This is a genomic window from Acidovorax sp. Root275 (genome assembly GCF_001428965.1).
GTDB classification, from domain to species: domain Bacteria; phylum Pseudomonadota; class Gammaproteobacteria; order Burkholderiales; family Burkholderiaceae_C; genus Acidovorax; species Acidovorax radicis.
Map to the genome: position 1 here is coordinate 494518 of NZ_LMJH01000009.1, position 54797 is coordinate 549314.

Consider the following 54797-nt stretch of genomic DNA (forward strand, 5'->3'; position numbering starts at 1 on the left):
GCCCAGCACGCTGTCGAGCCCGCCCACGATGACCACCACCAGCACCGACAGACCGAACACGCCCATGCTGGACGAGATGCCGCCAATCGAGCCAACGATGATCCCGGAGACCGCCGCGATCATGGCCGACACCACCCAGGCCAGCGAGAACACACGCGGCACGTTGATGCCTACCGAATACGCGGCCGCTTGGTCGCTGGCCGTGGCGCGCAGGGCCACGCCACCGCGCCAGAAGCGGAACACCACCAGCACCGCCGCGATGAACACGATGGCAATCACCGCACCCCAAAACACCTTGGGCGCGAGGAACGCGTCGCCCACCATGATGGGCTGGCTGGGCATGAAGTCGGGCAGGCGGCGCTGGTCGGCGGTCCAGATCATCTCGACCAGGCCCACGAGCACCGAGGCCAGGCCCACTGTGACCATGAAAACGGAGATGGGTGGCTCGCCCAGCAGCGGGCGGATCATGGTGCGCTCGATCACGGCACCCAGCAGGCCTGTGCCCAGCACGGCCGCCGGAATGGCCAGCCACAGCGGCAGCGCAAACGTGGCGGCAAAGGTGAAGAACAGATAGGCACCGACCATGAGCAGCTCGCCAATGGCGATGTTCACGACGCGCGTGGCCTTGTAAACCATCACGAAGGCCAGCGCAGCGAGGGCGTACAGCCCGCCGCCCGCGACGCCGGTGAGGCTGATTTCAAACAGGTAGGCCCAGTCCATCATGCGGCTCCCTGCGGGGTGGTGGATTGGCTGCTGGCCCGCAGCTTGGCGCGCAGGTCGCCCACATCACCGGCACCCAGGTAAGCGCGGACGACTTCGGGATCAGCCTGCACGGCAGCGGGGGCGCCCTGGGCGATGACCTGGCCGAAGTTGAGCACCACCACGTGGTCCGACAGGTCCATCACCATGCCCATGTCGTGCTCCACCATGAGCACCGTCACGCCCCACTCTTCGCGCACGTCGAGAATGAAGCGTGCCATGTCTTCGGTCTCTTCGCGGTTCATACCGGCCACGGGCTCGTCCAGCATCAGGATCTGTGGCTGCATCGCCAGCGCACGGGCCATCTCCACGCGTTTTTGCAAGCCGTAGGGCAGGGCCGACACGGGCGCATGGCGGATGTGGTCGATTTCGAGGAAGTCGATGATGCGCTCCTCGATGTCGCGGCGCAGCTCGGCCTCTTCGCGGCGCGCGCGGCCCAGGTAGAACAGCGCTTGGAGCACGTTGGTTTTGAGGTGCGCGTGGCGGCCCAGCTTGATGTTGTCGAGCACGGTCATGCCACGGAACAGCGCAATGTTCTGAAAGCTGCGGCCCAGGCCCAGCTTGGCGCGCTGCGGCGCCGGGATGCGCGTGATGTCCTGCCCCTGAAACCGGATGGAGCCCTGGCTGGGCCGGTAAAAGCCCGAGATGGTGTTGAACAGCGAGGTCTTGCCCGCGCCGTTGGGGCCGATGACGGCGGTGATGGAGCCAGGCATCACATCAAACCCCACACCGGTCAGCGCCTTCACGCCGCCAAACGCCAGGGTCACGCCCTGCACCTGGAGCAGGGGCGTGGCAGCAAAGGGGCCGGAAGGGGTTGTCTCCATTGGCTTTCTAATACGGGTTGTTCGCAGCTTCTGACAGAAATTTCTCTGGAACTCTGCAGAAATTTCCTACTTGTGCGTAAACTATTTACTCGTGAGTAGATTTTGGAAGCCGCCACCCCATTCAGCATCCGTACTTTCCCGAGGAATCGCCCCCCATGCCCCAGGCCAAAGCGGCATCGACCCGACGCAGCAGCAAAAGCAGCACGAGCGGCAGCAGCACCCAGCGCGCGGCCCCCAAGCCCTCATCCTCAGCCCCGTTGCCCCCGGCCCAGGCTGCTGCACCCGACGAAGCGTCGCCCGCCGCAGCTTCGCCCTGGGCTCCGGTATCGCACCGCGAGCGACAGCGTGAGGCCAAGCGCAACGCCGTGCTGCAGGCGGCGGCGCAGCTGTTCAACGAGCGCGGCTTTCACGCCACTTCGCTCGACGACATTGCCGCGCGCCTGAACGTGACCAAGCCCACGCTGTACTACTACGTGAAGAACAAGGACGAGATCCTGTTGCAGTGCGTGAGCAAGGGGCTCACGATGATGCTCGAAGGCATCGACGCCTCGCGCGCGGCCGGCGGCAAGGCCATCGACCAGCTCATGACCTGCATGCAGGTGTATGCGCGCATCGTCACGCAGGACTTCGGCATGTGCCTGATCCGCGTGGGCGACGAGCAGCTGCCGCCCGAGAGCCGCAAGGAGCTGCGCCGCCTCAAGTCCGCCATCGACCAGGAGTTCCGCCGCCTGGTGGCCGAGGGTGTGGCAGAAGGCTCGCTGCAGCCGTGCGACCCGAAGATGACGGCGTTTGTGATTGCGGGGGCGTTGAGCTGGATCGGCCGCTGGTACCAGCCGGGTGGCGAATACACGCCCGAGCAGGTAGCGCAGCAGTGCATTGCGACGCTGTGTGACGGGGTGCTGCGGCGGTCAGAAAAGATCGCGGCATCGGACGCTGCTTCGGCTCCAGCCACCCAACGCAGGGTGGCAGGCGGCAAAGCCAAGGCCCCAGCGCGGTCCGGCGGGGCCTGACAGGCCTTGCTAAACCAGGATTTGAGAAAAATTGGCCTCTGGCGCTTGATAGATAAGCGCTGATAGCTATTGTTTTAATAGCGTTTTGTGGGGTGCCCTTGCGCCGCTGTGTTCCACCTGCCCCGCCGCCAGGTCATCCAATATCGGGCAGTCCGGCCGGTCGTTGCCCTTGCAGCAGGACACCAGCGTTTGCAGGCTGCGCTGCATGGCCTGCATCGAAGCAATGCGTTCGCTCAGGTCTTCGATGTGGGCCTGGGCGATGCGCTTGACCTGGCTGCTGGCGCGGCCGCGGTCGTGCCACAGGCCCAGCAGTTCGGCGATTTCTTCCATCGAGAAACCCAGGTCGCGGCTGCGGCGGATGAAGTGCAGGGCGTGCACGTCGGCCTCGGTGTACTGGCGGTAGCCGCTGTCGGTGCGTGCCACGCCTTTGACAAGGCCCAGCGATTCGTAGTGACGCACCATGCGTGCCGAGATGCCCGCGCGCTGGGCAGCGACGCCGATGGGCACGGGCCAGGAGGTGGCGCGGGGCTTCGTAGCGGCCTTGGTGTCGGTGATGCCAGTGCTGCCTTTACTGCCGTTACTTCCGTTGGCGGCTTGGCCCGCCGTGGTCCGCGTGGAGTGGGGCGTGGTCATGGTGTGGCCCTCGCTGGGTGCATGGTGGCGTGGCACTCAGGCCGCGACGGTGTAGCCTTCTTCGGCAATGGCGGCAGCCAGGGCCTCACGGGGTGCCGTGCTGTCCACGTCCACCTTGCCGCTGGCGCGGTCGATGCGCACCTGGGCGTTGGGGTCTACCTGCTGCACGGCCTGGGTGACGGCGCGTTCGCAGTGGCCGCAGGTCATGCCTTGAACTTGGAAAGTAGTGGTGGTTGTCATGGGGTGTCCTCGGGTTGGTTTTCAAGAGGGCCGTTGAAGCGACCGAAGCGAATGTTGAAGCTTGACATCGTGGCAGAGTCAAACACCGCTCAAGACACTCATGATGTGAGGGTTGATCAATATCAATGCTTGACCTTGCCATCACGTCAAGGATCACCATCCTCGCCATGAACACTCCAACTCTCGATTCCTCTGAGGCCGTCCATTCGCTGGACCTCGGCATCTCCGGCATGACCTGCGCAAGCTGTGTGGGCCGCGTGGAGCGTGCGCTGCGCAAGGTGCCGGGCGTGCAGGAGGCTTCGGTCAACCTGGCCACCGAGTCCGCGCGGATTGCCTTCGCCACCAGCGTGGGTGCCGATGCCGCTGCGGTGGAGGCGCTGCTGCGCCGCGCGGTGCGCAACGCGGGCTACGAGCCGCGTGCCGCAGGGCAAGACGATGTGCCCGAAGACCTGTCGCCCTGGGCCGGCTTCATGCCCGTGGGCATCGGCCTGCTGCTATCGGCGCCGCTGGTGCTGCCGATGGTCGGTGACCTGTTCGGCCAGCACTGGATGCTGCCCGCCTGGGTGCAGTTCATGCTGGCCACGCCGGTGCAGTTCATCCTGGGTGCGCGCTTCTACAAGGCGGGCTGGCATGCGGCCAAGGCGCTGTCGGGCAACATGGATTTGCTGGTGGCGCTGGGCACGAGTGCGGGCTGGGGCCTGTCGATGTGGCTGTGGCTCACGGCCCATGAAGGACATGCACCGCATTTGTACTTTGAAGCGTCGGCCGTGGTCGTCACGCTGGTGCTGCTGGGCAAGTGGCTGGAGGCGCGCGCCAAGCGCCAGACCACGGCGGCCATCCGTGCGCTGCACGCGCTGCGGCCGGATGTGGTGCATTTGCTGTCCAAGCAGGGCGAGGTGGATGTGCCGGTGGCCGAGGTGCTGGTGGGCGACCGGCTGGTGGTGCGGCCGGGTGAACGCATCCCGGTGGATGGCACGGTGCATGAGGGCCACACGCAGGTGGACGAGTCCATGCTCACGGGCGAGCCCTTGCCGGTGGCCCGCGATGTGGGTGCAGCGCTCACGGGCGGTTCGATCAACGGCGACGGGCGCATCGTGATGGCCGTGACGGCCGTGGGGGCCGAGACGGTGCTGGCCCAGATCATCCGGCTGGTGGAAGACGCGCAGGCGGCCAAGGCGCCCATCCAGCGGCTGGTGGACCAGGTGTCTGCCGTGTTTGTGCCCGTGGTGCTGGTGGTGGCCTTGGCCACGCTGCTGGGGTGGCTGTGGATGGGTGTGGGCATGGAGGCCGCGTTGATCCACGCCGTGGCGGTGATGGTGATTGCCTGCCCGTGTGCGCTGGGCCTGGCCACGCCAGCGGCCATCATGGCGGGCACGGGGGTGGCGGCCAAGAACGGCATTTTGATCAAGGACGCGCAGGCGCTGGAGCTGGCGCACAAGGTGGATGTGGTGGCCTTTGACAAGACGGGCACGCTGACCGTGGGCCAGCCCCGGCTGACGGCGTTTGAGGTGGTGCCCGGCCTGGACGAGGCTGCCGTGATGGCGGCGGTGGCGGCCGTGCAAAGCGGCAGCGAACACCCGCTGGCGCGTGCCGTGGTGGCGGCTTCGGGCGAGCGGCAGATCAGCGTGGCGACAGCACAGGATGTGCGCGCCGTGCCTGGGCGCGGCACTGAGGGTGAGGTGGACGGCCAGAGCTATTTGGTGGGCAGCTTGCGCTGGATGCACGAGCTGGGTGTGGACATGGGGCCATTGGCTGCCAGGGCCGAGACGCTGCAACAGGAAGGCGCCACCGTGTCGGCCGTGGCGCAACGTGTCACGGAAGGGTTGAGCGGCGCCCGGCCGCCCGAAGCCGCGAACGCCCCCTTGGGGGGCAGCGAGGACACGAGAGCGCCGAGCTTGGGGGTGCACTATGTCTTGCGCGCCCTGATGGCCTTTGGCGACGAGCCCAAGCCCGGCGCGCGCGAGGCGCTGGCGGCGCTGAAGGTGCGTGGCATCCGCACCGTGATGATCTCGGGCGACAACCGGGGCGCGGCCGAGGCCATGGCCCGGCGCCTGGGGTTGGACCCCGGCGCGGGCGAGGTGATGGCCGAGGTCTTGCCGGGGGACAAGGCGGCCAAGGTGGCGGCGCTGCAACAGGGCAGCGACGGCAAGCACCATCATGTCGCGATGGTGGGCGACGGCGTTAACGATGCCCCTGCGCTGGCCGCAGCGGATGTGGGCATGGCGATGGGTAACGGGACGGATGTGGCCATGCATGCGGCGGGCATCACGCTGATGCGCGGCGACCCGATGCTGGTGGGAGCCGCGCTGGACATCTCGCACCGTACGGTGATGAAAATCCGCCAGAACCTGTTCTGGGCGTTTGCGTACAACGTGGCCGGCATCCCGCTGGCGGCGCTGGGCTACCTGAGCCCGGTGGTGGCGGGGGCGGCCATGGCGCTGAGTTCGGTCAGCGTGATGGCGAATGCCCTCTTACTCAAGCGGTGGCGCATGTGATAAATAGGTACGGCGCGGTCATCGATGTCTGGCAAACTGCAACGATTTGTTGCGAATCTGTGGCCCCGGGGGATGGGCGGCGGACGCATTGGCATACCCATATCAAGGACGACAGATCATGAATCTCTTCTCGCTCATGCGGCAGTTCACCATACGTTTGCGCATGCTGGGGGCCATTGGCGTGGTGCTGGGCCTGCTGGGATTGCTGGGGGGTGCGGGCATGCTGGGCATGTTCCGCATCCACGCGATGAGCGAGGACTTCACCAACAACTCCTTCGCCAAGGTGGGCTACATGGCGGAGTTGCGCGGCGAGATGGGGGCCATCCGCCAGTTCGAGAAGGACATGATCATCGGCTACGAAAAGCCGGAGGCCGTAAAGGCCTCGCACGCCAAATGGCTGGAAAGCCAGGACAAGGCCAAGAAGATTGCGGCCAAGTTTCTGGAGGGCGATGAGGATGCCGACAACGTCGTGGTGCGCAACATTGTGAAGCGCCTGGACAGCTACCGCGAACTGTTCGCCCATGTGGCCCGCCAGCTGGAGGCCAGTGGCTACGACACGGCCACCATCGCCAACCGCATGAGCGGCAAGGCTGTGGCCGAGTTCGACCAGGCCGACAAGCTGGTGGGAGAACTCGATGCCGTGCTGCGCGCCGATGTCGCCAAGGCCGTGGAGCAGCAGGGCCAGGTGTCCAACGAGACGAAATGGCTGTTTGTGCTGGCCGTGCTGATCACCGTGCTGGTGGTGGTGCCCACCACGCTGATGAACATGAACTCGATCTGCCGCCCCCTGGAAGACGCACGCAAGATGGCGCAGGCCATTGCGGGGGGTGACCTCTCGCAGCACATTGCTGCCGAGGGCAAGGACGAAGTGGCCGACCTGCAGCGTGCGCTGCGCGACATGCAGCAGGGCCTGGGAGCATTGGTGGCGCAAGTGCGCGATGCCAGCGGCAATATCGCCACGGCCAGCCAGGAAATCGCCACCGGCAACCAGGACCTGTCGCAGCGCACCGAGCAGACGGCCAGCAATGCCCAGGAGGCCGTGTCTTCGCTGTCGCAGCTCACCGCCACGGTGCAGCAGACGGCGTCGTCGTCGCAGATGGCCAACCAGCTGGCGGCGTCGGCCTCCAGCACCGCCACGCGCGGTGGTTCGGTGGTGGAGCAGGCCGTGGCCAGCATGCACGAGATCTCTGCGTCGAGCCGCAAGATCGGCGACATCATCGGCCTGATCGACTCCATCGCCTTCCAGACCAACATCCTGGCGCTGAACGCTGCCGTGGAAGCCGCGCGGGCAGGTGAGCAGGGCCGGGGCTTTGCCGTGGTGGCCAGCGAAGTGCGCAGCCTGGCCCAGCGATCGGCGGCTGCGGCCAGTGACATCAAGGGCCTGATCCAGAGCAGCGTGACGGCGGTGGACGGCGGTGTGCGCCATGTGGAAGACGCGGGCACGGCGATGAAGGACATCGTGAGCAGCGTGCAGCGCGTGGGCGACATCATTGGCGAGATCACGGCGGCTGCGTCCGAGCAGTCGGCCGGCATTGGCCAGGTGAACCAGTCGGTGGGCGAAATCGACCGCATGACCCAGCAGAATGCGGCGCTGGTGGAAGAGTCCGCCGCCGCTGCCGAGTCGCTGCGGGAACAGGCGGCGCGGCTGTCGCAGGTGGTGCAGCAGTTCCGCCTGGCGGAGGCCATGGGGCATGGCCACCCTGCCCACCGCAGCAGCAGCGTGGCGGCGCCTTATGCAGAGTCCCAGGCGCTGGCTTCCCCCGCGCAGGCGCGGCTGGCGCGCTGATCTGGCAACGTTGAGCGCCCCTTTGCTCGCCTTTGCGCGGGCCGGCATCGAAGGCCCTGCAGTGTTGGCTTGCAGGGCCTTTTGCGTTCAGAACGCAGACCAGCTCTTCGCATGCGGGTGTGCTCGCAGGGCCCTGGGCACTGCAGGGCGCTGCGTGCAGGTCGCTGTCCATTTATTGACCTGCGTCATGGGCGTGCATGGCGCCGCGTGGCACCCTCGGGCTGTGTCTAACCTGGGGAGTGCGCCATGCCGTCGATCAGCCTGCGGACCATTCGCGAAGAGCATGCATCGCTTGCGGCCGTGCTTCATTCCTTGCGCCTGATGCTCGACCAGGGCCCGGGCGATGAGCCTGCCGCGTTCTTTGACGTGATGCGGGCCATGCTGTTCTATATCGACGAGTTTCCCGAGCGGCAGCACCACCCCAAGGAATCGCAATGGCTGTTCCCCAGGGTGGCCGAGCGTGCACCCCAGGCCGCCGAGGCCATTGCGCAGCTGGAGCGTGACCACGAAGGCGGCGAGGCGGCAGTGCGCGAGCTGCAGCACCTTTTGCTGGGCTGGGAGCTGATGGGCGATGCACGCCGCGAGGTTTTTGCCGAGGCGCTGCAGCGCTATGTGCGCTTTTACCTGGACCATATGCGCGTGGAAGAAACCGTGGTGCTGCCTGCGGCACAGGAGTGCCTGCAGCCCGGCGACTGGGCGGCCATCGATGCGGCCTTTGCCAGCAACACCAACCCCCTGGCGCCCGGCAAGCCACGTGATGCGGCGTATGACCGCCTGTTCACCCGGATCGTGATGCGGGCGCCCAGCCCTATTGGACTTGGAAGCCCCTCCTGAGTCGTCTGAGGCGCCCTCCCTCTCAAGGGGGACTCCGCCAGCGCACGCCAGCGAAGCGCCGCCCGTGCGGCTCGGCGGCCCCTTGCGCGGCGGCCGCTGGCAGAGCGCTGCACCAGTTGCCGGGGGCGGGGATGAGCGCGTCGCAATGCGCGAATCATTTCATGCAGTCAGCGCGGGATAGTCCGTATACCCCTCGGCACCACCACCGTAGAGCGTGGCGCGGTTCACTTCGTTGAGCGGTGCGTTGGCTTGCAGGCGCGTCACCAGGTCGGGGTTGGCGATGAAGGGGCGGCCAAAGGCTACGATGTCGGCGCCGTGGGCCAGGGCTGTGTCAGCCAGCTCGCGGGTGTAGGCGTTGTTGACCATCCATGCACCCTGGCCACCGGCTGCACGGTATGCCGTTTTGAGTGCGACGTAGTCAAATGGACGGCCTTCCACCTCGCGCGGGCCGCCGGTGGCGCCTTCGATGATGTGCACATAAGCCAGGCCCAACGGACCCAGCTGGCGCACCACGTAGTCAAACAGCGGCTGGGGGTCCGCGTCCACGATGTCGTTGGCGGGCGTGACGGGGGACAGGCGGATGCCCGTGCGGCCACCGCCGATTTCCTCGACGATGGCGCGGGTCACTTCGAGCAGCAGGCGGGCGCGGTTTTCGATGCTGCCGCCGTAGTCGTCGGTGCGCTGGTTGGCACCGGTCTTGAGGAACTGGTCGATCAGGTAGCCGTTGGCCGCATGGATCTCGACGCCATCAAAGCCTGATGCAATCGCATTGCGGGCGGCATGGCGGTAGTCCTGCACGATGCCGGGGATTTCCTCGGCCTTGAGCGCGCGGGGCTCGGAGGTTTCTGTGAAGGTGGGCACGCCTTCTTTGATCAGCACCGTCTTGGTGTGCGCGCGGATGGCCGAAGGTGCCACCGGGTGGGCATTGCCCGGCTGCAGGTCGGTGTGCGACACACGGCCCACATGCCATAGCTGCACCACGATCTTGCCGCCCGCCGCATGCACGGCGTGGGTCACTTTTTTCCAGCCGTCGAGCTGCTCGGTGCCGTACAGGCCGGGCACGTCGGCATAGCCTTGGGCCTGGGGGCTGATGGCCGTGGCCTCGGAGATGATCAGCCCGGCGCTGGCGCGCTGCGCATAGTAGGTGGCGACCAGGTCGGTGGGGATCGCCTCGGGCGAGCGGTTGCGCGTCAGCGGCGCCATGGCAACGCGGTTGGCCAGCTGAAGGTCGCCCGCGCGGATGGGGTCAAACAAAGAGGTCATGGGGCAGGTCCTGAAAAGGTTCGTGCGGAAAAGCAGCCTTGCAGCTTAATGCTGCAGCGCAAAACGTGCAGCGCACTGGCGTCGACAAGGGTTCCGGTTTTGTGTTAGCCCATGGCCTAGTGTGGTGTTGAGCCCCTTGCGTGAAAATGGGCCGCTATGTCTGCGCCACTGCCTTTGGCCTTCTCCTTTGCATCTCCGTGGCGCAGCCTGTGGCTGGCGGTGGCTTTGTCGATGGGTGCCGCCCTGTCGCTGGGCATCACGCGGTTTGCCTATGCCTTGCTGCTGCCGCCCATGCGCGAAGACCTAGGCTGGTCCTACACGCTGGCGGGGGCCATGAACACGGTGAATGCCCTGGGCTATCTGCTGGGCGCGTTGGCCACTCCCTGGCTCTTGCGGCGCCTGGCCCCGGGCGCCGTGCTGATGGTGGGTGCGGTGATGGCCACGGTGTTCATGGGCTTGAGCGGATTCTTCACGCAGGCGGCGCCGCTGCTGGTGCAACGCTTGCTGGCGGGTGGGGCCAGTGCCCTCGTGTTCATTGCGGGGGGCCTGCTGGCGGCGCGGCTGGGGGCCCAGGTGCCGGGACGCAGCGGCTTGTTGCTGGGCCTGTACTACGGCGGCACGGGTTGGGGCATCAGCCTGTCGGCCCTGCTGGTGCCTGCGGTGTTGGCAGTGGCCCCCGCGCCGCACAGTTGGACCTGGGCGTGGTGGGCGTTGGCGCTGGCCTGCGTGGGGGCCACGGCGGCATTGCTGTGGCCCGCGCGGGTGTTGAGCGGTTTGGCAGCGTCCGTGGCCGCCGGAGGCGGGGCAACATCAGCAGCCACAGTGCCCGAGCGGGTGCGCTGGCGGGCACTGGCCCCCGCGTTGCTGGGCTATGGCCTGTTTGGCGTGGGCTACATCGGCTACATGACCTTTGTGGTGGCCCTGTTGCGTGATCAGGGCCGGGGTGCGGGCGAGGTGACACTGTTTTATGCCTTGCTCGGGCTGGCCGTGGTGGTGTCGTCGCGCGTCTGGGCCGGGCTGCTGGACCGCAGCCATGGTGGCGAGGCGCTGGCGCGGCTGAATGCGCTGCTGGGTGTGGCCACCATCCTGCCTGCACTGACGGGGGCCTGGCCGGTGGTGCTGGCCTCGGGCCTGTTGTTTGGTGGGGTGTTTTTGTCGGTGGTGGCGTCTACCACGGCCCTGGTGCGGCACAACCTGCCGCAGGCGCTGTGGGCCAGCGGTATCAGCGCCTTCACCATCGTCTTCGCGGCCGGCCAGATCGTCGGGCCCACGGTGGTCGGCTGGATCGCCGACGGCCCCGGCGGCCTGGCGCGCGGGCTGGTGTTCTCGGCCTGCGCGCTGTGGGTGGGGGCGCTGGTGGCTTCGCGCCAGCGCCCGCTCTAGCGTTACTTCAGCAAACCTTCGGCTTTCATCGCCGCTTGCACGGCAGGACGCGCGCCCACGCGATCACGGTAAGCCGCCAGATTTGCCAGGCCGGAGATGTCCAGGTGGGTCGGTTTCGTCCAGCTGGTCACGGTGAACAAATAGCCATCGGCCACGGTGAATTGATCACCCATCAGGTACTGCTTGCCCGCCAGCTGGCTATCCACCCACTGCAGCCGATCCAGCAGCTTTTCGCGGGCCATGGTTTTGTACTCCTCGGGTGTGGCCGGGTTGAACAGCGGGCTGAAGCCGCGGTGCAGCTCCATGCCGGTGAAGGTCAGCCACTCTTGCAGGCGGTAGCGCTGCAGCGTGCCGTTTTGCGGCGCGAGCATTTTCTGAGGCACCTGGTCGGCGATGTACTGCACGATGGCCGGGCCTTCGCGCAGGCGGGTGCCGTCGTCCAGTTCCAGCATGGGCACGTAGCCCAGTGGGTTGATGCCGTAGTAGTCGGTGCCGTCTTGCAGCTTGTGGCTCTTGGTGCTGGCCAGCACCGGCGTGAAGGCGAGGCCTGCTTCGTGCAGGGCGATGTGCGGGGACAGAGAACAGGCGCCGGGCGAGTAGTACAGCTTCATGGAGGATCCTTCGGGAGTAGTCAGGAGGCACCGATCCTATGCCTTGGGCGCATTCGCTGCTGGCAGATTCTTTTTTCCCCGTGGGAGGGCCTTAGCTGTCGTACCCCGGCGCCTCGCGCTGCACCTTGCGCAGCAGCGCTGGCCAGGCGAACGCGCCGCCCAGGCCCCCGGTTTGCACGCGCATGGCCTGGGCCACGCCGCTCACGATCTGCGGGTTCACGGCCGTGAGCTCGCCGCCTGCCTGGGCATCGATCTGGATGCGGCAGGTGTTCTCGAAGGTGTACATCGACAGGAACGCGTCGGCAATGGTCTTGCCCACGGTGAGCAGGCCGTGGTTGCGCAGCATGAGGAAGTTGGCCTCGCCCAGGTCGGCCTGCAGGCGCGGCTTTTCCTCGTCGCGAAAGGCTACGCCCTCGTATTCGTGGTACGCCAGCGAGCCCAGCACGAAGGTGCTCTGCTGGCTGATGGGCAGTACGCCGCCCTTCTGCGCGCTGACGGCCACACCGGCGCGGGTGTGGGTGTGCAACACGCAGCCCGCATCGGGCCGCGCCTCGTGCACGGCGCTGTGGATGACGAAGCCCGCCGGGTTCACGGGAAAGGGCGATTCGTGCAGCTTGTTGCACAACATGTCCACCTTGATCAGGCTCGACGCCGTGATCTCTTCGAACATCAGGCCGTAGGGGTTGATGAGGAACTGGTGCTCCGGGCCCGAAACTGACTCGGGCAGCTTGGCGCTGATGTGGGTGAAGACCAGGTCGCTCCAGCCATAGAGCGCAACGAGCCGGTAGCAGGCGGCCAGGTCGCAGCGCAGCTGCCATTCTTCGGGGCTGACGCTTTCTTGCAGGGAAGGAATGTTGAGCATGGTGGTGTCTCCGGTTTTTGTAGGGGTGGGAGACGCCACTGTAGGGCGGTGTTGCGCCAGGGTCTGTCAGGCAGGCTACACCTGAGGCACTTCGGGGCCGCTTGGCGGCCCTGTGGCCCAGGAGCAGCCAAGCACGGGTCTGGCCGTGACGTGGAACGGCGGTGCCGGGTCCCTGCTGGCGCAGGGACCCGGCAACCCGGCCTTGTCGGGCAGCAGGCGTAGGCGTGTCTGGGCCGCCTATGCGCCCGGTGCCGATGCGTCAGTACCGCTGCCGAAGTTGACGCCGTCCCAGCCAGCCCAATCCCAGCGCAGCGAGGGCCAGCATCCAGGGGTCGTTGACCGGAATCGTGGCAGTGGCCGCGACGCTGATGTTCAGCGTGATGACTGAGGACAGGCCGTTGGCATCCGTGACCCGGATGACCAGGATGTAGTTGCCCAGGGTGGTGGGCGTGCCGGTCAGCATGCCGCTGGCGCTGAGTGACATGCCCGGTGGCAAGGCGCCCGAGTTGATGACAAAGGTGTAGGGGCCTGTTCCGCCCGCCACCTGGATCTGTCCGCTGTACGGCGTGTTGACGACGAGTCCGGGTGGCGGGGTGATGACCAGCGCACTGGTCACGGCGCCCGTGCCTGTCAGGTCCAACTCGCGGCCCAGGAAGTCGGACACCGTGATGGTGAAGCTGTAGGCAGCCGCTGTGGTGGGGGTGCCCGTGAGGGCGCCGCCAGCCGACAGGCTCAGGCCGGCAGGTAGCATGCCGGTGCTGACCAGGAACTGGTACGGCGCCACGCCATTGCTGCCCACGAAGGTCACGCTGTACGGCACGCCCTGTACCGGGACGGGAATGGTGGAGGGCGTGACGTTGATGCTCTGGGCTGCGGCTGCAGCACTCCACAACAGCAGGCCGACGGCCCCTGCTCCCGCAAGGAGGTGCCGGCACCAGGTGGCTGCAGCCCGCGCTGCGCGGGCCATCATCGCGCGCCTCCGCGATTGCGTTCAAGCTGCCGTTCCAGGGCCGAGAGGCGTTCCGCCAGGGCCAGGAGTTCCTCATCCTTGGCGGCCAGCTTCTGGTGCAAGGCCTGGACCGTGGCGGCCGCAAGGCCTGCGACATCGCTGGGCGCAAGCGTCTGCGGGCTCGCTCCCACCTTGAAGCGGTGGTGCACATCCTCGGCCATGGGCCCCAGGTGCAGGCTGGCGTTGAGGTCGCTCAGATAGCGCCAGGCATACAACGGCAGGTTCAACACTTCGCCGAGGACGGTGTGGACCGGGGCGGGGCTGATGTCGTGTTTGAGCGTACGGCTGGAGCCCTGGCTGAGCGTGCCGGCCACCACCAGGCCGCCGCCTGCCTGCATCGACAGTGCATTGCTGCCACTGCCGCTGGGCGCCAGGCTGAATGCCGAGCCTGTGGCGTGCTGGGTCCAGTACGCAGTGCCCGTGCCATGCGCAAGCCGCGCAGCGATGGCGCCGTTGTTCTGCAGCTCCATCTGCACGCGCGCGGCAGAGGCAGCGGTCGTCGTGTTGTCGACCAGCAAGGTGCCGGAGCCGTCGGCGCGCCGGAGGTTCAGCGATGCCTGGGGGCGCGGAGTCCCCATGCCGACGTTGCCATTGCCGGCAATGTCGAGGCTGGAATGTGGGGCCCCGGGGCGGATGCGCAGGGGCAGGCGCGAGCCGCCCGTGACGTCGCGCACGAAGAAATTGGCCTCGTTGCCGGCAATGTCCCAGGTCTGGGCCGTGAAGCCGCTGACGTTGCTCTGCTCTTGCCGCAACCCCGGCGTGTCGTTGGACACCACATGCAGGTCCAGCACGGGCACGGCCGTGCGGATGCCCACGCGCCCCTGCGGGTCTACGTAGAGGCTGTTGGCCGGTGCGCCGGCCTGCCAGCGCGCGGGGAACTTGGCGCCCGTGACATCTTCGATGCCCATGAAGCTGGCCCCGCCGCTAGCGCTGTCATTGGCGACCAGGGTCCACCGGTTGTTGGGAAACGGTGCAATCCGGGTGTCCCAGAAACCGATGCGGGTGTTGTTCTCCTTCAGCCGCAGGGTGTCGTCGCCAAAACCCTCGCCGTTGACGCAGTCGAATCCCGTGCAGACGCTGCCCTGGACGATGTGGTCGTCGGCGACCACCTGGTCCTTGGTGGACATGCGTGTGCCGGCCCGGGTGGTGGGGGCGGTGGCGCTGCTGTTGTCCGCCGCACCGACCTCGCCCCGGGGCGGCACATCCGGTGGCAGCACGAAAGCACCGCCGGCCACGGATACGTTGCCGCTGAACATGGCGCCACCGGGGCCCACGGGTGCGGCCGGAACCAGGGCCGCAGTGGCATCGTCGGTTCGCACGGCGCTGGTGGTGGGGGCGAGCGTCAGCTCGTAGGTGTAGCGCCCGTCAGGCAGGGGGGTGTCCTGCAGCGAGAACACCAGCGGGCTGCGCAGCACGATGTCTTGCCGTGGCGCCTCGCCGTCGCGCGCGATGCGCAGCACAGCGCGACCATGGGGCGCGGCGGGGGTCCACTCCAGCCGTTGGGCCAGGAGGCGGGCGGTGATTGCGGCAGCAGCGGGCCCGTCGCCCGGTTGTTGTGCCTGCACGCTCTGGCACAGCAGCGACGCTGCGAGCGCGGTAGCCATCAGCAGGGCCGCGGCGCGGGGCTGCTGCCGGCACTGCAGGGGGGTGTGGTGGTAGGGCATGGCTGGCAACCCCCTTAGCGCGCAGGCTTGGCGGGGGTCGCCATCTGCGCTTCGAGCAGGGAGATGCGGGCCCTGATTGCTGTGATGTCTGCTTCGCGCTCGGTCACCTTGCGAGCGAGTTCCTGCACGGCCCCCAGGGTCACGCCAGCGAGGTCGCCGGGAGCGAGGCTCTTGTCGTCCTGGCCGAGCTGGAAGATCTTGCGAAAGTCCTCGGCCATGGGGCCAACGTGGCGTTCCTGCGTGGGGCTGGACTTGTAGCGCCAGTGGTAGAGCGGCAGGCTCAGCACTTTTTCCAGCAAGGTGGTGCCATTGACGGGCTCGATGCCCGTCTTGAGTGTGCGGCTGGAGCCTGTGCTCAGCGTGCCGGTGATTGCCAGGTTGCCGTTCGCCGCCAGCGTGAACTGCGGTGTGCCTGCGCCCTGCGTGGCCAGGGTGAGGGCCGTGCCGGCGGTCATGTCCCAGCCGGTGGCCGAGGCCGTGGTGAAGCGCAGCGTGGCGGGGCCGTTGTTGGCCAGGTTCAGCAGGGTGCGCTGGGCGGCTGTGCCGTTGGTCTCTTGCACCAGGACCTGGGCGGTGCCGTCGTTGCGCATGACATGCAGTGCGGCGGTCGGCGATGCGATGCCCAGGCCGACATTGCCCGACGCAGCAATGTCCAGGCTGCTGGTGGGTGCTCCAGGGCGGATGCGCAGCGGCAGACGCGATCCGCCGGTGAGGTCGCGCACAAAGAAGTTGGCCTCGTTGGAGGCGATGTCCCAGGTCTGCGCCGCGAAGCCGCCCGCCGAGGACTGCTCCAGGCGGACCCCTGGCGTGTCGCCCGTCAGGGCGTGCACGTCCAGCACGGGCGTGGCGGTGCGCAGGCCCAGGTCGCCGCCGGAGCTGACGTAGAGGCTGTTGGTGGGGGCCCCAGCACTGACGGTGAAGACCTGGTTGCCGGAGGTCGCGTCCTCGATAGCGAGGTAGGAGGCGCCGCCCGAGACGGTGTCGTTGGCCTTGATCCGCCAGTCGTTGCTGGGAAAGGCACCGACGCTCGTGTCCTGGAAGTGGATGATGGGATTGGCTCCCTTCAGCCGCACCGTGTCAAAACCGAAGGACTCGTTGTTGACGCAGTCGAGGCCCGCGCACACGCTGCCCTGCACGATCAGGTCGTCGGCGACGACCTGATCCTTGGTGGAGAACGTGGTGGCCGCCGACTTGGTGCGCGGTGCGGGCGCGCTGGACTCGGAGCCGCCCACCACGAGCTGGCCCTGGGCCACGACAAAGGAGCCGGACACGATGCGCTGGTGCATGGTGGCCTGGGCCTGTGCGGGATCCATGACGAGCGGAGGATCCAGGCTCAGCTCATAGAAATAGCGCCCGTCGGCCAGGCCCGCCCGCTGGGGTTCCAGCACGATCGGTGCGCGTGGGAACGCCAGGTCGGTGGTGGTGCCGTCAGGGCGTGCCAGTCGCAATGTTCCCGTCCCGTGGGGGGCACTGGCGGTCCAGGTTATGCGTTCGGGCTGGCGCGTCGTGGTGATGGACGCAACGGGAGCTTGGGCGGCGCAAGTGGCGCCGACGAGGCTCACCATCAGGGCCATCGCGGTTCGGTGCAGGAAGTTCATGGCGGTGGTCTCACAAGCGGTGGAAGCGCACGGGAACGTTGGCAAGGCATCTTTGCGACGCCAGTTACCCATGGAAACACTTGAGTTTGAGTGACCTGGACTGTCGAGTCAATCCGGAATTGCGCAAGGGAGAGGGGTTGGGGCCCTACCGCTCCCGAGCGCCAAGGGGCGGTAGGCCGCACGCCGGCCCCTGTGCCGCGTCGGGAGTGTCAGCCCGCCTCTGGAATCGGCGCGCGCATCCCGGCGTTCACCAGGTTCCACGCGTTGATCACGGCGACGGCAAAGCTCAGCTCGGAGATTTCCGTCTCGTTGAACACCGCTTGCAGCTTTGCGAATTCCTCATCGCTCGCATCGCTGTGGGGTGTGGCGGTGATGATTTCGGCCCAGCGGAAGGCGGCGCGTTCACGCTCGCCGAAGAAAGGCGCCTCACGCCAGCCGGCCACGGCGTTCAGGTGGCGCGGGTCCATGCCGTCCTTGACCAGGTAGGTCCAGTGCATGTCCATGCAGTACGCGCAGCCGTTGATCTGAGAAACGCGCAGAAACACCAGCTCGGCCAGGCGGGCGCCCAGCGGGCCCTTTTTGATGGTTTCCGACAGGCTCACCAGGCCCATGAAGGCCTTGGAAGACAGCTTGTGATAGGGCAGGCGGGCGGTGTGTTGGGTGGTCGATGGCATGGCAGATCCTTGGGTGTAAGTGGCAATGGCCTGGGGTTGAAAACGTTGGGCATGAAGGCTGCGGTGGTGTTGCTGCCTTTCATACCGGTTAGACGTTGCCGGGTCTGCTGCTGTGACACGGGGCCCCAAAAATCCTCAAAATGATTTCACCCCAGTGTGGCCGGGATGCCCGCCAGCTTGTCAGGGTTGCGCACCGCATAAATGGCCACGATGCGCTCGCCATCCGTCACGAAGGCCTGAGCTGATTCGAGTTGGCCATCCACATAGCGCAGCAGGCCAGGTTCGCCATTGACGAGCGCCATGCGGTAGACCACCAGCGCCCCCAGGCGGCGGAACTGCGCCCAGTACAGATTGGCGATGCGGAACGGCCCCACCAGCGGCTTGGGGAACGATGGCACCTTGCCGCCGCCGTCGCCAATCAGCTGCGCGTCTTCGCTGAGCAGCGCCTCGATGGCGTTGCGGTCGCCGCTTTGGGCGGCCAGCATGAAGCGCTGCAGCAGCTGGTGGTGCACGGCCTGCGGCACCTCGAAGCGCGTGCGCGCCTGCTGCACGCGCTCGCTGGCGCGGTGCACCATCTGGCGGCAGCTGGCCTCGCTCTTGCCCAGCTGCGCGGCGATCTCGGGGTAGTCGTAGTCGAACACCTGGCGCAGCAAAAATGCCGCACGCTCTTCCGGGCCCAGGCGCTCCAGCACGTACATAAATGCCACCGACAGCTCCCCCGCCAGTTCGGCGGCCGATTCGGGGGTGTTGTGGTGCAGCGCATCGCCGGTGGTGTTGTCATGCAGCTCCACCAGTGGTTCGGGCAGCCACCAGCCCACATAGGCCTCGCGCTCGGCCTTCAGGGCCCGCAGCCGGTCAATGGCCAGCCGCGTGACCACCGTCACCAGCCAGGCCTCGGCCGACTGCAGCACGGTGGGGTCCTGGCGGCTCCAGCGCAGCCAGGCGTCCTGCAGCACATCCTCGGCATCGGCGCGCACGCCGAGCATGCGGTAGGCAATGCCGAAGAGGCGGGGACGCAGGGTGGTGAAGGGGTCGGTGGCGGTGGGTGCAGGGTCGGTCATGGCCAGCTCAAGAATAGTCCGAGGATGATCTCCAGACGGCCCGGCGCTTGGGTTTGTGACATCCATGTTGATGAAAGGGTGTCAGCGCTGCGTCTGCTATAAATTAATTAGCTATTGATGCATATGGGTAAAGCGGTGGGGCCCATCTGGATGCGTTTTCTTGGGTGGTCGTGATGGTGAGCCTGACCCAGGCTGGCGGGCTTGTGGGGTGCCCCCCTCTCTGGTGCACAGATCGTCTGTGGTGGTGCGGGATTGGTGAATTCCCTCGATGTCGCGGCCGTTCAATTGCGCTGTGAGAACCTCCAATCTCCGCCTGAAAAGCGTCTCTAAAGTCATTCCATCCCATCAGTCGGTGGGAGGGATAAACCGGATTTTTGGAGATCACCATGTTCAATCCAAGCTTGAAAATCAGGAGGCTTCTGGCCTCGTTCGCTACCGTCACCTGCCTGTCGGCGCTGGGGCTTTCTGCCCATGCCCTGGAGACGGTGGACAAAGGCGCCTTCACCATCGCCTTCTCTGGCGACATGCCTGGCACGGGCTACCAGGACGGCAAGATGGTCGGCTACGACGGCGAGATCCTGCAGCGCATTGCCGATGCACTCAAGCTCAAGGTCAAGCCCGCGCTGATGGAATGGTCGGGCACGATTGCCTCGGTGCAATCGAAGCGTGTGGACGTGATGGCAGGCACCATGGGCTGGACGGAGCAGCGCTCCAAGATCATGGCGCTGAGCGACCCCATCCACTACTTCAAGAACGGCATCACCCAGTCGGACAAGACGGACTGGAGCAAGCTCAAGGATCTTGAAGGCAAGAAGGTCGGCACCATCACCGGCTTCTCGTTCATCCCCGAGCTGCGCAAGATCAACGGCCTGCAGCTGGCGCTGTACGACACCTCGGACGCCGCCGTGCGCGACCTGCTGGCGGGCCGCATCGACGCGGTGATCGGCGACCCGCCGGTGATGCAGTACGCCATCTCGCAGAACCCACAGTGGAAAGTTAAGTTCAACGCCTTCACTGATGCCTCGCCCGACTACCCGCTGCTGACGGGCTTGGGCCAGGTGGTGTTCGGCCTGAACAAGGACAACCCTGAGCTGCTCAAGGCTGTGAACACCGAGATCGCCAAGCTCTGGGGCAGCTGCGACCTGCGCAAGATCGGCAAGACCTACGGCCTGGTGCAGGACGTCTGGTACATCCCCGTGGGCCAGAATGCCCGTGCCGGTGTTGACCGCTCTGCCGACTGGAAGCTGCCTTCCTGCAAGTGAACCCTATTGGGTAGGCCATGACCCCCTGGCCTTGACACGCCGCATGCCCGCCACGCGCAGCATGCGGCTTTTTTATTGCGGGTTCCGGCAGCCTGGCCGGCCCTTCATTTTCTTTTCTTCTTCTTGTTGACCACCATGGCATTCCTTGAACGGGCCGGGCGCGGGCTGTCTATACGCGCGTCGCTGATCCTCGGTTTTTCGGCCATTGGCGCGCTGCTTGCGTTGGCGCTGGGGCTGGCCGTGCAGGCAGGGCTGGCAGCAAACGCGCGGGTGGCGTCGATTGCCAGTGAGAGCCTGCCTCTGTGGAGTGCGGCCTACGAGGTGTCGCTGGAGGTGTCGTCCATATCCCGTGCGCTGCGCGATGCGGTTCTGGTGGAGATGCAGGAAGACCTGCCCACCGAGGTGGAGCGCATTGATGCGGCGCAGCGGTACATCGACAGCCGGATGGCCGCGTTGCAGGGAGCGGTGGTGCTGTCTCCCGCGCGCGATTTGCTGGCACAGATCGGGCAGGCCGCCACGCGCTTTCGGCAGGACCGCGACCAGTTCCTGGCGCTTCTGCAGGGCGGTGCGCGCGGCCCTGCACGCGGCATGCTGACCGGGGCTTTGCGCCAATCGCAGACGGCCTATCTGCAGGCCCTGGCGCAACTGCGAGAGGCCCAGGCGCGCCAGGTGGAGCAGGCGGCCGCTGCGTCCATCACGGCGCTGCAGGGCATGCTGGTGCAGATGGCCGTGTCGTTCGTGCTGGTGCTGCTGGTGGGTTGCGCTGTGGCGGTGGCCCTGGTGCGCACGCTGACACGCCGGCTGGGAGCAGAGCCCCGGGCCGTGGCGCAGGCCATGGCTCGGGTGTCGGACGGGCTGTTGACTGCACCGCTACCGGGCGTGGTGGCGCCCGCCGGTTCGGTGATTGCCTCGCTGCGCGCCATGGTGGGTGGCCTGGGTGACACCGTGCAGCAAGTGCGCAGCGCATCGGTGGATGTGGCGGCGCAAAGCCGCAGCTTGGTCCATGAGGCCAAGAATCTGTCCGAGCGCACCGAGATGCAGTCGGCCGAGCTGCAGCAGGCGGCTGCGGCGCTGGAGCAGTTTGCGGCGACCATGGGCAACACGCAACAATCGGTGCTGGATGCGCACCGGCTTGCCACATCGGCCTGCAGTGTGGCGCGCGAGGGCCAGTCCATCGTCGATGGGGCCATGCAGAGCATGCTGGCGGTGGCTGGGCATGGTGCACGCATTGCCGAGACCACTGCAGTGATCGATGGCATTGCGTTCCAGACCAACATCCTGGCGCTCAATGCCGCCGTGGAAGCAGCCCGTGCTGGTGAGCAGGGGCGCGGCTTTGCCGTGGTGGCCAGCGAGGTGCGCAGCCTGGCGTTGCACTCCGCGAGTTCTGCCAAGGAGATCCGCCAGCTGATTCAGCAATCGAACGAGCAGATCGCTGCGTGCCGGAGCATGGTGGAACGCGCGCATGTGCAGACGGCGAGTGTGATCGAAGCCGTCAACTCGTTTGCCCAACTGATGGCTGCGGTGCAGACGGCCAGCGCCGAGCAGCATGTGGGGGTGCGCCAGCTGACCGAGGTGCTTTCGCGCATCGACCAGTTCACACAGCGCAATGCTGCGCTGGTGGAGGAAGCGCGCGGGGCCTCGGAAGCGCTCTATGCGCAGTCTGGCCGGCTGTTGTCGGTGGTGGCGCGTTTTCGCATCGAAGAAGAAACGGGCGATGGCGGGCGCCGCCTGCTTCAGGCCTCCACTGTGGCCGCCTGAAGCGCCTTGCGCATGCGCCCCGGGGGCATGCCGTAGAGCTGCTGGAAGTGCCGGATGAAATGCGACGCGTCCGAGAAGCCGCATTCGTAGGCGATGGTGATGATGGGCAGGTCGGTGCTGGTGAGCATCCAGCGCGCGTACTTGAGCCGTGCGTTGCGGTAGTACTCGGACGGCGTGGTGCGCGTCTCGGCCAGGAAGACACGTTCGAGCTGGCGGCTGCTTGAATCCACCAGCCGTGCGATAACCGCGATCTCCAGTGGTGTCCCGATGTTCTTTTCCATCAGTACGATGGCCTGGCGCAGCTTGTCGTGGTCGGCGGTGCCGTAGCCCAGAGCATGGCGGCGCGCCACATGGGTGCTGCTGGCGGCGGGGTTCACCGTCATTTGGTGGATGACCTTGGCCGCACGGTCGGGCCCGCAATGCAGGCGCACCAGCTCGGCCGTGAGCTCCACGATGGAGATGCCACCTGCGCAGCTGATGCGGTCGCCGTCGAACACATAGTGGCAGTCAGTGCTGTAGTCCAGTGCGGGGAAGGCGGCCTTCCAGTCCTCCACATGAAAAGGATGCACGCAAGCGCGGCGTCCCGCCATGAGCCCCGCCTGAGCGAGCGCGAATGAGCCTGTGCAGATGCCGATCAGTGGCTTGCCCAGCGACGCCGCGAAATGCAGGAAGGTGCTGTAACGCGGGCTGGCGGTGGGGATGGCCGAAAGCAGGCCTCCGATGACCGCGATGTAGTCGTAGTCGCACTCGGAAGAAAGCGATTCCTGTACCGGCACCGCCACTCCGCAACTGGCCTGCACCGATTGCCCCGGCACCCCGAGGATGGTCCATGAGCAGCGGATCTGCCGACTCTGGTCGCCGACGTCGGCAGCATGGCGCAGGCCATCACACAGCCCGGCCAGCGACAGCAGCGGGAACTGCGGCCACAGCAGGATGCCCACGCGCAGCTCCGCCGCCGACGCGGTGGCCGCAGGCCTGCGCCGCGCAGGTGTGGCCCGGGGTGGGGCGTCCAGCCGGTCAATCAATGCACCAATGTCGCCTGTGTTCTGTGCACTGGCCTGGTGCAAATTTGCACCAATCTCTTCAGAAAGCTCTTTGGGACGGGCTTTGGTGGGGGGCATGGGGTTTTCCCGGTATGTCGCATACGTTCAATATAGCGGCGACGGCCTGCAATGAACAGATGGACGAAATTTCTAGCATGGAGGCACTGGGTATCGACGTGTGCGGCTGCAAAGACCGTGCCGCGCTACCCGCAGTTTTGTCTGGAGAACCATGTGAACCATCCCCTGCTTCAAGTGAGCGGCCTCAAGAAGAGCTATGGCCCGGCCGAGGTGCTCAAGGGCATTTCGTTCAACCTGCAAAAAGGCGAGACGCTCTCGCTCATTGGCCCCAGCGGGTCGGGCAAGTCCACCTGCCTGCGCTGCCTGAACTTTCTGGAGAAACCCCAGGCGGGAGAGGTGCTGCTCGAATCCGAGCGCATCGGGCAAGTGCCTGCAGGGAAGGATGCCTGGCGCTTTATGACCGACACCGAGATGGCGCCGCAGCGCCGAGAGATCGGCATGGTGTTTCAGCTGTTCTACCTGTGGCCGCACCTCACCGTGCGCGACAACGTGGCGCTGGCATCGATCAAGGCTGCGCGCATGCCGCGTGATGCGGCCTATGCGTTGGCTGAAGAAATGCTCGACAAGGTGCACCTGCGCCACAAGGCCGATGCCTACCCCGAGCAGCTTTCGGGCGGGCAGCAACAGCGCGTGGCGATTGCGCGTACGCTGGCGCAAAAGCCCAAGCTGATTCTTTTCGACGAGCCCACTTCGGCGTTGGACCCTGAGCTGGTGGGCGAGGTGCTGGGCGTGATTCGGGAGCTGGCCGAGGAGGGCCGCTCAATGATCCTGGTCACGCACGAAATCCGCTTTGCGCGTGACGTGGCCGATCGCGTGATCTTCATGGACGGCGGGCACATCGTGGAAGAGGGGCCGGCCGCGCAGGTGATCAATCAGCCGCGCATGGAGCGCACACGCAGCTTTCTTGGCCAGGTTGGCAAGGAAGCAGGGCTGGAGCTGTGACCATGCCCGGCATCGAAACCCTGATCCTCATTGTGCTCACGCTCGCGCGTGGCGCGGTGACCGCAGCGCAGGTGGCCCTGGGCGCGGGACTGCTGGCTTCCAGCCTGGGCCTTTTGCTGGCGCTGCTGGTGGTCTTTGCGCACAACCGTGTGCTGCAGGCTGTCATCGCGGTCTACATCGAGTGGATGCGCAATGTGCCAGCGCTGGCGCATCTGTTCGTGCTGTACTTTGGGCTGGCGTCCGTGGGTGTGCGGCTGTCGCCGCTCACGGCTGCGGTGATTGGCCTGGGCCTGGTGGGCGCGGCCATCCTGTGCGAGGTGTTCGCGGCGGGCCTGCGCTGCCTGCACGCAGGCCAGCGCGAGGCGGCGCTGGCAGTGGGCCTGACACCGGCCCAGGCGCTGCGCAATGTGCTGCTGCCGCAAATGCTGCGCGTGACCTTGCCTTCGCTGGGCAACTACGCAAGCCAGCTGGTCAAGGACACCTCGATTGCCTCGGCCATTGCGGCGCCTGAGGTGATGTTCTATGCGCGCAATCTGGTCACATCCACGTTCGAGACGCCGATCATTTACCTGACCGCCATGCTGCTCTATGCGGCGATGGTGCTGCCTATCAGCTGGGCTTTTGCGCGCCTCGAACGCAGCACGGCAGGGGGTACGCGATGAAAACGTTCTTTGCAACCTACGCCGAGTACATGGTCGATTGGTGGCCTCGGCTGCTGGAGGCGGCGGTGGTCACAGCCGAACTCTCGGCCATCGGCTTCGTCATCGCACTGGTGCTGGGCGCCGTGCTGGTGTGGATGCTGCGCAGCGGTGTGACCTTGCTGCGGCACGGGGCTAATGGCTTCATTCAGCTGCTGCGCGCGGTGCCCCTGCTGGCGCTGCTCTTGGCCATCTATTTCGCGCTGCCAGCAGCGGGGGTCACGTTGTCAGGCTACTGGGCTGGCGCTATTGGCCTCGGTGTACATGGCGCGGCTTACGTGGCCGAGGTTCTGCGCGGCGGGCTCAAATCGGTGCACGGTGGGCAGCGCGAGGCGGGCCTGGCTGCGGGCCTGACACCACGGCAGGTATTCCTCTACGTCACGCTGCCGCAGGCCTTGCGGGTGATGCTGCCGCCGTTGCTCAACAGCTATGTGGCGCTGCTCAAGGACAGCTCGTTGTGTGCGCTGATCGCCACCAACGAACTGATGCTGACAGCCAAGGCCATGTCCAGCGAGTACTTCCTGCCGCTGCACATCTTCATGCTGGTAGGGCTGCTGTATTTCGCGATTGCGTTTCCCCTGTCCATGTTGTCGCGGTGGCTGGAACGGCGCCTGGCCCATGGGCGCCGCACGGTGGGTGCGGCATGAACCGAGACAACAACACCATGACATCCATGACCTACGCGCCGCTGGAACGGCTGGCTGCCGCCATCCATCGCGGAGAACTCTCAAGCGAGGCGCTGCTGGAGGCGCAGCTGGCGCGCATTGCGCGCTATGACAGCCAGCTGCATGCCTTTACCGACGTGTATGCCGACGAGGCCCGCGCCACCGCACGCGGCCTGGACCAGATGGCACGGGCTGGTGTGCGCCTGGGCCCGTTGCACGGTGTGACCGTGGCAGTGAAAGACCTGTTCGAGGTTCAGGACAAGCCCATCTCGGCAGGCTCGAAAGCGCGCCCGCCGCGCACTTCGGCGATCAGCGCTGCCGTGGTGGAGCGCTTGCGTGCTGCCGGGGCCGTGGTGATCGGCAAGACGCACACGGTGGAGTTCGCCTTTGGCGGCTGGGGCACCAATGCCGCCATGGGCACGCCGTGGAACCCCTGGGATCTGCAGACCCACCGCACCCCCGGTGGCAGCAGCAGCGGATCGGCCGTGGCGCTGGCGTCCGGCATGTGTTCAGCCAGTGTGGGCACCGACACGGGCGGCTCAGTGCGCATTCCGGCGGGGCTGTGCGGGGTGGTGGGGCTCAAGACCACGCGCGGCCTGATTAGCCGCCACGGGCTGATCGAGCTGTGCCCCACGCACGACACCGTGGGGCCACTGACCCGTACGGTGCGCGACAGTGCCCTCCTGCTCGACGTGCTCTCGGGCCCGGACCCGCGCGACAGCGTCTCCCTGCCGGTGCCTGTGCGCGAGGTCTTGCCGCAGCTCGATGCGCAGCGCTCGGTGGCGGGCATGCGGGTGTGGACCCTTCCAGAGGCAGAGCGCGAGCATGTGGCTGCCGAGGTGCTCGCCGTGTACGACCAGGCGCTGCAGGTGCTGGACGCCCTGGGCATGCAGCGGGTGAACCGGGCGCTGCCGCAAAGCAGCTCCGAATCCATGCGCGTGGCGGGAAGCCTGATGAGCGCCGAGGGGTACGCCAATCTGGGCCCCTTGTTCGAGCAGGATGGGCTTGAATTTGACCCCCATGTGCGCCGGCGCATTCTGCTGGGGCGTGATATCGGCTCGGCGCAGTACATCCACCTGCTCAAGCTGCGGGAGCAGGCCAAGGCCGACATGCTCATTGCCATGGAGGGTGTGGATGTCTGTGTATTCCCCACCAACGCAATTGCCGCCATCCCGGTCTCTGAGGTGGACGAATTGGCCACGCCGTTGTCGCGCTTTGGCCGCTTCGTGAACCTGCTGGATCTTTGCTCTGTGGCGGTGCCTGCGGGGTTCACGGGGGCGGGCATGCCGGTGTCCATGCAGGTCATCGGGCGGCCGTTTGACGAGGCGACCATTTTGCGGGTGGGCGATGCCTTCGAGCGCGCGACGCGCTGGCACCAGGCTGTGCCGCCTGGGCTGGAGGCTTAAGCCTTTTTCCAGCCTTGTTTTTCTTCCCTCAGTGTGTTGACGGGGTCCGTGCGATTCACCGGCGCCTCACGGTCCGTCTGCAGCGTCTATTTGTTAAGGAGTGGTCCATGTCTGCAATCCTGGATGTGAAATCCCTGCTGACCCCGCTCGTTGCGGCATTGCTGTGGGGGACAGCGGCTTGTCATGCCCAGACGGCAGGCAGCGCCTTGGCACGCATGGTGCGCAGCGGTACGGTGAATGTGGGCTACATCCCAACGCCGGGTACGTTTGCGTTCCGCGATGCGAGTGGCAACACGATGGGTTACTCCATCGACGTTTGCATGAAGGTGGTGGAGGGCATTCGCAAGGCCGTTGGCCGGCCAGACCTGCGCGTGGATTTTCGGCCGCTGGAGGCGGCGCAGCGTATCCCACTGCTGAAGGCCGGTGCCATCGACCTCGAGTGCGGTGGCAACACCAATACAGTGGGCCGGCAGCGGGATGTGGACTTTTCGCACACGCTGTTCACCACGGGCGTGCGGTTCCTGGCGCGCCCATCGGTGCAGCTTGATGGTGTATCCAGTCTGTGGCGGCGGCGTATTGCCGTGAGCAACGGCACCACGGCGCAGGACACGCTGCAGCGCCTGCGCCAGGAGCAGGCGCTGGATGTGGTGGTGGTGCCCACCGACGCCGAAGGTGTGCGCCTTGTGGAAGAAGGGCGCGTGGACGCGTTTGCGCAGGATGACATTCTGCTGTACGGCCTGATCGCTGCATCACCCGCAAAGGATCGCCTGCATGTGACGGGAAGACATCTCACGGTGGAACCCTACGCCTTCATGTTGCCCAAGGACGATGTGCCGCTGCGCGAGATCGTGGACCGTACGGTGCTTTCCCTCATGCACTCGGGCGAGCTGGCTGCCATCTACCGCAAATGGTTCGACACGGCATCGCTGCGCATTCCCATGAGCGCGCACATGCGCGAAAACATCCGCTACCCCAACAAGTACGGCATTCCCTGAAGGCGCGCGCCCTGCACGCCTTGTTCCTTTCTTTCCCTCTTTTTCTGGCGGTACCAGCCTATCCACATGAACAGCATTCCCTTCATCAGCGATCAGCAGATTTCCGAAACCCTTGATTTCCCCTCCGTCGCCACGGTGCTGGGCGAAGCGTTTGCAAGCCTGGCCACCGGTGGCGCCGCCGTCCACTGCCGCCAGCGCACGGATTGCCATGACCTGCGCCTGAGCACCATGGGGGCCGTGTGGGCAGACCGCGCCGTGGGTGGTGTCAAGGTCTATCCCACGGTGCGGGGGCAGTTCAGTTTCTCCATTCTGTTGTTCGATCTGGCCAGCAACCAGCCGCTGGCGGTGCTGGACGGCAACGAGATTACGCGGCTGCGCACGGCGGCCATCACGACGCTGGTGGCATCCAAGGCGGCTGCGGCGCGTCCGCGCAAGCTCGCACTGTTTGGCACAGGGTTGCAGGGCCGGGCGCAGGTGGCCGCACTGTGTGGATGGTTTGAGTTCGAGGAGATTGCCTTGGTGGACCCGGCGGGAGACGCAGCCTGGGCCGAGGCCTTGGCCCGCAGCACGGGCTGCCGCGTGGCCTTCACCACGCCAGAGGCGGCCGTGCGGGACGCCGATATCGTGGTCACGGCTACGCGCTCGGCCACGCCCGTGTTTGATGGCGCATGGCTCGCGCCGGGCGCTTTTGTCTCGGCCATCGGAACCAGCACGCCCAAGGGGCGCGAACTGGACGACACCACCATGGACCGTGCCGGCCGCATCATCGTGGAGTGGAAGCCGCAGAGCCTGGCTGAGGCAGGCGAGGTGGTGCTATGGGCAGGGCGCAGCGCCGCATCGCCCTTCGTGGATCTGCCCGAACTCTACGCGGGCCAGGCACCCTGGCGTCCAGTGGAGCCCGCCATCACCGTGTTCAAGTCGGTGGGCGTTGGGCTGGCCGATGTGGCGGTGGCGCAGCTCGCAGTGTCACGCATCCTGCCCGGGCGGGCGCCAGCGGGTCGAGGGCAGCCATGAAGGTCTGTGTCATCGGCGCGGGGCTGATCGGTTGTGCCACGGCCTACCAGCTGGCGCGGCAGGGTTTTGACGTGCATCTGCTGGACTCGGAAGCGGCCCCCGGTTTGGCCACCAGTTACGCCAACGGAGCGCAGCTGAGCTACAGCTATGTGGAGCCCTTTGCATCGCCCGCCACGCTCTGGGCGCTGCCCAAGATGCTGCTGTCGCGAGAGTCGGCGGTTCGGTTTCATCCGCGCTGGGACTGGCGGCAGTGGGCCTGGGGCCTGCAATTCCTCAGGGCCTGCACGGTGCGGCAGTCGGTGCGTGGCACCGAGACGCTGCTGCAGATGGCGCAGGCCAGCCGGGCCACGCTGGCCGACTGGATGCAGGCAGAAGACTGGAATTTCGGTTTCGAGCAAAACGGGAAGCTGGTGCTCTGCCCCACTGCGGAGGCGTTGCGGCAGCAAGAGCGGCAAGTGCGTTTGCAGGCGGCACTTGGCTGTGACCAGCAGATATTGACCGTGCAGGAATGCCTGGAAGCGGAACCCGCCCTGCGCCGCGCGCGTGCGCTGCGCTTTGTCGGCGGCGTGTGGACGCAAAGCGAATGCGTGGCCGACCCCCACCTTTTGTGCCAGGAAATGGTGGCCAGCCTGCAGCGCCTGGGCGGCACCGTGTCGCTGGGTGTGCAAGCTAGCGGCTTTGTGCGGCATCGCAGCCGTATCAGCGCCGTGATGACCCACCAGGGCGAGATCGAAGCCGATGCTTTCGTGCTGGCAGCAGGACCGCGCGCAGTCACGCTGGCCGCTGCGCTGGGCATCTATTTGCCCATCTACCCCATCAAGGGTTACAGCATCACGGTGCCGTTTCTCCCTGGTGTGCAGCGCCCCTGCGCGAGCGTGACGGATCTGGCGCGCAAGACCGTGTTTGCACCGCTGCACAACAACCTGCGTGTTGCAGCCATGGCAGAAGTGGGCGCTAAGGGCTTGGACATCGCGCCCGCCAGGGTCCAGGCCATGGTGGAGGCTGTTGACCAAACCTACCCGGGACTTTGCGACGTCGGTGCGCCAGAGTCTTGGGCAGGGCTGAGGCCTGCTACCCCAACGTCGGTGCCCATCGTGGGGCGCTGGCGGTCCAGCAATGTGTACCTCAACGTGGGGCACGGCGCGTTGGGGTTGACGCTGGCGGCGGGCAGTGCGGTGGCGCTGAGCCGGCACATGGGTCGCGTTGATGGTGCGTGAGTTCGAACAACTTCAGGGCGCCCAGCCTTCGCAAACACAGGCCGGGCGATAGCAATGGGCCGTGGGCGCAACAAACGGACATGGACGCTGCCTGCCCCCTTGCTGCAGCAGACCGCCAAGAAAGACGGGTACCAGGGGTTCCTGCGAGCCCGATGCAACAGTCACTGCAGCCGGGGTAGTCTTCCTCGAAGTTGTGCTATTGTTTATATAGCTATAGATGCTTGTCAGTAAAGCGGTAGACCCGTTTTGAAGCTCAAATCGAAGGACCGAGAAATGGCGGTGTCGTACGCAACCACCGACATGCAGGGAGCCCGGCGTGGAGTAGGGATACAGAGCCGGGCCGCGGTGGTGTCAACGCTCTTGTTCGCGCTGCTGCCGTGGGTGGCCCAAGTCCAGGCGCAAGCACAGCAACCTGCTGCCGGAGTTGCCCAGCCGCTGGAAAACCGCTGCGGCTGGTTTCACAACCCCACCCCCAACAACGCTACCCTGACCGACCGTGATGGCGAGTGGGTGGTCTCCACCCAGGGCGGAGATAGTGCCGAAGGCGACTGGCCCGTGTTCACCGACGCGCAGTGGAAGAAAACCAATGGCCACTATGGCTACGGGTGTGCGTGCATGAAGGTGGTGGTGGACCGCAGTGATCGGCGGGTGCTGCGTATTGCTTCGGGGGTGGCGAAGCCGTTGAAGGCGTGTCGGGGGGATCGGGCGCTGCCGAAGCCTTGAGGGGCCTGAGGCGGCGCAGCGAGCGCAGGCGGGGCCTGCCCAGACTAAACCAGACTAAAGATAGGGGGGTATTTATGTGGAGTGCTGCTCGAAAAGCCGCCATTTCAGAGGTGGTTTTGCTGGTGGTATTTGTGCTGACCTTGATGGGCAAAGCAGGAACTGGATCAGGGCTACCATTTCTATTTCTTGTCCCAGTGGCTTATGTGTTTTCTCTTGTTCGGATCTATATCGTTCTCACGGTGGCCACGCAGTTGTCTGCAAGTCGCAATGTCTTCTGGTTTTTCGCGATGGCACTTGGATTTTTTTCAGGTCTTGCTATAGCAACAGGATTGCGGGAATCCGGTTTGAATCTCGTATTGCTAACAACCTTGTTGGGGCTATCTACAGCCGCAGGTTGCTATTTCGCACCCGATGAAACCTAAGTACGAGCCAAAAAGGCCAAATGCGCCAACTGAGGCGCCACCATTGCGCTGCCCAGCGCAAAAGTTCACAGTGCTGGTTTTCAATCTCCCAACCCCGAGGAGCGCCCCATGCCCCACGCATTGAACTGGTTCGAGATCCCCGTGACCGACTTCACCCGCGCCAAGACTTTCTACGAGACGGTGTTGGGCATCACCATTGCGCCCATGGAAATGGGCCCGACGACGATGGGCATGTTGTCCACCGACCCCACTGCCATCGGCGGCGCCCTCGTGCAGGGCGAGGGCAGCGTGCCGTCGCAGAACGGGACGATGGTGTACCTGAACGGCGGTGATGACCTGGCCCCGATGCTGGCGCGCGTAGCGCAGGCGGGTGGGGCGGTGGTGGTGCCCAAGACGGAGATTGGCAACGACTTCGGCTTCTTTGCCCATTTTGTGGACACCGAGGGCAACAAGGTTGGGCTGCACTCGATGAAGTAGCGGGTACCCCCGCCCGATGGAAACAGGACCGGCTACGCCATCGGTTCGCCAATACTTCCGGGCTGCGTCAGCCGCTCCAGCTGCGTCAGATACGCCAGGGCCTGCCCATTGCTGGTTCCGCACATTTCCACCTGTGGCATCAACCCGCCGCACACCGCCGGTCGTTCAGGCTGCCCAAAAATGCGGCAGCGCGCATCGTCCCCCAGTTGAACGCACCGCACCCCCGCAGGTTTGCCCTGCGGCATGCCCGGGATGGGCGAGCTGATGGAGGGGGCGGTGCAGCAGGCGCCGCAGCCAGGGCGGCAGTTCATAGGTGATTGCTATTGTTTGTGTAGCTGCTGGCGCTTTTCGGGCAAGCGCTAGAGGCCAATTTGACTCAAATTTTGGCGTTCAATGGCCAGCGGCAGCATCGCCGTGCAGGCGGCTGGATGCCCACAGCACCTGGTCGACCACGGCGCGCACGCGGTCGCGGTGGGCGGGCTGGATGAGGGCGCCGCTGTCGTCAAACGCGCTGCCGGCCGAGCCCAGTGCAAACGCCTTGGGCGCCAGCCAGCATTCGGCGTTGATGAGCAAGGGGGCCAGATGGCTTTGCGAGCGCAGGCCGCCCAGTGCCCCCGGCGACGCGCTGAGCATGCCCACCACCTTGCCGCGAAAGCTCTTGCCGCCGTCCTGCCAGTCAGGGTTGCCTTTGACGGGGCTGGAGGCCCAGTCGATGGTGTTCTTGAGCAGGGCGGTGTAGCTGCCGTTGTATTCGGGCGAGCAGATCACCCAGGCGGGGTGTTGCCACAAAATTTCCTTGAGCCGGATCACGTCGGCCGGTGTGCCCTGGGCTTCGAGATCTGCGTTGTACAGCGGGATGTCGAAGTCCGACAGCTCCAGCAGCGTGACGGTGGCACCCGCATCGCGTGCGATGGCGGCGGTGGCGTGGGCCAGTTTGCGGTTGAAGGATTGCTGGCGCGTGCTGCCGGCAAAGATGAGGAGGGAGGAGGGGGAGGTGGTCTGGGGCATGGTGCCTGCGATTGAATCACAGGCGGGCGGCAGGAATCCTGCAAGCGGGGTGTGCTGAACAGGGTTTTGTGTCGCGGCTCCACGGTGGTGAGTGCAGGCTGTGCGGCGATCTACGTGCGACGACCGGCCAGCCGCCCCACCAGCGTTCCCAGCGCTGCCGCAAAACACCCCACGCTGAGCAGCGCACGCCACAGATTGGCGGCATTCCACTGGTCGCGCACCTGGGGCCAGTCGTTGGGCAGGGCCTGGGGGTTCCAGGCTTCGGTGGTGTGGTTGAGCGGCAGGTTGACCTGCTGGGTGAAGAACACGATGCCCAGCAGGTAGGCCGCGCCGACCAGGGCCAGCAGGCGCCACCACAGCGCGCGGTGTTCACGCCAGGCCGTGGCTATCGCCAGCGCGCACCACAAGGGTGGGCCAAAGAACAGCACAAAGAACAGGGCGTGCCGCACGTTGCGGTTGAAGGCCGATTGCACGGTGGCATAGGTCGCGCCGTCCATCTGCAACATGGCCAGATTGACGTTGGCGCTGTAGGTGCCGAAGAACCCGGCCATGAGGCCCAGCCACAACACGGCGAAGGCATGGGGTATGAGGGAGAGCCGGGCAGGCGTGTTGTGGGGGTGTGGGGCGGTGGTCATGGGGGCGGGCCTTTGGGGAGATGCCCGCACTCTGCCGATGGCCCGTGCCCTGCGCCTTATCCTTTGATAAGAGCGGCTCACAAAACTCCCCTGGGGTCGTGGTTCCGTCTTGTCGTACCGCTTGTACTGCCTGCGACGGAACGCCTAGCCAGGGCCGCTGCGCTGAGTTTTGTTAGCCGCTCTAAGCCCCATCTCGCTGCGCAGGCGCGACAGCGAGACATCGGTCACGCCGAGGTACGACGCCAGGTGCTTGAGGGCGATGCGCTCGGCCCATTGCGGGTGTTGCTCCAGCAAGCGGGTGTAGCGCTGGCGGGCGCTGAGTTGCAGAAATTCCTGCTCGCGCTGCATCTTGCCGTCGAGCAGGGCGCAGAGCACCCGGTGCTCCAGGGCCGTCCACGGAGCCCAGCCCACGCCGGGCAGTGGGTCGCTGGGATGGAGGGGCAGCGCCCACACCACGCTGTCTTCCAATGGTTCCACGTGAAACATCACCGGCTGCTGGCGCAGCGTGGGGGTGATGGGCCAGCACAGGGCGCCGTCCAGAAAGAAGTTCTTGTTGGACTCGGCCCCGTCGCGGTCCAGGTAGTACAGCCGCAGCGCACCGCGCTCCACCCACCACAGGTGCCGCCAGTGTTCGCCGGCTCGCAGCAGGGGCTGGCCGCGCTCCAGCAAGCGCCGTTCGGCGCGTGCCCACCAGGTCTCCACGGCCGGAGGCGGAGCGCCCAGCAACTTGGTCAGGAAGAGGGTGAGGGGGCTGGAAACAGACACGGCCTGCGCAAAGTGGGAAAATCGCGGGTTGCCTGCTGGGGCACCGGGTGCGCCCGCCACCAGCAGGGCCGGTGTGCGGCGCCCTGGGTAGGGTGCCCGCGTGCACCGGGTGTTTTGATTATCGGGCCCGCCAGGCCCCGGAGTGTTCCCCATGTTGTATCCCCAGGAATTTGATGTGATCGTTGTCGGCGGTGGCCATGCTGGCACCGAGGCCGCACTGGCCGCTGCGCGGATGGGCAGCAAGACCTTGCTGCTGACCCACAACATCGAGACGCTGGGGCAGATGAGCTGCAACCCCAGCATCGGCGGAATCGGCAAGGGCCACCTGGTGAAAGAGGTGGATGCGCTGGGTGGCGCGATGGCGCTGGCCACGGACGAGGGCGGTATCCAGTTCCGCATTCTCAATAGCAGCAAGGGCCCCGCCGTGCGTGCCACGCGCGCCCAGGCGGACCGCATTCTGTACAAGGCCGCGATCCGCCGCATGCTGGAGAACCAGCCGAATCTGTGGTTGTTCCAGCAGGCGGTGGACGACCTGATGGTGGAGGGCGACCGCGTGGTGGGTGCCGTCACGCAGGTGGGTATCCGGTTCCGCTCGCGCACCGTGGTGCTGACAGCCGGGACCTTTCTGGACGGCAAGATCCATGTGGGCCTGAACAACTACGCAGCGGGCCGGGCGGGGGACCCGCCTGCGGTGTCGTTGTCGGCACGCCTCAAGGAGTTGAAGCTGCCCCAGGGCCGCCTGAAGACCGGCACGCCGCCCCGGCTGGACGGGCGCAGCATCGACTTTTCGAAGTGTGCGGAGCAGCCCGGTGATGGGATGCCCGGAGGCGTGAATGAGGGAACGGTGCCTGTGTTCAGCTTCATGGGCAATGCACAGATGCACCCGCGCCAAATGCCTTGCTGGATCACCCACACCAACGAACGCACGCACGACATCATCCGCAGCGGCTTCGACCGCAGCCCCATGTTCACCGGCAAGATCGAGGGCGTCGGCCCGCGCTACTGCCCCAGTGTGGAAGACAAGATCAACCGCTTTGCCGACAAGGACAGCCACCAGATCTTCCTGGAGCCCGAAGGCCTGACCACGCACGAGTTCTACCCCAACGGCATCAGCACCAGCCTGCCGTTCGACATCCAGTACGAGCTGGTGCGCAGCATGCCGGGCCTGGAGAACGCGCACATCCTGCGCCCCGGCTACGCCATCGAGTACGACTACTTTGACCCACGCTCGCTCAAGAGCAGCTTCGAGACGCGACAGATCCAGGGCCTGTTCTTTGCAGGGCAGATCAACGGCACCACCGGTTATGAAGAGGCGGCGGCCCAGGGCCTGTTCGCAGGCATCAACGCCGCCCTGCAGTGCCGGGGCGACGCGCCTTGGCTGCCTGGCCGCGACGAGGCCTACCTGGGCGTGCTGGTGGACGACCTGATCACTAAGGGCGTGACCGAGCCCTACCGCATGTTCACCAGCCGGGCCGAGTTCCGCCTGCAGCTGCGCGAGGACAACGCGGACATGCGCCTGACGGAAACAGGGCGCCGCATGGGCTTGGTGGACGACGCGCGCTGGGATGCGTTCAGCCGCAAGCGGGACGCTGTTTCACGTGAAACAGAACGCCTGAAAGCCACCTGGGTGAACCCGCGCAGCCTGCCTGCGGCAGAGTCTGAACGGGTGCTCGGCAAGAGCATTGAGCATGAATACAACCTGTTCGAGCTGCTGCGCCGCCCCGATGTGAACTACGCCAATCTGGTGTCCATGGACGGTGGCAAATACGCGACCAATGATGTTTCACGTGAAACGCTGGGGCCCCTGAGTGAGCCCGTGGTGGAGCAGGTGGAGATTGCCGCCAAGTATTCGGGCTACATCGACCGCCAGAAGGACGAGGTGGAGCGCGCAGCGCATTTTGAAAAGCTGCGCCTGCCAGCCGAGCTGGACTACATGCAAGTCACCGCCCTGAGCATCGAGGCACGCCAGGTGCTCAGTCGCCACCGGCCCGAAACCCTGGGCCACGCCTCGCGCATCACGGGCATCACCCCGGCGGCGATCTCGCTGCTGATGGTGCATCTCAAGAAGGGCGGGTTCAAGGAGTTTGCGGTGGCTGCGGCTGCCAAGGCAGAGGGGGAAGTGGCGGCATGACGACGGCAGTGACAAACGACAGCTTGCGCCAACAGCTGCAGGCAGGGGCCGATGCCTTGGCCCTGGGTCTGACCGACGCCCAGATCACCCTGTTGATGGATTTTCTGGCCCTGCTGCAGAAGTGGAACAAGGTCTACAACCTGACCTCCGTGCGCGATCCGCAGGAGATGATGACGCACCATCTGCTGGACAGCCTGGCCGCTGTGCCACCGCTGCGCCGCCACGTTGCAGTGCTGGCAGGGGAGGGCCACAGCGCTGTGCGCTTGCTCGACGTCGGCTCGGGCGGAGGCCTGCCCGGAGTGGTGTTTGCCATCTGCTGCCCGGAGGTGGATGTGAGCTGCGTAGACACCGTGGGCAAGAAGGCGGCGTTCATCCAGCAGGCGGCGGTGACTCTCAAGCTGCGCAACCTGCATGGCGTGCACGCGCGGGTCGAGACGCTGACAACACCCTTTGACATCATCAGCTGTCGCGCCTTTGCTTCGCTGCCCGACTTCGTGACCTGGTCGCGGGCTGCGCTGGTGGCGCCCCACGGCGTCTGGCTGGCCATGAAAGGCAAACACCCCGAGGATGAAATTGCGGCGCTCCCCGCCGATGTGTCAGTGTTTCACGTGGAACAGCTCACCGTCCCCGGTCTTGACGCCGAGCGCTGCATCATCTGGATGAAGCCAGCCTGAACCCGGACGTTGACTTTTCAGCGGCAGGGCAGGGTGGTCGCGTAAACTCGGCTCCTCATTGCGGGTGCATCCTCTGAGCACCCATCCAGCGCACCGGGAGAAATCATGTTTGGCATCGCAGACTACGGCGCCTTTGTCGCCGCCATTGTGTTGTTCCTGCTCATTCCAGGCCCCGGCAATCTGGCGCTCATCACCTCCACCAGCAAGGGCGGCGTGCGCGGTGGCCTGGCGGCCACGATGGGCGTGATCGCGGGTGACCAGGTGCTGATGTGGGCGGCGGTGGCCGGTGTGGCGGCCTTGCTGGCCACGTACCCCACGGCGTTCAATGCAGTGCAGTGGCTGGGCGCAGCCTACCTGGCCTGGCTGGGTTTCAAGATGCTCACGGCCAAGCCGGGAGCACAACCCATCCTCAACATCCAGCCGCGCCACTACTTCAAGCAGGCCGGGCTGATCACCTTGCTCAACCCCAAGGCCATCGTGTTTTACATGGCGTTCTTTCCGCTGTTTGTGGACCCGGCCCGGCACCAGGGCTTGCTGACCTTTAGCGTGATGGCGGCGACGGTGGCGGTGCTGACGTTTATCTACGGGCTGGTCGCCGTGCTGCTCACGCACCACCTGGCCGAGCGCATGCGCGCCAACCCGCGCATCGGCCGCGTGCTGGAGAAGGTGGCGGGCGTCTTTCTGATCGGCTTTGGCATCAAGCTCGCCATCTCCAAATAAAACAACGACAACGACAACAACAACACGGACTGCAACACCCACATGGCCAAAATTTTCTGCGTTGCCAACCAAAAGGGTGGCGTTGGCAAGACCACCACCACTGTCAACCTTGCTGCGGGTCTGGCCAAGATCGGCCAGCGCGTGTTGATGGTGGACCTGGACCCGCAGGGCAACGCCACCATGGGTTCGGGCGTGGACAAGCGCAGCCTCGACCTCACGGTGTACGACGTGCTGCTCGAATCCGCCTCGGTCAAAGAGGCGGCCGTGCTGTCGGAAAAATGTGGCTACTGGGTGCTGGGTGCCAACCGCGAGCTGGCGGGCGCCGAGGTGGAACTGGTGGCGCTGGAGCACCGCGAAAAGCGCCTGAAGGCCGCGCTGGCCGAGGCCGATGGCGACTACGACTTTGTGCTTATCGACTGCCCCCCGTCGCTCTCCATGCTCACGCTCAACGGCCTGTGCAGCGCGCACGGCGTGATCGTGCCCATGCAGTGCGAATACTTCGCGCTCGAAGGCCTGACCGACCTGGTCAACACCATCAAGCAGGTGCACGCCAACCTGAATGCCGACCTGCAGATCATTGGCCTGCTGCGGGTGATGTTCGACCCGCGCATCACCTTGCAGCAGCAGGTCAGCGATCAGCTCAAGGGCCACTTTGGCGAGAAGGTGTTCAACAGCGTGATCCCGCGCAACGTGCGCCTGGCCGAAGCGCCCAGCTACGGGCTGCCCGGTGTGGTGTTCGACCCGGCCGCAAAAGGCAGCCAGGCTTTTGTCGAATTTGCGCAAGAGATGGTCGAACGGGTGCAAACCATGCCTGCCGCAGCGTCTTCCATGGCAAAAATGGCATCTGGCGCATGATGGATAAGCGTTAATAGCTATTAAATTGATAGTAATGAAGGCTTCCAACGTCTTGCTGCTGCCCGGCTGGCAGAACTCGGGCCCTGATCATTGGCAAACCCTGTGGGAGGCCCGCTATGGCTACCACCGCGTGGAGCAGCACGACTGGATGCGCCCGCTGCGCGGCGACTGGTCGGCGCGGCTGGAAGAAACCGTGGTCGATGCCGATAGCCCCGTGGTGCTGGTGGCGCACAGCCTGGGCTGCATCCTCACCGCTTGGTGGGCTGCGCATTCGGCCAACGCGCACCGCGTGGTGGGCGCGCTGCTGGTGGCTCCGGGCGATGTGGAGCGGCCCGACCTGGCCGCGCAGATCCACGGCTGGGCACCCATTGCGCGCCAGCCGCTGCCGTTCCCTGCCGTGCTGGTAGGCAGTCGCAACGATCCGTATTGCAGCTTTGAGCGCGCGCAAGCCCTGGGCCAGGTCTGGGGCGCGCGTTTTATCGATTACGGCGAGCGCGGCCACATCAATGCCGAGTCGGGCCTGGGCGATTGGGACGAAGGCCACGCCTGGCTGCACGAACTGGCGGGTGATGTCGCATGAAGCTGCGGACCTTCTGGCACAAGCCAGCATCGGTTGAACCGCCCGCAGTGCCGTCGCCACAAAAGCTCGATCCCGCGTGGCTCGAGGCGCCGCTCACCATACTCTCCTGGTTTTTACCGGGCGGCGCCGTGGTGGTGGGCGCACTGGGGCAGTTCATGCTGGCCCTGGTGCTGCTGGCCATCGCATTCGGTGTATGGCTTCGTTTGTGGCGCAGCCGCAAGAAGCGCCGTGCGGTGGGCCGCCCCACGTTTTGAAATACTTGTGCTTCTGACCCATGACCAAAATCAACCTGTCCGCCGTCGCCGACAAACTGCCCCGCGCCTGGAACTCCACCGTCGTGGGCCAGGCCGCTGGCGCCAACTTCAAGGTGCTGCGCATGGACGACGCTGCCTACCCCGACGAGTCGCACGACTTTGACGAGGCGCTGCTGGTGCTCGACGGCTGCATGCGCCTGGACCTGCAGGGGCGGGTCATCGAGGTGAACGCGGGTGAGGTGTTCATCGTGCCCGCTGGCGTGCCCCACGCGGTGGCACCGGGCAGCCATGGCACGCTGGTCATCATCGACCGCTGAAGACTTTTTCCCCATTCCTTTTCGCGAGAAGCATTTCATGGTCACCAAAAAACCCAAGGGCCTCGGCCGAGGCCTCGAAGCCCTGCTGGGCCCCAAGGTCGAAGAAAAAGTGGAGCAGGCCCAGGCGGCCGAAGCCGGGCTGCCCAGCAGCCTGCCGCTGTCTGAACTGGTGCCCGGCGTGTACCAGCCCCGCACGCGCATGGATGAAGGGGCGCTGTACGAGCTGGCTGAATCCATCAAGGCCCAGGGCATCATGCAGCCTATCCTGGTGCGGCGCCTGACGGGTGGTGACAACGCCGGCAAGTACGAAATCATCGCGGGCGAGCGGCGGTTCCGCGCCTCGCGCCTGGCGGGCCTGGCCGAGGTGCCGGTGCTGGTGCGCGACGTGCCCGACGAGTCGGCGGCGGCCATGGCGCTCATCGAGAACATCCAGCGCGAAGACCTCAACCCGCTGGAAGAAGCCCACGGGCTGCAGCGCTTGGTCAAGGAGTTTGGCCTCACGCACGAGCTGGCCGCGCAGGCCGTGGGCCGCTCGCGCAGCGCCGCCAGCAACCTGCTGCGCCTGTTGAACCTGGCCGAGCCGGTGCAGACCATGCTGATGGCCGGCGACATCGACATGGGCCATGCGCGCGCGCTGCTATCGCTGGACCGCGCCGCGCAGATCACGGCGGGCAACCAGATCGCGGCCAAGAAGCTGTCGGTGCGCGAGGCTGAGGCGCTGGTCAAGAAGATCGGCGCCGAGTTCAGCCTGGTGCCGCAAAAGCCCCAGAAGGAAAAGTCGCGCGACTTGAAGCGCGTGGAGGAAGAACTCTCGGACCTGCTCATGGCCGAGGTCGAGGTGCGCGTGAAAAAGCGCGTGAAGCGCCATGGCCGGGTAGAGGACATGGGCGAACTGGCAATCCAGTTCGGCTCGCTGGAGGCCTTGAACGGGCTGATCGACCGCCTGCGGGGCTGATCTCCCTGCACACCAGGGGCGCCGTTCTGCTTCGGTGCAACCATGCGTGAAATAGCGCACAGAAACGGTTTCCAGCCGTAACTTGCGCAGGCAAAATGCGTCTGTGCGGGGCCTACACTGCGCTGCGTTCAACACACCCGGGTTGACCGCAAGGCCTCTTCACAGGGCGGCGAAAGCGCCGTTCTGCGGCCCACGATGGTTTGCCGGGTGATCCATGTATCTCCTGGAGCAGACCCCCATGACCCCTTTGCGCTTCGTCCTGACCCCCGCCTGCCTGGCCGTTGGCCTGTGCATCGCCAGCCTGGGCGCCCAGGCCCAAACCACCAAACCCCCCAAGGTCCAGCTGTGGATGGACGTGTCCACCGGCACCATGGCGGGCATGCCCGAAATGGACAGCCTGCCCGGTGGCGGCGGTTTGCTCGGCGGTCTCATGGGCGGCGGCGCGCAGGGCAGGGCGGGCGGTGGCAACACGGCCTATGGCAACGCCCGCGCCATGTCCATCATGCCGCCGCGTGTCATCGACATCGCCTTGCACAACACCCTGCGCCCTGGCGTCGAAGCCAGCCAGGCCATTCCCGCGGGCATGCGCATGGGCGAATCCCTGCCGCTGATCCCCCCGCGCGCGCAGCCCACCCAGACCGAGCCGGGTGAGGTGCCCCAGGAGTACCAGCAGCACCAGCCCAAGGGCCGCATCCTGCTCTACTGGGGCTGTGGCGCCACGGTGCGCGCGGGCCAGCCCCGCGTGATCGACCTGGCGCGCGCCAAGCCCACGGACTATGCCCAGGCCTTTGCCGGCCGCGCCGTGCCCGACCGGGGGCCGCGCGTGGGCCCGGCCTATGCGCTGTACCCCAATGAACGCAACCAGGTGAGCCTGTCGCGTGACGCCTCGCTGGTGGGCGAGCACCAGGTGCGCGGCGACGGTGTGCCCGCGTCGATGAAGTTCACGCTGGGCGCGGCGCAAGACCTGATGCCCGCCATCGACCTGCGCACCACCGGCAAGCCACAGGACAGCATGGGCACCAGCTGGCAGCCCGTGCGCAATGCGCGCGCCTACTACCTGCATGCCATGTCGCAGAACGGGGACGACCTCGTGATGTGGTCCAGCGCCGAGACGCCCGACACGGGCATGGGCCTGTTCGACTACCTGTCGCCCGCCACCGTCGACCGCTGGCTCAAGGAGCGGGTGCTGCTGCAGCCCGAAACCACGCAGTGCGCCATCCCCCAGGGCATCTTTGCGGGCGGCGGGCGCGATGCCACGCCCATGCTGCGCATGATGGCCTACGGCGGCGAAAGCCACATCGTGCACCCGCCGCGCCCGGCCGACCCCAAGGCCGCGTGGGAGCCCGAGTGGGCCGTGCGCGTGCGTGTCAAGTCGCACACCATGGCGATGCTGGGCGAAGAGATGCAGGGGCGGCGCGGCGGCAGCATGGGTGCCGCACCCGGCGCACCCTCGGGCGGCGCCTATTCCAGCGGCATGGGCGGCGCGCCGGCAGGCCAGCAGCCAGCGGGCGAGGGTGGTACGGATGCGGGCAACGTGGTGAACCCCGTGAACCTGCTGCGCGGCATTTTTGGCCGTTGAGAACGAACCCATGTTGGCCCTGCGCATGCCCTGGCCCCTGCCTGCGTTGTTGGCGTGGGCGTGCGCGTGGCTGATTTTTGTGGCCCTGCAGCGCGCGGTCCCGCCCGTGGCGGCCTTGCTGGCTGCCTGCCTGCTCGGGACGGCGGCCAGTGTGCTGGGCGACAGCTGGTGGCGGCGCGGGCTGATTGCGGCGGGCTTTCCGCTGTCGCTGGCGCTGCTGGGCGCGGCCAGCCTGCCGACCTGGGCGTGGCTGGTGCCGCTGGCGCTGCTGCTGCTGGTCTACCCCCTGAACGCCTGGCGCGATGCGCCGCTGTTTCCCACGCCCCACCATGCGCTGCAGTCCCTGGCCTCGCAGGCCCCGTTGCCGCTGGGGGCCCGGGTGCTGGATGCGGGCAGCGGCGTGGGCGATGGCCTGAAGGCGCTGCGCCATGCCTACCCGGCCGCGCAACTGGAGGGCATCGAATGGAGCTGGCCCCTGCGCCTGCTGTGCGCCCTGCGGTGCCCCTGGGCCCGGGTGCGGCGCGCCGACATGTGGGCCGAGGACTGGAGCCCCTACCGCATGGTGTACCTGTTCCAGCGGCCCGAGAGCATGGCCCGCGCCGCCGCCAAGGCCCAGGCCGAGCTGGCACCCGGCGCATGGCTGGTGAGTCTGGAGTTCGCAGTGCCCGGCGTATTGCCCTGCGCGCAGCTGCGTGCGCCCGGTGGCCGCGTGGTCTGGCTGTACCGCCTTCCCCTGAACCGCCTGGAGGCATGAGATGCCCATGTTCGATTGCGATTTGAGCTGTTCGGCGCGGTTACAGAAAAGATACAAGCTTTTGCTACATTGCGTCCCTGGCTACAACCCCATACAAAACTACCAAGAAACTCACAGCCAGAGGGGGCTGCCAGCAGCACGTGAACGCGCCGGGAGGGGGCGCACCGGCCGCCAGCACCTTCCTTGTCCGGACTTCCCATCCTGCAGGCCACACCGGCTTCTGCGGCGCACCACCCTGACCGGTGTGCCCGCAGCGCGGTGCCGTCTTGCGCGTGGACATGGCCGGGGTTTTCTGGTGCACAACCGACCGATCTGCAAGGAGCATTCATGACCGCCCACCCATCCCGTTTCCGCCCACGCCTTCTGTGGGTGCTGGCCCTGAGCGCCGCCCTGACCGGCTGCGCCACCATGCAGAGCCATGACAAGCTGGCGACCGACATGCAAAACGCTGGCCGCAGCGGCGGCATTCCCGCCGCCATCGCCCAGCTCGAAAGCACGGCCAAGAGCGAGGAAGAAAAAACCGCGCTGCTCTACAACATGGAACGCGGCGAATTGCTGCGCATGGACCGCCGCTACCCCGACAGCACCAACGCTTTCTTGCTGGCTGACATCAAGGTCAAGGAATGGGAAGAGACTGCCAAGACCAACCCCAGCAAGCTCATGGGCACCGTGGGCGCTGCGCTGATCAGCGAACGCCTGAAGGTCTACGAAGGCCAGGACTATGAAAAAGTGTGGGTGACCACACGCCTGGCGCTCAACCGCATGGCCGTGGGAGATTTCGAAAACGCCCGCGTGGACATCAAGCGCACCCACGAGCGTGAAGCCATCATTGCCGAGTTCCGTTCGAAGGAAACCCTGGCGGCGGAAGAAGAAGCCAAGTCCAAGGGCGCTACCTCGGGGGGCAAGGAACTCAACGGCTACCCCGTCGAGACGCTCAACGACCCCGAAGTGCTGGCCCTCAAGAACGGCTACCAGAACGCCCTCTCCCACTATCTGGCCGGTTTCCTGTACGAAATGCTCAACGAGCCTGGCCTGGCTGCGCCCGGCTACCGCAAGGCCATCGAACTCAAGCCCGAAACCGGTGTGCTCGAAGAAGGCCTGCGCGGCCTGGACAACCGCACCGGCTTTACCTGGAAGCGCCGCCAGCGCATGACCGATGTGCTCTTCATCGTCGAAGCCGGTGATGCCCCTGCGCGCAAACCCAAGGCCTTCACCATCCCCGTGCCTACGGGCCGGGGCCTGGTCACGGCCAGCATCTCCTATCCGGTGATCGAGCCTTCCAAGGACGCCCTGCTGACCACCATCTCCGCCGCCGGTACCGACCTCAAGCTTGAAAAGGTGGTGGACGTGAACGTGATGGCGCGCCGTGCGCTCAAGGACGAAATGCCCGGCATGGTGCTGCGCGGCTTCACCCGTGCCGTGGCCAAGGGCGTGCTGCAGAACGAACTGCAAAAGCGTGGCGGCCTGATTGGCGGCATCATCGGTGCGGCGGCCTCGGTGGCCACCGAGCAGGCGGACGATCGCATGTGGCGCATGCTGCCCGGCCGTGTGTACGTGGCCCGTGGCTACCTGCCACCGGGCGAGCACGTGGTGAGCGTCAATGGCCGCCAACTGCCCCAGCCGATCAAGATCGACGGCCAGTACGCCCTGGTGCCCCTGCGCATGTATGACAACAGTGTGCTGACCGGCGACGTGGCCATGCTGGGCCAGCTGCCCACCGTGGCTGCCGCACAAGCGGCCCCGGCGGCAGCAACACCCGCCGCCCCGACGCGCACCTCCAACAACAACCGCACCCGCGCGGTGCCCCAGTCGGCGGTCAAGTCCACGGCGACCACCCCTGCGGCGCCTGCCAAGAACTGAACCCGCATATGTCCCATTTTCAAGGAGCCTCTGGCATGAGAACCCGTTTTGCCCTTGCTGCTGCACCCGCCCTTGTGTGCGCGGCCCTCACGATGACCCTGGCCACCAGTGCCAGTGCCCAGCTGCACGACCCAGCCACCCCGCTGGCCGTGGCCTCCAAGGTCGCCCTGCGCGGCGAAGCCAATAGCATCGCTGTGCGCGAGATGCGCATCGTGCGCAAGAACGACATCCTTGTGGTGCAGGCCGACATGGCCAACATGGGCCGCACCGACCGCACCGTGTTCTACCGCTTCAAGTGGCTGGACAACGTAGGCAACCAGGTGGGCGACGGCGAATCCTGGAAGCAGATGAGCGTGCTGGGCCTGGGCCAGCAGACCGTCAAGAGCGTGGCGCCCACTGCCGCGGCGGTCGACCTGCGCCTTGAAATGAATGTGGAGCCGCGCTGAACCCGCGCTGCCCCATCGAAATATTGTTGAGTGAGGAGTTGAAAACCATGACAAAGAACACCATCCAGCGCAGCGCGCTGATCCTGGCCTTCGCGGCCGGCACGCTGGCCCTGTCGGCCTGCCAGAACCTGTCTTCGCCCACCGTGCGTTTTGACCGCCAGGTCAACTACGGCGACGCCAAGGCCGTCGAGCTCGTGACCAACGAGTTCGGCTCCACCGACCTGCAGATGATTGCCGAGAAGATGACCGGCGGCCTGCTGGAAACCGGCATCTTCCAGGGCCGCCCCACGGTGACGATCTCCACCGTGAAGAACAAGACCAGCGAGTACATCGATACCACCAACGTGATGAGCTCGATCCAGACCGCACTGGTCAAGTCGGGCAAGGTGCGTTTTGTGCGCTCCATCAACGAGATGCAGCAGGGCGTGGATGAGCTGCAGCGCCAGAACCAGAGCGGCCTGTACAAGCAGGGCACCACCGCCAAGGTCGGCCAGATGACGGCAGCCAAATACACCATGGAAGGCGAGCTCACCAGCATCGTCAAGCAGAACAACAACACCAAGGACGTGTACTACAAGTTCACGCTCAAGCTGTTTGATGTGCAAGAAGGCACGATCGAATGGCAGGACGAGAAGGAAATCCGCAAGACAAGTAAGAGGTAACCCCCTGAGCGGCTGCACCGCTTCCCCCTTTCTCTCGCGCTGCGCGCGGGAAGGGGGACGACGCCCTCGCTGCGGGGCGGCCCTTGCTTGGCGTCCCGCGCCTGGGTCGCGCCAGTATCGGACGATGTTGGCGATGGCCCGTATCGTTTGATGAACACATGACATTCCGTTAGCTCACCAGGAGCATCACATGCAACGTAGAACCACTCTCCACACGGCCCTGGCCGTGATCGCCGCCACCACCATGGCCTGGGGCGGCACCGCCCTGGCGCAGCAGCCCGGCGCGGCGCCCAAGATCGCAGTGACCGACCTGGCCTACGCCCAGCGCGTGTCCGAGTACTTCCTGGCCGGCACCTACCAGCGCAGCAGCCAGATGAGCGCGGGCGGCAGCCACAGTGGCGGCTACAGCCACGGCCCCTACGGCGGCTCGGGCTCGCACTCGGGCAGCCAGCACATGCAGGCGTCCGAGCAGGCCAGCGGCACCTACGTGGCTGGTCGCTACAGCTACATCGAGCAGCGCGAGCTCGGCGGCTACACCAACGACATCAAGGGCGCCATCCTGCAGGGCACCTACTTCCGCCTGATCCAGGGCAAGGGTTTTGACGCCGGCAAGCCGCAAAACAGCAAGGCCGAGCAGATACTCAATCAGGTGCAGACCGGCAAGATGGCCACGCCCCAGGTGCAGCCCCAGGTCAACGACGTGATCAGCCGCATCAAGAAGGGCGAGTTCAACGGCGCCGACTACGTGCTGTTCGGCGTGGTCTCCAGCATCGACTTTACCGACGCGCTCTCGCCGCTGCAGGGCACCACCAGCGCCACACGCCAGTACGGCCTGCAGCTCCTGGCCGATTTCTCGCTGATCAACACCAAGACCTACGAGATCAAGGCCGCGTTCTCCGCCCAGGGCGAAGGCAACGACACCAAGATCCTGTCGATCCGTGGCGACATCGCCCCGCCCAACCGTGCCAAGGTGATACGCGAGACCTCGCTGTCGCTGGCGCAGGACGTGTACCAGCAGATGGCCATGCAGCTGGGCTACACCGACGCGAACCTGGCGCGCGGCGTGCGCCCTGCACCGGTGTACCAGCAGGGAGGCCAGCCCATGCCCATGCCGCAGCCCCAGCAGCCTGAGCAAGTCCTCATCTTGAAGTAGCAGGGGCAACCCCCTGAGGCGCTGCCGCTCGGTGCTGACCGCCGGAGGCGGCAGCCTCTTGCTCGGCATCTCGCGCTGGGCGGCGCACCAGTAGCAGGTGCAGTTCCCTGGGTGGTCGCAGTCATGCCAGACTGTGGCCTGTGCTCAACGTAAAACACCTTTCTGCTTCTGCCGCACCTTTGCGGCCCCTGGCCAGCCCTGTGCTGGCCTTTTTCGTGGCCACGGCCGTTGCCTGTGTGCTTGGTGGCTGCGCCGCATCGCCCCCTCCGTTCTATGCGGCGGCCGTGTCCGAATCGCTGGTGAATGTGTACGGGCCCGAAGCTTCCGCAGAGACACCGCAGGCGCCCGCGCAGGCCCCGGTGGCGCCGACCCAGGCCCCACCCCCGTCGGAGACCTTCACACTGCGGCCGCTGCCAGGCACCGATGGCGCCACGCTCCAGGCCCTCGCGCGCAGCGAACGCACCGCACCGCTGCGCTACCGTGTGATCGTCATCCCCGGCTCCGGCTGCGCGGGCATGGGGCCGATTGCGGACCGCTACTTTGCCGGCCTGCTGCACGCCCAGGTGCTGGTGCTGCACAAGCCCGGTGTGGACCCCCAGGCGCGCACGGCGCCCGCAGACTGCGCACGCGACTTTGTGCAGCAGGACCGTCTCTCCACCTGGCTGGCCCACGCCCGCGCCGCTCTGGTCGCGGATGCGCAGCAGCGCGAACGTGAAGGCGCGCCCGCGCTGCCGCAGCTGCTGGTGGGTATTTCCGAAGGGGCCGAGCTGTTGCCCGCCCTGGCGCCCGAGGTGCCGCAACTTGCCGGCCTGGTGATGCTGGCCTCCAGCGGGCTGGACCCGCAGGAGGCCGGTGCCCTGCAGGCACAGCGCCTGGAGGCGCAAGCAGACTGGGAGGAGCTGGGCCGCGTGGTGGGCGGGCGCCGTCCCGATAGCACCGTGGCGCAGGGCCGCAGCCTGGGCTATTGGCGCGACCTGTGGAACTGGCCGTTGACCCTGCCGCTGGTGCAAAGCCCTTGGCCGTTGGTGCAGGTGTGGGGCAGCGACGACGCGCTGGTGCCCGCCTCCGCCTACGAGCGTTTTGCGGAAATGGCCGCTGTGCGCACCGTGCCCTATTGCGCGCGGCGCATCGACGGCGCAGACCACGGCCTGCAGCGCCGCAGGGCCGGTGGCGAGGGCGCGGACGGCGTGCAGCAGGTGTGGGCCTGGACCGAACAGTGGGCGCGCGAACCGGCCGCTGGCTTGTGCGCACCGCTGTTGCGGTAGCACGGATGCAGCTCCTGGCGCGCTGGCGGGCGCGTGCTGACCTGAGCGGGCAGCCCACCCAGCCCACCCAGCCCTCGCGGCAGCGCGGCTGGGCGGGCATCGTGGGCACGGTGGCACTGCTCTGCCTGGGGTTCCTCGCGCCCGCCGCCTGGGGCCAGCCCGCCACCCGTTGTGCCGACTTCCTGGCCGCGCAGCGGCACAAGCCGCCGGGACTGGAGTGGGTGGGTTGCACTGAAGGCCGCGACCACCAGCTGCGTGCACTGATTGCCACCTACCGCGTGCCGGGCGTGCAGGCGGCTGCGGTGGAGCGCTACCTGGTGCGGCGCACCGGCATGGCGCCACTGCGTTTTGTGTGCTGCGGCTGGGAGCCCCGCAGCGGGCAGCAGGGGCCGGGCCGTTTGCCGGGCCCGGCCGGGCAGCCCATGCGTGTGGACATGCATTCGGGCGAAACCCTGGTCACATGCCGCAGCGACTGGTCGCAGATCCCATGGTTCGAGGTGCGTGTCACGCTGCCGCTGGAGTCGCCGTAGGCGCCCTGATCGTCGAAATGCCGGTGTCTGGCGTGGCGACCCCTGGAAGATCGGCGGCAGTTTTTTCTAGCCCGCCTGCGGACCAGGGGGGACGGGGTTGGCGTGGGCCTGTGCCTGCAGCCAGGCGCAGAACACATCGAGCCGGGGCAGGGGGCCGCTGGTGCGGCGCCGCACCACGTAGTCATACCCCGAGGCCACAAAACCCAGCGGTGCCACCAGCCGCCCTGCCAACACGTCGTCCATCACCAGATGCCACGGGGCCACGGCAATGCCCAGCCCGCGCACGGCAGCCTCCAGCGTGAAGTAGTAGTGCTCGAACTCCGGCCCCGGCTGCGAAGGTGTGGGCACGGGCTCGGGCACGGCAGCGCCCGCCGCTGCCCCCCACATGGCCCAGGCGTTGCGCCGCGTGCGGGTGTGCAGGCGCAGGGGTGCCAGGGCCGGGTCCGCCAGGTCGGCGGGTTGCTGCAGCGCCACCCGCTGCGCCAGTTCGGGGCTCAGCACCGGGCCCAGGTGTTCGGCAAACAGCCGTTGCTCCCTGCTGGCATCCAGCGCTCCGGTGGCCTCCTCGGCGGTGATGGCCAGATCGCCGTGTTGGCGCTTGGCATCGGTGCCAGCGTCGGTGGTGCGCAGGCGCACCTCGATGCCCGGGTGCTGGGCCTGGAAGTCGAACAGCCGGGGGATCAGCCATTTCACGGTGAAGGTGCTGAAGCAGGCCACATCCAGCGGCCCTCGGCTGGGGTCGCTGACCTCGCGCACGGCATCGGCGATGTGGGCAAAAGCATGGGTCAGCACCGGCTGCAGCACATGCGCCGCCGGGGTGAGGGTGGGGCGGGCCTTGCTGCCATCAAACAGGGCCACGCCCAGGTGCTGCTCAAGCTGGCGCACCTGGCGGCTGATGGCGCCGGGTGTGACCGACAGCTCGTCCGCCGCCGCTGTCATGCGGCCCAGCCGGGCAGCAGCCTCGAACGCACGCAGGGCACTCAGTGGGGGCAGACGGTGGCTCATATATGTGATTTTAAGACACATAAAAACAGCCAAATCATCGCTTTTCAATCATGAAATTGATAGCAAAAATAGATGGAACGTTAAGCGCTGACGGCTTGAATTGTTTGAAAACTGGCAACCGCTGGCCTGAATGCCATATTTGATTTGAATGAACATAGGAGAAAACCATGCCCTTTATCCGCACCAACGTTCCGCAGGACACCCCCGCCGCCACGCGCGAGGCCATCGTGCAAGGCATCCACCAGGCGCTGGTGGACGGCATTGGCATGCCGCCGGACGAGCTGTTCAACCTGGTCGCCGCCTACGCTCCCGGTGAATTTGCCTGCAGCCCCACCTTCAACGGTGTGGCCCGGTCCGACCGCGTGGTGGTGGTCGAGATCACGCTGCGGCGTGGGCGCAGCGATGCGATGAAGCGGGCCCTCTATGCCGCCATCGCGCGCAACCTGTTGGCCATGGCGGGCGTGGCGCCGGCCGATGTATTCATCTTCATGCACGAGAACGACTATTCCGACTGGTCCGTGGGCCATGGCCGGTTTGCGATGGACCTGGTCCAGAACAACGCGGCAGCCTGAGCGCTGTGTTCCCTAGCGCGGCCGGACCATCTTGAACAGCTGCTCCGGCCCCACGGTAAAGTAATCGGCTGGGCCGCCACCGCGCAGGATGTGGCCCGCGTTCGCCGTGTCGTACACGCCGTCCTTGAGCAGTGCCCGGTCGATGTGCACGGCCACCACTTCGCCCAGCACCAGCCAGGTGTCCACCTTCTCCCCGTCCACGCCTTGCAGCCGCAGGATCTGCGTGCTGCGGCATTCAAAGGTGACGGGGCTTTCGGCCACGCGCGGCGGGCGCACGCGGGTGGAGGGCCGGGTGCTGAGGCCCGTCAACTCGAACTCGCTCACCTCGGGCGGCACGGCGGCGCAGCTCTGGTTCATCACCTCGGCCAGGTCGCGCGTGGCCAGGTTCCACACAAATTCGCCCGTGGCCTCCACGTTGCGCACCGTGTCCTTGTAGCCAATGCTGGCAAAGCCCACGATGGGCGGCACGTAGTTGAAGGCGTTGAAAAAGCTGTAGGGTGCCAGGTTGGTGGCGCCCGCCGCGCTCTGCGTGGAGATCCAGCCGATGGGGCGCGGCCCCACGATGGCGTTGAACGGGTCGTGCGGCAGGCCGTGGCCCAGGCGGGGCTCGTAGCTGTGGATGTCGTCGCGGCGGGGTGGGGTGGTGTTCATGGGGCGCAGGAAGGTTGGATGAGGTGCACGCTGCAGCGGGTGTTCCTTTCACCGCGCAGACTCCGTTTCGCACATTACCTCCGGCTTGTGCTGGGGACAGTCACCAGGATTTCAAAAACGCTACAAAAATAATAGCTTAAGGCGCTTTATGGACAAGCGGGGAAAGCCATTTCTATCAAAAAAAATTGGACCACAAGGGTCCATTTTTGGATGGTGATTTCCTGTCGCCGCTGGGGTGCCGGCGGCATCTTATTTCTGGAACAGCACCAGCTGGGTCTCTGTCGCCACCATGCCGCCCCTTTCGGCGGTCATCGTCACTTCGTAGCGGGTGCCGGGCAGCGGTACCTGGGAGGTGAAGCTGAACGAGAAGTCACCATTGCCATCGGCCTGTACACGCTGCGACAGCAATTCCTGGTTCAGGCCAAACACGCCGACGAGGGTGCCTACCGCATTCACCTTCACATCCACCACCGCGCCAGGCACGGTGCGGCCGCGTATGACAACGGCGCCCCTGTCGACCGTGGCATTGTTGGCATGGCTGCTCACCTGCAGCTGCACGGTGGTCGGCGCGGCGTTCGCTTGCGAAGCGACGTTGAAGGTCCAGTTCTGGCGCATGCCGTTGCCCACCAGGTCCCGGGCGGTCACTTCCACCGGATACCGGCCGGTGGGCAGGTCCGCGCGGTAGGTGAAAAACTGCGGTGTGATCTGCGAGGTGGACGTGACATCGCGTCCCGCGATCACGATGCGAACGCTCTTGGGGTCCACACCCACACCACCGACGTCATCAAACGTCCCGGACACCGAGGTGGCAGCACTGCGCGGGATTGTCTCCCCGTCGCGCGGCGACACATGGCGAATCACCGGCGGTTTGGCATCGGCGATCAGGGGCTGGGTCAGGGTCGAGGAGACCGTGCGGTCACCGACACGCAAGGTGGCCACCGTGGGGCGCGACGGCGCCAGGTTGTCCATGCGGCGGATGGTGTACGCACCCTCATACACGCCCGGCGATACCTCGCGCATCGGTACGTTGTCGATGACACCGGGAATGTCGAAATCAGCCCTGCCTCCTGGGGCGCCGTTCAGCGTAAAGCGCAATTCGGCGCCGGGCTCCATCTTGTCGATGGGGGCAACCGAGAAACGGTCGATCTTCAGGCCAGGTGGCGGTGCCGCCACCGCGTTCCGGCCACCAACGTCGGCCGGAAGCGAGTAGTTGCTGGTGATGGTGCGGTTGCGCACCTTCAGCGTGGCGCGCACGGCGCTGCCTTCATGGAGGCGGTCCTGGCGGCGGACGGTGTAGCTGCCCGTGTACACGCCCCGTTCGGTTTCCTGCAGCACGATGGCCCGAGGCACACCGGCAACATGGAGTTGGACCCGGCCCCGCGGTGTGCCTTCTATCGTGAACTGCAGATCTGCGCCGGCCCGCAGACCGTCGTCTGTGACCACCTGCAGTGATCGCAATTCAGGGGCGGCGGGCTGCGCCATGACCGTACCCGGAACGACCATCAGGGCGGTGGCGGCCGGGAGCAGCAGGAAAAAGGCTGCCACCTGGTTGCGAATGTGTTTTGTCATGGTGTTCAAACCTTTGTAGGGAGATTGCCCACTGTGACGGCCACGGAAGATTTCGAACGTAGGCGGGCAGGACTAACGACCCAGGACAGGGCGCTGATCGACTGTCAGGCGCACGCCCGGTCTGGCCATTTCACGCGGCGGCCCCGCACCGCTGCGCGGCGTGCGCCAGCGGGGCGCAGATGTGACAGGAAAGCGCTGGGGCCTGCTGTCCACGTCCACCGGGCTTCGGCATCCCTGTGGTTGCGCTCCCCCTAGTTCGCAGGCACTGGCTGCTGCTGCCCCAGAAACCGTCCTGGCGGCTGCCCCACTGACTTGCGCACCATGGCGCTGAAGGCGCTGGGGCTGTAGCCCAGTTCGGCGGCGATCTGGCCCATGGGCATGCGCCCGGCGGCCAGCGACACGGCCTTGGCCAGGATCACCTGCTGGCGCCACTGGGTGAAGGTGCTGCCCAGTTCGGAGCGGAACAACCGCGCCACGGTGCGGGGGCTGGCGCCGGTGTCCCGCGCCCAGTCGGCCAGGGTTTCATGGCGCGTGGGGTCGGCCAGCACGGCTTCGCACAGATGGCGAAGGCGCTTGTCCTGGGGCAGGTCCACGCCCAGCTTCACGGCGGCGGCGCGGGCCAGTTCGTCGCGCACCAGGGCGCTCAGGTGCTGCTCGCGCAGCAGTTCGGCGGCTGTGGGGGCCGGGCCGCCGTCAGGAGTGGTGGGCATCTCGCGCACCAGCGAGCGCAGCAGGTCGGACACCTCCAGCACGCGGCACTGGCGCCAGGCGGCGGTTTCGTCATCGCTGCGCTGGCGGGGGTTGCCACTGCCCAGGGCGCCTGGCCCGCACTGGCCGCGTGGCTGGTGAAAGTACAGCGTGCGCAGGTCGGCATCCTCCACCATGGTCACGGCATGTTCCACCCCGGGCGGAATCCACAGCGCTCGCGAGGGCGGCACGATGTAGGTGCCGTGGCTCACGGTGAGCCGGATCACGCCCGTGGTCGAGATCGCCACCTGTGCCCAGGGGTGGCTGTGGGGCATCACCTGGGTGTCGGCGGCCAGCCAGCGCAGCTTGGCGCGCACCGGGCGGGCGGCGGTGGGCACAAACAGCTCGGGCGTGAGCGAACCGACGTACGACAGCCCGCGCCGGGCACGTGGCACGACCTGGGCGGCAAAGTGCTCCACCCCCGGTTCGGGGAGCGCGAAGGGCGCGGGAGGCGTGGCAGGCAGGTTTGGCATGTTTGCGATAGAACTTGGCCGACTATCGTAAACCTGCCGAAGCCTCCCTGCCTAAGATCAGGCCCATGACCCCTTCCTCCTCCGGCACCGCCACCAACCCTGTCCCGCTGCGGCAGGATGCCCGCACCATCGGCCTCATTGGCCTGGCCCATGGCAGCTCGCACTTTTTCCACATGCTGCTGCCGCCGCTGTTCCCGTGGCTGATCGGCGAGTTTGGCTTCAGCTACTCCGAGCTGGGCCTGCTGGTGTCGGTGTTTTTTGTGATCTCGGGCGTGGGCCAGGCGCTGTCGGGCTTTTTGGTGGACCGCGTGGGTGCGCGGCCGGTGATGTTTTTTGCGCTGTCGAGTTTTGCGGCGGCAGGCCTGGCTGCGGGCACCGCGCAGGGCTACCCGGGGCTTTTGCTGGCAGCGGCCCTGGCGGGCTTGGGCAATGCGCCCTTCCACCCGGTGGACTTCACGATATTGAACAAACGCGTGTCGCCGCAGCGCCTGGGGCATGGCTTTTCGGTGCACGGTATCAGCGGCAATCTGGGCTGGGCCACGGCACCGGTGTTCATGGCGGGCATCGCCACGGCCACGGGGTCGTGGCGCACGGCCTGCCTGTGCGGCGCCCTGTTCGCTCTTGCGGTGCTGGCTATCATGGTCTGGAACCGCGATGCGCTGGATGACCGCCAGGGCGCCTGGGCGCACCAGGCCAAGGGCGGGGCCGGGGCGGCCAAGCCCGAGCACCCCATGGCCTTCCTCAAGCTGCCCTCGGTGTGGCTGTGTTTCTCGTTCTTCTTCTGGAGCACCTGCGCACTGAGCGCCATCCAGAGTTTTGCCAGCCCGGCGCTGCAGTCCATGTACGGGCTGCCGCTCAGCGTTACCGCCATGGTCGTCACCGGCTACATGCTGTGCGGCGCGGCGGGCATGCTGATCGGTGGCTTTCTGGTGGGGCGTGTGCAGCGGCTGGAGAAGATCATCTCGGTGTGCCTGCTGGGTTCGGCCGCGCTGCTGGTGGTGGTGGGTTTGGGCTTTTTGCCCGGCATGGCGGCGGTGGCCGTGGCTTCGGTGGCGGGTCTGGGCACGGGCCTGGCCGGCCCCTCGCGCGACATGCTCATCAAGCGCGCGGCGCCCCCTGGCGCCACGGGCCGGGTGTATGGCACCGTGTATTCGGGCCTGGACCTGGGCTTTTGCCTGGCCGCCCCGGCCTTTGGCGCCATGCTGGACCAGGGTATGACCTCGGGCATCTT

General features: G+C 66.3%; 56 protein-coding genes (2 of these 56 only partly in view). 35 read left to right on the plus strand and 21 right to left on the minus strand.

Features of this window, described 5'->3' with window-relative positions; translation table 11 throughout:
* Together ASE52_RS17285 and ASE52_RS17290 are read right to left on the minus strand one after the other, a co-directional pair.
* A protein-coding gene (locus ASE52_RS17285) for a branched-chain amino acid ABC transporter permease (protein ID WP_035197514.1) crosses the window boundary here: on the minus strand, positions 1 to 723 show its 5' portion. 159 nt of this gene lie to the left of the window's left edge; only the first 723 of its 882 coding nucleotides appear in the window; its start codon is at positions 721 to 723; the stop codon falls past the left edge of the window.
* Positions 720 to 1583: an ABC transporter ATP-binding protein gene (locus ASE52_RS17290; RefSeq protein WP_057227849.1), complete on the minus strand. Its 864-nt coding sequence runs from the start codon at positions 1581 to 1583 to the stop codon at positions 720 to 722. The genes ASE52_RS17285 and ASE52_RS17290 overlap by 4 nt, the downstream gene beginning before the upstream one ends.
* 155 nt (positions 1584 to 1738) lie before the next feature.
* Between ASE52_RS17290 and ASE52_RS17295 the strand changes: the two genes are divergently transcribed.
* On the plus strand, positions 1739 to 2593 hold the full coding sequence (locus tag ASE52_RS17295) for a TetR/AcrR family transcriptional regulator (RefSeq protein ID WP_241777036.1): 855 nt from the start codon (positions 1739 to 1741) through the stop codon (positions 2591 to 2593).
* Positions 2594 to 2659: 66 nt separating this feature from the next.
* Here the strand turns inward: ASE52_RS17295 and cueR are convergent, their stop codons facing one another.
* Positions 2660 to 3226 carry a Cu(I)-responsive transcriptional regulator gene (gene cueR / locus ASE52_RS17300; RefSeq protein WP_277814407.1) on the minus strand — a complete coding sequence of 189 codons (567 nt, stop codon included), beginning with the start codon at positions 3224 to 3226 and terminating at the stop codon, positions 2660 to 2662.
* Between the two features lie 36 nt (positions 3227 to 3262).
* Entirely contained in the window at positions 3263 to 3466 is a 204-nt protein-coding gene (locus ASE52_RS17305; RefSeq protein ID WP_057227851.1) for a cation transporter, read from the minus strand.
* A gap of 167 nt (positions 3467 to 3633) precedes the next feature.
* On the opposite strand from ASE52_RS17305, the gene ASE52_RS17310 reads away from it, so the two are divergent.
* The 3 genes from ASE52_RS17310 (at position 3634) to ASE52_RS17320 (ending at position 8581) form a co-directional block, all read left to right on the plus strand.
* Positions 3634 to 5961, plus strand: coding sequence for a heavy metal translocating P-type ATPase (locus tag ASE52_RS17310; RefSeq protein ID WP_057227852.1), 2328 nt, complete (start codon positions 3634 to 3636; stop codon positions 5959 to 5961).
* 118 nt (positions 5962 to 6079) lie between these two features.
* Complete coding sequence (locus tag ASE52_RS17315; RefSeq protein WP_010465065.1) at positions 6080 to 7747, plus strand: methyl-accepting chemotaxis protein; 1668 nt, start codon at positions 6080 to 6082, stop codon at positions 7745 to 7747.
* Between the two features lie 246 nt (positions 7748 to 7993).
* Positions 7994 to 8581: a hemerythrin domain-containing protein gene (locus tag ASE52_RS17320; RefSeq protein WP_057227855.1), complete on the plus strand. Its 588-nt coding sequence runs from the start codon at positions 7994 to 7996 to the stop codon at positions 8579 to 8581.
* 159 nt (positions 8582 to 8740) lie between these two features.
* On the opposite strand, the gene ASE52_RS17325 is transcribed toward ASE52_RS17320, so the two are convergent.
* Entirely contained in the window at positions 8741 to 9844 is a 1104-nt protein-coding gene (locus ASE52_RS17325) for an alkene reductase (protein ID WP_057227857.1), read from the minus strand.
* A 156-nt stretch (positions 9845 to 10000) separates the two neighbouring features.
* Between ASE52_RS17325 and ASE52_RS17330 the strand changes: the two genes are divergently transcribed.
* Positions 10001 to 11227 carry a YbfB/YjiJ family MFS transporter gene (locus ASE52_RS17330; RefSeq protein ID WP_057227859.1) on the plus strand — a complete coding sequence of 409 codons (1227 nt, stop codon included), beginning with the start codon at positions 10001 to 10003 and terminating at the stop codon, positions 11225 to 11227.
* Positions 11228 to 11229: 2 nt separating this feature from the next.
* Here the strand turns inward: ASE52_RS17330 and gstA are convergent, their stop codons facing one another.
* The 7 genes from gstA to ASE52_RS17370 all read right to left on the minus strand — a co-directional run bounded on the left by gstA (position 11230) and on the right by ASE52_RS17370 (position 18706).
* Positions 11230 to 11838: a glutathione transferase GstA gene (gene gstA, locus ASE52_RS17335; RefSeq protein ID WP_057227861.1), complete on the minus strand. Its 609-nt coding sequence runs from the start codon at positions 11836 to 11838 to the stop codon at positions 11230 to 11232.
* 91 nt (positions 11839 to 11929) lie between these two features.
* Positions 11930 to 12700 (minus strand): class II aldolase/adducin family protein, encoded by a 771-nt coding sequence (locus ASE52_RS17340; protein WP_057227863.1) that lies wholly within the window; start codon positions 12698 to 12700, stop codon positions 11930 to 11932.
* Positions 12701 to 12959: 259 nt separating this feature from the next.
* Positions 12960 to 13670, minus strand: a complete 711-nt coding sequence (locus ASE52_RS17345) for an Ig domain-containing protein (RefSeq protein ID WP_057227865.1) — start codon at positions 13668 to 13670, stop codon at positions 12960 to 12962.
* Positions 13667 to 15373 (minus strand): tail fiber domain-containing protein, encoded by a 1707-nt coding sequence (locus tag ASE52_RS17350; RefSeq protein WP_057227867.1) that lies wholly within the window; start codon positions 15371 to 15373, stop codon positions 13667 to 13669. Before ASE52_RS17350 ends, ASE52_RS17345 begins: the two co-directional genes overlap by 4 nt.
* 14 nt (positions 15374 to 15387) lie before the next feature.
* The gene (locus ASE52_RS17355; RefSeq protein ID WP_158004170.1) at positions 15388 to 16971 is read right to left on the minus strand and encodes a tail fiber domain-containing protein; all 1584 of its coding nucleotides are present in this window, start codon (positions 16969 to 16971) and stop codon (positions 15388 to 15390) included.
* A gap of 209 nt (positions 16972 to 17180) precedes the next feature.
* Positions 17181 to 17645 carry a carboxymuconolactone decarboxylase family protein gene (locus ASE52_RS17365; protein WP_010465082.1) on the minus strand — a complete coding sequence of 155 codons (465 nt, stop codon included), beginning with the start codon at positions 17643 to 17645 and terminating at the stop codon, positions 17181 to 17183.
* Between the two features lie 146 nt (positions 17646 to 17791).
* Positions 17792 to 18706: an RNA polymerase sigma-70 factor gene (locus ASE52_RS17370; protein WP_057227873.1), complete on the minus strand. Its 915-nt coding sequence runs from the start codon at positions 18704 to 18706 to the stop codon at positions 17792 to 17794.
* Between the two features lie 386 nt (positions 18707 to 19092).
* On the opposite strand from ASE52_RS17370, the gene ASE52_RS17375 reads away from it, so the two are divergent.
* Positions 19093 to 19968 (plus strand): ABC transporter substrate-binding protein, encoded by an 876-nt coding sequence (locus ASE52_RS17375; protein ID WP_198928119.1) that lies wholly within the window; start codon positions 19093 to 19095, stop codon positions 19966 to 19968.
* 135 nt (positions 19969 to 20103) lie between these two features.
* A complete protein-coding gene (locus ASE52_RS17380; RefSeq protein ID WP_140426257.1) occupies positions 20104 to 21726 on the plus strand; it encodes a methyl-accepting chemotaxis protein in 1623 nt (540 codons plus the stop codon).
* Here the strand turns inward: ASE52_RS17380 and ASE52_RS17385 are convergent.
* Entirely contained in the window at positions 21702 to 22847 is a 1146-nt protein-coding gene (locus ASE52_RS17385) for a GlxA family transcriptional regulator (protein WP_057227876.1), read from the minus strand. The genes ASE52_RS17380 and ASE52_RS17385 overlap by 25 nt on opposite strands.
* Positions 22848 to 23000: 153 nt before the next feature.
* Between ASE52_RS17385 and ASE52_RS17390 the strand changes: the two genes are divergently transcribed.
* The 10 genes from ASE52_RS17390 (at position 23001) to ASE52_RS17430 (ending at position 31406) form a co-directional block, all read left to right on the plus strand.
* On the plus strand, positions 23001 to 23789 hold the full coding sequence (locus tag ASE52_RS17390; protein WP_057227878.1) for an amino acid ABC transporter ATP-binding protein: 789 nt from the start codon (positions 23001 to 23003) through the stop codon (positions 23787 to 23789).
* Positions 23790 to 23791: 2 nt separating this feature from the next.
* Positions 23792 to 24451, plus strand: a complete 660-nt coding sequence (locus ASE52_RS17395) for an amino acid ABC transporter permease (protein ID WP_057228534.1) — start codon at positions 23792 to 23794, stop codon at positions 24449 to 24451.
* Positions 24448 to 25134, plus strand: a complete 687-nt coding sequence (locus ASE52_RS17400; RefSeq protein ID WP_057227880.1) for an amino acid ABC transporter permease — start codon at positions 24448 to 24450, stop codon at positions 25132 to 25134. The genes ASE52_RS17395 and ASE52_RS17400 overlap by 4 nt, the downstream gene beginning before the upstream one ends.
* A gap of 17 nt (positions 25135 to 25151) precedes the next feature.
* Positions 25152 to 26558, plus strand: a complete 1407-nt coding sequence (locus tag ASE52_RS17405; protein WP_140426258.1) for an amidase — start codon at positions 25152 to 25154, stop codon at positions 26556 to 26558.
* A 107-nt stretch (positions 26559 to 26665) separates the two neighbouring features.
* Positions 26666 to 27553, plus strand: a complete 888-nt coding sequence (locus ASE52_RS17410) for an amino acid ABC transporter substrate-binding protein (protein ID WP_082606920.1) — start codon at positions 26666 to 26668, stop codon at positions 27551 to 27553.
* A gap of 66 nt (positions 27554 to 27619) precedes the next feature.
* The gene (locus ASE52_RS17415) at positions 27620 to 28567 is read left to right on the plus strand and encodes an ornithine cyclodeaminase family protein (RefSeq protein WP_057227887.1); all 948 of its coding nucleotides are present in this window, start codon (positions 27620 to 27622) and stop codon (positions 28565 to 28567) included.
* A complete protein-coding gene (locus ASE52_RS17420; protein WP_057227888.1) occupies positions 28564 to 29784 on the plus strand; it encodes an FAD-dependent oxidoreductase in 1221 nt (406 codons plus the stop codon). The genes ASE52_RS17415 and ASE52_RS17420 overlap by 4 nt, the downstream gene beginning before the upstream one ends.
* Positions 29785 to 30057: 273 nt before the next feature.
* Positions 30058 to 30507: a DUF4087 domain-containing protein gene (locus ASE52_RS17425; protein WP_241777037.1), complete on the plus strand. Its 450-nt coding sequence runs from the start codon at positions 30058 to 30060 to the stop codon at positions 30505 to 30507.
* A gap of 74 nt (positions 30508 to 30581) precedes the next feature.
* Entirely contained in the window at positions 30582 to 30929 is a 348-nt protein-coding gene (locus ASE52_RS25750) for a hypothetical protein (RefSeq protein WP_140426259.1), read from the plus strand.
* A gap of 108 nt (positions 30930 to 31037) precedes the next feature.
* Entirely contained in the window at positions 31038 to 31406 is a 369-nt protein-coding gene (locus tag ASE52_RS17430) for a VOC family protein (protein WP_057227890.1), read from the plus strand.
* 32 nt (positions 31407 to 31438) lie between these two features.
* Here the strand turns inward: ASE52_RS17430 and ASE52_RS17435 are convergent, their stop codons facing one another.
* From ASE52_RS17435 to ASE52_RS17450, 4 genes are all read right to left on the minus strand, one after another.
* Positions 31439 to 31717: a YkgJ family cysteine cluster protein gene (locus tag ASE52_RS17435; protein WP_057227892.1), complete on the minus strand. Its 279-nt coding sequence runs from the start codon at positions 31715 to 31717 to the stop codon at positions 31439 to 31441.
* Positions 31718 to 31796: 79 nt separating this feature from the next.
* Positions 31797 to 32414 carry an NAD(P)H-dependent oxidoreductase gene (locus tag ASE52_RS17440; protein WP_057227893.1) on the minus strand — a complete coding sequence of 206 codons (618 nt, stop codon included), beginning with the start codon at positions 32412 to 32414 and terminating at the stop codon, positions 31797 to 31799.
* Between the two features lie 110 nt (positions 32415 to 32524).
* A complete protein-coding gene (locus ASE52_RS17445; protein WP_057227895.1) occupies positions 32525 to 33049 on the minus strand; it encodes a DUF1772 domain-containing protein in 525 nt (174 codons plus the stop codon).
* Positions 33050 to 33193: 144 nt separating this feature from the next.
* Positions 33194 to 33814 (minus strand): Crp/Fnr family transcriptional regulator, encoded by a 621-nt coding sequence (locus tag ASE52_RS17450; protein ID WP_241777038.1) that lies wholly within the window; start codon positions 33812 to 33814, stop codon positions 33194 to 33196.
* Positions 33815 to 33965: 151 nt separating this feature from the next.
* On the opposite strand from ASE52_RS17450, the gene mnmG reads away from it, so the two are divergent.
* From mnmG to ASE52_RS17530, 16 genes are all read left to right on the plus strand, one after another.
* A complete protein-coding gene (gene mnmG / locus ASE52_RS17455) occupies positions 33966 to 35945 on the plus strand; it encodes a tRNA uridine-5-carboxymethylaminomethyl(34) synthesis enzyme MnmG (protein ID WP_057227899.1) in 1980 nt (659 codons plus the stop codon).
* A complete protein-coding gene (gene rsmG, locus ASE52_RS17460) occupies positions 35942 to 36619 on the plus strand; it encodes a 16S rRNA (guanine(527)-N(7))-methyltransferase RsmG (protein ID WP_057227900.1) in 678 nt (225 codons plus the stop codon). Before mnmG ends, rsmG begins: the two co-directional genes overlap by 4 nt.
* A gap of 105 nt (positions 36620 to 36724) precedes the next feature.
* A complete protein-coding gene (locus ASE52_RS17465; protein WP_057227902.1) occupies positions 36725 to 37339 on the plus strand; it encodes a LysE family transporter in 615 nt (204 codons plus the stop codon).
* A 42-nt stretch (positions 37340 to 37381) separates the two neighbouring features.
* Positions 37382 to 38194 (plus strand): AAA family ATPase, encoded by an 813-nt coding sequence (locus ASE52_RS17470; protein ID WP_057227904.1) that lies wholly within the window; start codon positions 37382 to 37384, stop codon positions 38192 to 38194.
* A gap of 34 nt (positions 38195 to 38228) precedes the next feature.
* On the plus strand, positions 38229 to 38774 hold the full coding sequence (locus ASE52_RS17475) for an alpha/beta hydrolase (RefSeq protein ID WP_057227906.1): 546 nt from the start codon (positions 38229 to 38231) through the stop codon (positions 38772 to 38774).
* Positions 38771 to 39028: a hypothetical protein gene (locus ASE52_RS17480; RefSeq protein WP_057227908.1), complete on the plus strand. Its 258-nt coding sequence runs from the start codon at positions 38771 to 38773 to the stop codon at positions 39026 to 39028. Before ASE52_RS17475 ends, ASE52_RS17480 begins: the two co-directional genes overlap by 4 nt.
* A 20-nt stretch (positions 39029 to 39048) precedes the next feature.
* Positions 39049 to 39345 (plus strand): cupin domain-containing protein, encoded by a 297-nt coding sequence (locus ASE52_RS17485; protein WP_057227910.1) that lies wholly within the window; start codon positions 39049 to 39051, stop codon positions 39343 to 39345.
* Between the two features lie 37 nt (positions 39346 to 39382).
* A complete protein-coding gene (locus tag ASE52_RS17490; protein ID WP_010465109.1) occupies positions 39383 to 40300 on the plus strand; it encodes a ParB/RepB/Spo0J family partition protein in 918 nt (305 codons plus the stop codon).
* 238 nt (positions 40301 to 40538) lie between these two features.
* On the plus strand, positions 40539 to 41879 hold the full coding sequence (locus tag ASE52_RS17495) for a hypothetical protein (protein ID WP_057228538.1): 1341 nt from the start codon (positions 40539 to 40541) through the stop codon (positions 41877 to 41879).
* A 10-nt stretch (positions 41880 to 41889) separates the two neighbouring features.
* A complete protein-coding gene (locus ASE52_RS17500) occupies positions 41890 to 42633 on the plus strand; it encodes a hypothetical protein (protein WP_057227912.1) in 744 nt (247 codons plus the stop codon).
* Positions 42634 to 42960: 327 nt separating this feature from the next.
* Entirely contained in the window at positions 42961 to 44493 is a 1533-nt protein-coding gene (locus ASE52_RS17505; RefSeq protein WP_010465115.1) for a hypothetical protein, read from the plus strand.
* Positions 44494 to 44528: 35 nt separating this feature from the next.
* Positions 44529 to 44939 (plus strand): YcfL family protein, encoded by a 411-nt coding sequence (locus ASE52_RS17510; RefSeq protein ID WP_010465116.1) that lies wholly within the window; start codon positions 44529 to 44531, stop codon positions 44937 to 44939.
* Positions 44940 to 44986: 47 nt separating this feature from the next.
* Entirely contained in the window at positions 44987 to 45601 is a 615-nt protein-coding gene (gene lpoB / locus ASE52_RS17515; RefSeq protein ID WP_010465118.1) for a penicillin-binding protein activator LpoB, read from the plus strand.
* Positions 45602 to 45791: 190 nt separating this feature from the next.
* Complete coding sequence (locus ASE52_RS17520) at positions 45792 to 46754, plus strand: hypothetical protein (protein ID WP_010465120.1); 963 nt, start codon at positions 45792 to 45794, stop codon at positions 46752 to 46754.
* A gap of 215 nt (positions 46755 to 46969) precedes the next feature.
* Entirely contained in the window at positions 46970 to 48019 is a 1050-nt protein-coding gene (locus ASE52_RS17525) for an alpha/beta hydrolase (protein WP_241777039.1), read from the plus strand.
* Positions 47998 to 48549 (plus strand): DUF4952 domain-containing protein, encoded by a 552-nt coding sequence (locus tag ASE52_RS17530; RefSeq protein WP_158004171.1) that lies wholly within the window; start codon positions 47998 to 48000, stop codon positions 48547 to 48549. The genes ASE52_RS17525 and ASE52_RS17530 overlap by 22 nt, the downstream gene beginning before the upstream one ends.
* Before the next feature lie 66 nt (positions 48550 to 48615).
* Here the strand turns inward: ASE52_RS17530 and ASE52_RS17535 are convergent, their stop codons facing one another.
* On the minus strand, positions 48616 to 49554 hold the full coding sequence (locus ASE52_RS17535) for a LysR substrate-binding domain-containing protein (RefSeq protein ID WP_057227918.1): 939 nt from the start codon (positions 49552 to 49554) through the stop codon (positions 48616 to 48618).
* Positions 49555 to 49721: 167 nt separating this feature from the next.
* Here ASE52_RS17535 and ASE52_RS17540 point away from each other — a divergent pair, with 167 nt between their 5' ends.
* Positions 49722 to 50126 carry a tautomerase family protein gene (locus ASE52_RS17540; RefSeq protein ID WP_057227920.1) on the plus strand — a complete coding sequence of 135 codons (405 nt, stop codon included), beginning with the start codon at positions 49722 to 49724 and terminating at the stop codon, positions 50124 to 50126.
* 12 nt (positions 50127 to 50138) lie between these two features.
* Here ASE52_RS17540 and ASE52_RS17545 read toward each other — a convergent pair whose 3' ends face one another.
* The 3 genes from ASE52_RS17545 to ASE52_RS17555 form a co-directional block, all read right to left on the minus strand.
* On the minus strand, positions 50139 to 50777 hold the full coding sequence (locus tag ASE52_RS17545; RefSeq protein WP_010465131.1) for a flavin reductase family protein: 639 nt from the start codon (positions 50775 to 50777) through the stop codon (positions 50139 to 50141).
* 249 nt (positions 50778 to 51026) lie between these two features.
* On the minus strand, positions 51027 to 52346 hold the full coding sequence (locus ASE52_RS17550; RefSeq protein WP_057227922.1) for a hypothetical protein: 1320 nt from the start codon (positions 52344 to 52346) through the stop codon (positions 51027 to 51029).
* 251 nt (positions 52347 to 52597) lie between these two features.
* Positions 52598 to 53566, minus strand: coding sequence for a helix-turn-helix transcriptional regulator (locus tag ASE52_RS17555; protein ID WP_198928120.1), 969 nt, complete (start codon positions 53564 to 53566; stop codon positions 52598 to 52600).
* A 65-nt stretch (positions 53567 to 53631) separates the two neighbouring features.
* Here ASE52_RS17555 and ASE52_RS17560 point away from each other — a divergent pair, with 65 nt between their 5' ends.
* Positions 53632 to 54797, plus strand: the 5' portion of a protein-coding gene (locus tag ASE52_RS17560) for an MFS transporter (protein ID WP_010465136.1). It continues 103 nt past the right edge of the window; 1166 of the gene's 1269 nt are visible here — the first part of the coding sequence; its start codon is at positions 53632 to 53634; its stop codon lies beyond the right edge, outside the window.

Excerpts from the sequence above, each read along its gene's own strand:
- mnmG (WP_057227899.1), top strand. The coding sequence starts at position 33,966 with ATGTTGTATCCCCAGGAATTTGATGTGATCGTTGTCGGCGGTGGCCAT.
- ASE52_RS17330 (WP_057227859.1), top strand. The coding sequence starts at position 10,001 with ATGTCTGCGCCACTGCCTTTGGCCTTCTCCTTTGCATCTCCGTGGCGC.
- ASE52_RS17545 (WP_010465131.1), bottom strand. The coding sequence starts at position 50,777 with ATGAACACCACCCCACCCCGCCGCGACGACATCCACAGCTACGAGCCC.
- ASE52_RS17310 (WP_057227852.1), top strand. The coding sequence starts at position 3,634 with ATGAACACTCCAACTCTCGATTCCTCTGAGGCCGTCCATTCGCTGGAC.
- ASE52_RS17485 (WP_057227910.1), top strand. The coding sequence starts at position 39,049 with ATGACCAAAATCAACCTGTCCGCCGTCGCCGACAAACTGCCCCGCGCC.
- ASE52_RS17295 (WP_241777036.1), top strand. The coding sequence starts at position 1,739 with ATGCCCCAGGCCAAAGCGGCATCGACCCGACGCAGCAGCAAAAGCAGC.
- ASE52_RS17520 (WP_010465120.1), top strand. The coding sequence starts at position 45,792 with ATGCAACGTAGAACCACTCTCCACACGGCCCTGGCCGTGATCGCCGCC.
- ASE52_RS17420 (WP_057227888.1), top strand. The coding sequence starts at position 28,564 with ATGAAGGTCTGTGTCATCGGCGCGGGGCTGATCGGTTGTGCCACGGCC.
- ASE52_RS17305 (WP_057227851.1), bottom strand. The coding sequence starts at position 3,466 with ATGACAACCACCACTACTTTCCAAGTTCAAGGCATGACCTGCGGCCAC.
- ASE52_RS17400 (WP_057227880.1), top strand. The coding sequence starts at position 24,448 with ATGAAAACGTTCTTTGCAACCTACGCCGAGTACATGGTCGATTGGTGG.
- gstA (WP_057227861.1), bottom strand. The coding sequence starts at position 11,838 with ATGAAGCTGTACTACTCGCCCGGCGCCTGTTCTCTGTCCCCGCACATC.
- ASE52_RS17345 (WP_057227865.1), bottom strand. The coding sequence starts at position 13,670 with ATGATGGCCCGCGCAGCGCGGGCTGCAGCCACCTGGTGCCGGCACCTC.
- ASE52_RS17370 (WP_057227873.1), bottom strand. The coding sequence starts at position 18,706 with ATGACCGACCCTGCACCCACCGCCACCGACCCCTTCACCACCCTGCGT.
- lpoB (WP_010465118.1), top strand. The coding sequence starts at position 44,987 with ATGACAAAGAACACCATCCAGCGCAGCGCGCTGATCCTGGCCTTCGCG.
- ASE52_RS17380 (WP_140426257.1), top strand. The coding sequence starts at position 20,104 with ATGGCATTCCTTGAACGGGCCGGGCGCGGGCTGTCTATACGCGCGTCG.
- ASE52_RS17475 (WP_057227906.1), top strand. The coding sequence starts at position 38,229 with ATGAAGGCTTCCAACGTCTTGCTGCTGCCCGGCTGGCAGAACTCGGGC.
- cueR (WP_277814407.1), bottom strand. The coding sequence starts at position 3,226 with ATGACCACGCCCCACTCCACGCGGACCACGGCGGGCCAAGCCGCCAAC.
- ASE52_RS17480 (WP_057227908.1), top strand. The coding sequence starts at position 38,771 with ATGAAGCTGCGGACCTTCTGGCACAAGCCAGCATCGGTTGAACCGCCC.
- ASE52_RS17350 (WP_057227867.1), bottom strand. The coding sequence starts at position 15,373 with ATGCCCTACCACCACACCCCCCTGCAGTGCCGGCAGCAGCCCCGCGCC.
- ASE52_RS17415 (WP_057227887.1), top strand. The coding sequence starts at position 27,620 with ATGAACAGCATTCCCTTCATCAGCGATCAGCAGATTTCCGAAACCCTT.
- ASE52_RS17375 (WP_198928119.1), top strand. The coding sequence starts at position 19,093 with ATGTTCAATCCAAGCTTGAAAATCAGGAGGCTTCTGGCCTCGTTCGCT.
- ASE52_RS17320 (WP_057227855.1), top strand. The coding sequence starts at position 7,994 with ATGCCGTCGATCAGCCTGCGGACCATTCGCGAAGAGCATGCATCGCTT.
- ASE52_RS17410 (WP_082606920.1), top strand. The coding sequence starts at position 26,666 with ATGTCTGCAATCCTGGATGTGAAATCCCTGCTGACCCCGCTCGTTGCG.
- ASE52_RS17395 (WP_057228534.1), top strand. The coding sequence starts at position 23,792 with ATGCCCGGCATCGAAACCCTGATCCTCATTGTGCTCACGCTCGCGCGT.
- ASE52_RS17510 (WP_010465116.1), top strand. The coding sequence starts at position 44,529 with ATGAGAACCCGTTTTGCCCTTGCTGCTGCACCCGCCCTTGTGTGCGCG.
- ASE52_RS17315 (WP_010465065.1), top strand. The coding sequence starts at position 6,080 with ATGAATCTCTTCTCGCTCATGCGGCAGTTCACCATACGTTTGCGCATG.
- ASE52_RS17550 (WP_057227922.1), bottom strand. The coding sequence starts at position 52,346 with ATGACAAAACACATTCGCAACCAGGTGGCAGCCTTTTTCCTGCTGCTC.
- ASE52_RS17405 (WP_140426258.1), top strand. The coding sequence starts at position 25,152 with ATGACATCCATGACCTACGCGCCGCTGGAACGGCTGGCTGCCGCCATC.
- ASE52_RS17470 (WP_057227904.1), top strand. The coding sequence starts at position 37,382 with ATGGCCAAAATTTTCTGCGTTGCCAACCAAAAGGGTGGCGTTGGCAAG.
- ASE52_RS17435 (WP_057227892.1), bottom strand. The coding sequence starts at position 31,717 with ATGAACTGCCGCCCTGGCTGCGGCGCCTGCTGCACCGCCCCCTCCATC.
- ASE52_RS17365 (WP_010465082.1), bottom strand. The coding sequence starts at position 17,645 with ATGCCATCGACCACCCAACACACCGCCCGCCTGCCCTATCACAAGCTG.
- ASE52_RS25750 (WP_140426259.1), top strand. The coding sequence starts at position 30,582 with ATGTGGAGTGCTGCTCGAAAAGCCGCCATTTCAGAGGTGGTTTTGCTG.
- ASE52_RS17445 (WP_057227895.1), bottom strand. The coding sequence starts at position 33,049 with ATGACCACCGCCCCACACCCCCACAACACGCCTGCCCGGCTCTCCCTC.
- ASE52_RS17325 (WP_057227857.1), bottom strand. The coding sequence starts at position 9,844 with ATGACCTCTTTGTTTGACCCCATCCGCGCGGGCGACCTTCAGCTGGCC.
- ASE52_RS17425 (WP_241777037.1), top strand. The coding sequence starts at position 30,058 with ATGGCGGTGTCGTACGCAACCACCGACATGCAGGGAGCCCGGCGTGGA.
- ASE52_RS17340 (WP_057227863.1), bottom strand. The coding sequence starts at position 12,700 with ATGCTCAACATTCCTTCCCTGCAAGAAAGCGTCAGCCCCGAAGAATGG.
- ASE52_RS17500 (WP_057227912.1), top strand. The coding sequence starts at position 41,890 with ATGTTGGCCCTGCGCATGCCCTGGCCCCTGCCTGCGTTGTTGGCGTGG.
- ASE52_RS17290 (WP_057227849.1), bottom strand. The coding sequence starts at position 1,583 with ATGGAGACAACCCCTTCCGGCCCCTTTGCTGCCACGCCCCTGCTCCAG.
- ASE52_RS17535 (WP_057227918.1), bottom strand. The coding sequence starts at position 49,554 with ATGAGCCACCGTCTGCCCCCACTGAGTGCCCTGCGTGCGTTCGAGGCT.
- ASE52_RS17385 (WP_057227876.1), bottom strand. The coding sequence starts at position 22,847 with ATGCCCCCCACCAAAGCCCGTCCCAAAGAGCTTTCTGAAGAGATTGGT.
- ASE52_RS17540 (WP_057227920.1), top strand. The coding sequence starts at position 49,722 with ATGCCCTTTATCCGCACCAACGTTCCGCAGGACACCCCCGCCGCCACG.
- ASE52_RS17465 (WP_057227902.1), top strand. The coding sequence starts at position 36,725 with ATGTTTGGCATCGCAGACTACGGCGCCTTTGTCGCCGCCATTGTGTTG.
- ASE52_RS17490 (WP_010465109.1), top strand. The coding sequence starts at position 39,383 with ATGGTCACCAAAAAACCCAAGGGCCTCGGCCGAGGCCTCGAAGCCCTG.
- ASE52_RS17440 (WP_057227893.1), bottom strand. The coding sequence starts at position 32,414 with ATGCCCCAGACCACCTCCCCCTCCTCCCTCCTCATCTTTGCCGGCAGC.
- ASE52_RS17495 (WP_057228538.1), top strand. The coding sequence starts at position 40,539 with ATGACCCCTTTGCGCTTCGTCCTGACCCCCGCCTGCCTGGCCGTTGGC.
- ASE52_RS17555 (WP_198928120.1), bottom strand. The coding sequence starts at position 53,566 with ATGCCAAACCTGCCTGCCACGCCTCCCGCGCCCTTCGCGCTCCCCGAA.
- ASE52_RS17505 (WP_010465115.1), top strand. The coding sequence starts at position 42,961 with ATGACCGCCCACCCATCCCGTTTCCGCCCACGCCTTCTGTGGGTGCTG.
- ASE52_RS17430 (WP_057227890.1), top strand. The coding sequence starts at position 31,038 with ATGCCCCACGCATTGAACTGGTTCGAGATCCCCGTGACCGACTTCACC.
- ASE52_RS17355 (WP_158004170.1), bottom strand. The coding sequence starts at position 16,971 with ATGAACTTCCTGCACCGAACCGCGATGGCCCTGATGGTGAGCCTCGTC.
- rsmG (WP_057227900.1), top strand. The coding sequence starts at position 35,942 with ATGACGACGGCAGTGACAAACGACAGCTTGCGCCAACAGCTGCAGGCA.